At 69.6% G+C, this 57,671-nt stretch carries 54 protein-coding genes, 1 tRNA gene and 1 pseudogene (1 of these 56 running past the window's edge); 28 read left to right on the top strand and 28 right to left on the bottom strand.

Annotated features, from left to right (window positions below; translation table 11 throughout):
* Both Pta02_RS00280 and Pta02_RS00275 read left to right on the top strand, forming a co-directional pair.
* Positions 1-268, top strand: partial view of an MATE family efflux transporter gene (locus Pta02_RS00280; RefSeq protein WP_203872555.1) — the 3' portion only. 1,034 nt of this gene lie to the left of the window's left edge; the window shows 268 of its 1,302 coding nt (coding positions 1,035-1,302); its start codon lies beyond the left edge, outside the window; the stop codon is at positions 266-268.
* Between the two features lie 112 nt (positions 269-380).
* Positions 381-1,910: an APC family permease gene (locus Pta02_RS00275; RefSeq protein WP_203872554.1), complete on the top strand. Its 1,530-nt coding sequence runs from the start codon at positions 381-383 to the stop codon at positions 1,908-1,910.
* A gap of 137 nt (positions 1,911-2,047) precedes the next feature.
* On the opposite strand, the gene Pta02_RS00270 is transcribed toward Pta02_RS00275, so the two are convergent.
* From Pta02_RS00270 to rpsF, 7 genes are all read right to left on the bottom strand, one after another.
* Positions 2,048-2,791, bottom strand: a complete 744-nt coding sequence (locus tag Pta02_RS00270) for an amino acid ABC transporter ATP-binding protein (protein ID WP_275423540.1) — start codon at positions 2,789-2,791, stop codon at positions 2,048-2,050.
* A 53-nt stretch (positions 2,792-2,844) separates the two neighbouring features.
* Positions 2,845-3,681 (bottom strand): amino acid ABC transporter permease, encoded by an 837-nt coding sequence (locus tag Pta02_RS00265; protein WP_239129157.1) that lies wholly within the window; start codon positions 3,679-3,681, stop codon positions 2,845-2,847.
* A gap of 304 nt (positions 3,682-3,985) precedes the next feature.
* Positions 3,986-4,864: an ABC transporter substrate-binding protein gene (locus tag Pta02_RS00260; RefSeq protein WP_203872552.1), complete on the bottom strand. Its 879-nt coding sequence runs from the start codon at positions 4,862-4,864 to the stop codon at positions 3,986-3,988.
* Positions 4,865-5,091: 227 nt separating this feature from the next.
* Positions 5,092-5,538, bottom strand: coding sequence for a 50S ribosomal protein L9 (gene rplI / locus Pta02_RS00255; RefSeq protein WP_203872551.1), 447 nt, complete (start codon positions 5,536-5,538; stop codon positions 5,092-5,094).
* Between the two features lie 14 nt (positions 5,539-5,552).
* The gene (gene rpsR / locus Pta02_RS00250; protein WP_012895699.1) at positions 5,553-5,789 is read right to left on the bottom strand and encodes a 30S ribosomal protein S18; all 237 of its coding nucleotides are present in this window, start codon (positions 5,787-5,789) and stop codon (positions 5,553-5,555) included.
* 104 nt (positions 5,790-5,893) lie between these two features.
* Positions 5,894-6,478: a single-stranded DNA-binding protein gene (locus Pta02_RS00245; protein WP_203872550.1), complete on the bottom strand. Its 585-nt coding sequence runs from the start codon at positions 6,476-6,478 to the stop codon at positions 5,894-5,896.
* A gap of 77 nt (positions 6,479-6,555) precedes the next feature.
* Entirely contained in the window at positions 6,556-6,846 is a 291-nt protein-coding gene (gene rpsF, locus Pta02_RS00240) for a 30S ribosomal protein S6 (RefSeq protein WP_203872549.1), read from the bottom strand.
* A gap of 216 nt (positions 6,847-7,062) precedes the next feature.
* Here rpsF and Pta02_RS00235 point away from each other — a divergent pair, with 216 nt between their 5' ends.
* Entirely contained in the window at positions 7,063-7,374 is a 312-nt protein-coding gene (locus Pta02_RS00235) for a hypothetical protein (RefSeq protein WP_203872548.1), read from the top strand.
* Between the two features lie 69 nt (positions 7,375-7,443).
* Here the strand turns inward: Pta02_RS00235 and Pta02_RS00230 are convergent, their stop codons facing one another.
* The gene (locus Pta02_RS00230) at positions 7,444-7,623 is read right to left on the bottom strand and encodes a hypothetical protein (protein ID WP_203872547.1); all 180 of its coding nucleotides are present in this window, start codon (positions 7,621-7,623) and stop codon (positions 7,444-7,446) included.
* 123 nt (positions 7,624-7,746) lie between these two features.
* Between Pta02_RS00230 and Pta02_RS00225 the strand changes: the two genes are divergently transcribed.
* The gene (locus tag Pta02_RS00225; RefSeq protein WP_203872546.1) at positions 7,747-8,505 is read left to right on the top strand and encodes a deoxyribonuclease IV; all 759 of its coding nucleotides are present in this window, start codon (positions 7,747-7,749) and stop codon (positions 8,503-8,505) included.
* Positions 8,506-8,625: 120 nt separating this feature from the next.
* On the opposite strand, the gene Pta02_RS00220 is transcribed toward Pta02_RS00225, so the two are convergent.
* From Pta02_RS00220 to Pta02_RS00210, 3 genes are read right to left on the bottom strand one after another with little or no spacing between them, the layout of a single operon-like run.
* Positions 8,626-9,777: a mannosyltransferase family protein gene (locus tag Pta02_RS00220; protein ID WP_203872545.1), complete on the bottom strand. Its 1,152-nt coding sequence runs from the start codon at positions 9,775-9,777 to the stop codon at positions 8,626-8,628.
* 19 nt (positions 9,778-9,796) lie between these two features.
* On the bottom strand, positions 9,797-11,113 hold the full coding sequence (locus Pta02_RS00215; RefSeq protein ID WP_203872544.1) for a glycosyltransferase family 87 protein: 1,317 nt from the start codon (positions 11,111-11,113) through the stop codon (positions 9,797-9,799).
* Positions 11,113-13,329, bottom strand: coding sequence for a transglycosylase domain-containing protein (locus Pta02_RS00210; protein WP_203872543.1), 2,217 nt, complete (start codon positions 13,327-13,329; stop codon positions 11,113-11,115). Before Pta02_RS00210 ends, Pta02_RS00215 begins: the two co-directional genes overlap by 1 nt.
* A 1,041-nt stretch (positions 13,330-14,370) precedes the next feature.
* On the opposite strand from Pta02_RS00210, the pseudogene Pta02_RS00205 reads away from it, so the two are divergent.
* Together Pta02_RS00205 and Pta02_RS00200 are read left to right on the top strand one after the other, a co-directional pair.
* Positions 14,371-14,931 (top strand): annotated as a pseudogene (locus Pta02_RS00205) (PadR family transcriptional regulator); the annotation flags it as partial.
* 213 nt (positions 14,932-15,144) lie between these two features.
* The gene (locus tag Pta02_RS00200; RefSeq protein WP_203872542.1) at positions 15,145-16,224 is read left to right on the top strand and encodes an inositol-3-phosphate synthase; all 1,080 of its coding nucleotides are present in this window, start codon (positions 15,145-15,147) and stop codon (positions 16,222-16,224) included.
* Between the two features lie 94 nt (positions 16,225-16,318).
* Here the strand turns inward: Pta02_RS00200 and idi are convergent, their stop codons facing one another.
* Positions 16,319-16,900, bottom strand: a complete 582-nt coding sequence (idi, locus tag Pta02_RS00195) for an isopentenyl-diphosphate Delta-isomerase (protein WP_203872541.1) — start codon at positions 16,898-16,900, stop codon at positions 16,319-16,321.
* 159 nt (positions 16,901-17,059) lie between these two features.
* Here idi and Pta02_RS00190 point away from each other — a divergent pair, with 159 nt between their 5' ends.
* On the top strand, positions 17,060-18,349 hold the full coding sequence (locus tag Pta02_RS00190; RefSeq protein WP_203872540.1) for an MFS transporter: 1,290 nt from the start codon (positions 17,060-17,062) through the stop codon (positions 18,347-18,349).
* On the opposite strand, the gene Pta02_RS00185 is transcribed toward Pta02_RS00190, so the two are convergent.
* Positions 18,312-19,532: an adenosylmethionine--8-amino-7-oxononanoate transaminase gene (locus Pta02_RS00185; RefSeq protein ID WP_203872816.1), complete on the bottom strand. Its 1,221-nt coding sequence runs from the start codon at positions 19,530-19,532 to the stop codon at positions 18,312-18,314. The two genes, Pta02_RS00190 and Pta02_RS00185, sit on opposite strands and share 38 nt — an antisense overlap.
* A 45-nt stretch (positions 19,533-19,577) precedes the next feature.
* Positions 19,578-20,975 (bottom strand): CCA tRNA nucleotidyltransferase, encoded by a 1,398-nt coding sequence (locus Pta02_RS00180; protein ID WP_203872539.1) that lies wholly within the window; start codon positions 20,973-20,975, stop codon positions 19,578-19,580.
* Between the two features lie 159 nt (positions 20,976-21,134).
* On the opposite strand from Pta02_RS00180, the gene Pta02_RS00175 reads away from it, so the two are divergent.
* The 8 genes from Pta02_RS00175 to trxA all read left to right on the top strand — a co-directional run bounded on the left by Pta02_RS00175 (position 21,135) and on the right by trxA (position 30,378).
* The gene (locus tag Pta02_RS00175) at positions 21,135-21,656 is read left to right on the top strand and encodes an aminoacyl-tRNA deacylase (protein ID WP_203872538.1); all 522 of its coding nucleotides are present in this window, start codon (positions 21,135-21,137) and stop codon (positions 21,654-21,656) included.
* Positions 21,657-21,702: 46 nt separating this feature from the next.
* Positions 21,703-23,895 (top strand): DUF6049 family protein, encoded by a 2,193-nt coding sequence (locus tag Pta02_RS00170; RefSeq protein ID WP_203872537.1) that lies wholly within the window; start codon positions 21,703-21,705, stop codon positions 23,893-23,895.
* A 55-nt stretch (positions 23,896-23,950) separates the two neighbouring features.
* The gene (gene murJ / locus Pta02_RS00165; RefSeq protein WP_203872536.1) at positions 23,951-25,558 is read left to right on the top strand and encodes a murein biosynthesis integral membrane protein MurJ; all 1,608 of its coding nucleotides are present in this window, start codon (positions 23,951-23,953) and stop codon (positions 25,556-25,558) included.
* 195 nt (positions 25,559-25,753) lie between these two features.
* Positions 25,754-27,277 carry a protein kinase family protein gene (locus tag Pta02_RS00160; RefSeq protein WP_203872535.1) on the top strand — a complete coding sequence of 508 codons (1,524 nt, stop codon included), beginning with the start codon at positions 25,754-25,756 and terminating at the stop codon, positions 27,275-27,277.
* Between the two features lie 136 nt (positions 27,278-27,413).
* A complete protein-coding gene (gene sigM, locus Pta02_RS00155; protein WP_275423539.1) occupies positions 27,414-28,061 on the top strand; it encodes an RNA polymerase sigma factor SigM in 648 nt (215 codons plus the stop codon).
* Positions 28,051-28,917: an anti-sigma factor family protein gene (locus tag Pta02_RS00150; protein ID WP_203872533.1), complete on the top strand. Its 867-nt coding sequence runs from the start codon at positions 28,051-28,053 to the stop codon at positions 28,915-28,917. The genes sigM and Pta02_RS00150 overlap by 11 nt, the downstream gene beginning before the upstream one ends.
* A gap of 169 nt (positions 28,918-29,086) precedes the next feature.
* Entirely contained in the window at positions 29,087-30,019 is a 933-nt protein-coding gene (trxB, locus tag Pta02_RS00145) for a thioredoxin-disulfide reductase (RefSeq protein ID WP_203872532.1), read from the top strand.
* A 35-nt stretch (positions 30,020-30,054) separates the two neighbouring features.
* Positions 30,055-30,378: a thioredoxin gene (gene trxA, locus Pta02_RS00140; RefSeq protein WP_239129152.1), complete on the top strand. Its 324-nt coding sequence runs from the start codon at positions 30,055-30,057 to the stop codon at positions 30,376-30,378.
* A 232-nt stretch (positions 30,379-30,610) separates the two neighbouring features.
* On the opposite strand, the gene Pta02_RS00135 is transcribed toward trxA, so the two are convergent.
* A complete protein-coding gene (locus Pta02_RS00135; protein ID WP_203872531.1) occupies positions 30,611-31,231 on the bottom strand; it encodes a GNAT family N-acetyltransferase in 621 nt (206 codons plus the stop codon).
* 284 nt (positions 31,232-31,515) lie between these two features.
* Between Pta02_RS00135 and Pta02_RS00130 the strand changes: the two genes are divergently transcribed.
* Complete coding sequence (locus tag Pta02_RS00130) at positions 31,516-32,748, top strand: aminotransferase-like domain-containing protein (RefSeq protein WP_239129261.1); 1,233 nt, start codon at positions 31,516-31,518, stop codon at positions 32,746-32,748.
* Between the two features lie 203 nt (positions 32,749-32,951).
* Here the strand turns inward: Pta02_RS00130 and Pta02_RS00125 are convergent, their stop codons facing one another.
* A complete protein-coding gene (locus Pta02_RS00125; protein ID WP_203872529.1) occupies positions 32,952-33,128 on the bottom strand; it encodes a hypothetical protein in 177 nt (58 codons plus the stop codon).
* Between the two features lie 90 nt (positions 33,129-33,218).
* On the opposite strand from Pta02_RS00125, the gene Pta02_RS00120 reads away from it, so the two are divergent.
* The gene (locus tag Pta02_RS00120; protein ID WP_203872528.1) at positions 33,219-34,175 is read left to right on the top strand and encodes a D-alanine--D-alanine ligase family protein; all 957 of its coding nucleotides are present in this window, start codon (positions 33,219-33,221) and stop codon (positions 34,173-34,175) included.
* A 111-nt stretch (positions 34,176-34,286) separates the two neighbouring features.
* A complete protein-coding gene (locus tag Pta02_RS00115) occupies positions 34,287-35,339 on the top strand; it encodes a threonine aldolase family protein (protein WP_203872527.1) in 1,053 nt (350 codons plus the stop codon).
* A gap of 176 nt (positions 35,340-35,515) precedes the next feature.
* Here Pta02_RS00115 and Pta02_RS00110 read toward each other — a convergent pair whose 3' ends face one another.
* The 9 genes from Pta02_RS00110 to rpmH form a co-directional block, all read right to left on the bottom strand.
* Positions 35,516-35,917, bottom strand: coding sequence for an NUDIX hydrolase (locus Pta02_RS00110; protein WP_203872526.1), 402 nt, complete (start codon positions 35,915-35,917; stop codon positions 35,516-35,518).
* 316 nt (positions 35,918-36,233) lie between these two features.
* Entirely contained in the window at positions 36,234-37,226 is a 993-nt protein-coding gene (locus Pta02_RS00105) for a ParB/RepB/Spo0J family partition protein (protein WP_203872525.1), read from the bottom strand.
* 136 nt (positions 37,227-37,362) lie between these two features.
* Positions 37,363-38,130, bottom strand: coding sequence for a ParA family protein (locus Pta02_RS00100; RefSeq protein ID WP_203872814.1), 768 nt, complete (start codon positions 38,128-38,130; stop codon positions 37,363-37,365).
* A 390-nt stretch (positions 38,131-38,520) separates the two neighbouring features.
* Positions 38,521-39,231, bottom strand: a complete 711-nt coding sequence (rsmG, locus tag Pta02_RS00095; RefSeq protein WP_203872524.1) for a 16S rRNA (guanine(527)-N(7))-methyltransferase RsmG — start codon at positions 39,229-39,231, stop codon at positions 38,521-38,523.
* Positions 39,232-39,649: 418 nt separating this feature from the next.
* Positions 39,650-40,150, bottom strand: coding sequence for a Jag family protein (locus Pta02_RS00090; RefSeq protein ID WP_373872322.1), 501 nt, complete (start codon positions 40,148-40,150; stop codon positions 39,650-39,652).
* A 49-nt stretch (positions 40,151-40,199) separates the two neighbouring features.
* Positions 40,200-41,156 carry a membrane protein insertase YidC gene (gene yidC, locus Pta02_RS00085; protein WP_203872523.1) on the bottom strand — a complete coding sequence of 319 codons (957 nt, stop codon included), beginning with the start codon at positions 41,154-41,156 and terminating at the stop codon, positions 40,200-40,202.
* A 4-nt stretch (positions 41,157-41,160) separates the two neighbouring features.
* The gene (gene yidD, locus Pta02_RS00080) at positions 41,161-41,442 is read right to left on the bottom strand and encodes a membrane protein insertion efficiency factor YidD (protein WP_203872522.1); all 282 of its coding nucleotides are present in this window, start codon (positions 41,440-41,442) and stop codon (positions 41,161-41,163) included.
* The gene (gene rnpA / locus Pta02_RS00075) at positions 41,439-41,816 is read right to left on the bottom strand and encodes a ribonuclease P protein component (RefSeq protein WP_203872521.1); all 378 of its coding nucleotides are present in this window, start codon (positions 41,814-41,816) and stop codon (positions 41,439-41,441) included. Before rnpA ends, yidD begins: the two co-directional genes overlap by 4 nt.
* Positions 41,817-41,923: 107 nt before the next feature.
* The gene (gene rpmH / locus Pta02_RS00070) at positions 41,924-42,061 is read right to left on the bottom strand and encodes a 50S ribosomal protein L34 (protein ID WP_184948766.1); all 138 of its coding nucleotides are present in this window, start codon (positions 42,059-42,061) and stop codon (positions 41,924-41,926) included.
* Positions 42,062-42,585: 524 nt separating this feature from the next.
* Here rpmH and dnaA point away from each other — a divergent pair.
* The 10 genes from dnaA (at position 42,586) to Pta02_RS00020 (ending at position 55,645) form a co-directional block, all read left to right on the top strand.
* A complete protein-coding gene (gene dnaA, locus Pta02_RS00065; protein ID WP_203872520.1) occupies positions 42,586-44,343 on the top strand; it encodes a chromosomal replication initiator protein DnaA in 1,758 nt (585 codons plus the stop codon).
* 590 nt (positions 44,344-44,933) lie between these two features.
* Complete coding sequence (gene dnaN, locus Pta02_RS00060) at positions 44,934-46,073, top strand: DNA polymerase III subunit beta (protein ID WP_203872519.1); 1,140 nt, start codon at positions 44,934-44,936, stop codon at positions 46,071-46,073.
* A gap of 79 nt (positions 46,074-46,152) precedes the next feature.
* Positions 46,153-46,893 (top strand): 3-keto-5-aminohexanoate cleavage protein, encoded by a 741-nt coding sequence (locus Pta02_RS00055; protein ID WP_203872518.1) that lies wholly within the window; start codon positions 46,153-46,155, stop codon positions 46,891-46,893.
* A gap of 24 nt (positions 46,894-46,917) precedes the next feature.
* Complete coding sequence (gene gnd / locus Pta02_RS00050; RefSeq protein WP_203872517.1) at positions 46,918-47,862, top strand: phosphogluconate dehydrogenase (NAD(+)-dependent, decarboxylating); 945 nt, start codon at positions 46,918-46,920, stop codon at positions 47,860-47,862.
* Positions 47,863-48,080: 218 nt separating this feature from the next.
* Positions 48,081-49,259 (top strand): DNA replication/repair protein RecF, encoded by a 1,179-nt coding sequence (gene recF / locus Pta02_RS00045; RefSeq protein ID WP_203872516.1) that lies wholly within the window; start codon positions 48,081-48,083, stop codon positions 49,257-49,259.
* Positions 49,249-49,800 (top strand): DciA family protein, encoded by a 552-nt coding sequence (locus Pta02_RS00040; RefSeq protein WP_239129149.1) that lies wholly within the window; start codon positions 49,249-49,251, stop codon positions 49,798-49,800. Before recF ends, Pta02_RS00040 begins: the two co-directional genes overlap by 11 nt.
* A 305-nt stretch (positions 49,801-50,105) precedes the next feature.
* Positions 50,106-52,049 carry a DNA topoisomerase (ATP-hydrolyzing) subunit B gene (gyrB, locus tag Pta02_RS00035; protein ID WP_203872515.1) on the top strand — a complete coding sequence of 648 codons (1,944 nt, stop codon included), beginning with the start codon at positions 50,106-50,108 and terminating at the stop codon, positions 52,047-52,049.
* 54 nt (positions 52,050-52,103) lie between these two features.
* The gene (gene gyrA, locus Pta02_RS00030) at positions 52,104-54,593 is read left to right on the top strand and encodes a DNA gyrase subunit A (RefSeq protein WP_203872514.1); all 2,490 of its coding nucleotides are present in this window, start codon (positions 52,104-52,106) and stop codon (positions 54,591-54,593) included.
* Positions 54,594-54,665: 72 nt separating this feature from the next.
* Positions 54,666-55,439 carry a DUF3566 domain-containing protein gene (locus Pta02_RS40905; protein ID WP_239129135.1) on the top strand — a complete coding sequence of 258 codons (774 nt, stop codon included), beginning with the start codon at positions 54,666-54,668 and terminating at the stop codon, positions 55,437-55,439.
* A 132-nt stretch (positions 55,440-55,571) separates the two neighbouring features.
* Positions 55,572-55,645: transfer RNA gene (locus Pta02_RS00020), tRNA-Ile, on the top strand.
* A gap of 71 nt (positions 55,646-55,716) precedes the next feature.
* Here Pta02_RS00020 and Pta02_RS00015 read toward each other — a convergent pair.
* The 3 genes from Pta02_RS00015 to Pta02_RS00005 all read right to left on the bottom strand — a co-directional run.
* Positions 55,717-56,859, bottom strand: coding sequence for a tyrosine-type recombinase/integrase (locus tag Pta02_RS00015; RefSeq protein WP_239129252.1), 1,143 nt, complete (start codon positions 56,857-56,859; stop codon positions 55,717-55,719).
* On the bottom strand, positions 56,859-57,053 hold the full coding sequence (locus tag Pta02_RS00010; RefSeq protein WP_239129133.1) for a helix-turn-helix domain-containing protein: 195 nt from the start codon (positions 57,051-57,053) through the stop codon (positions 56,859-56,861). The genes Pta02_RS00015 and Pta02_RS00010 overlap by 1 nt, the downstream gene beginning before the upstream one ends.
* A partial coding sequence (locus Pta02_RS00005; RefSeq protein WP_373872321.1) for a replication initiator occupies positions 57,050-57,671 on the bottom strand: 622 nt, incomplete at its 5' end. The genes Pta02_RS00010 and Pta02_RS00005, both read right to left, overlap by 4 nt.

Raw genomic sequence — 57,671 nt, 5'->3', positions numbered from 1 at the left:
CGCGTTGTGGGTGGTGGCGCTCCTGCAACCGGTCGCCGGGGTGGTGTTCGTCCTCGACGGAGTGCTGATCGGGGCCGGGGACCAGGGCTATCTCGCCTGGGCGGGGGTGTGGACGACGCTGGCGTTCCTGCCCGCGGTGTTACTGGTGGTTACCGCCGGTGGCGGCCTGGTCATGCTCTGGGTGGCGCTCGGGGTGTGGATGGCGGCGCGCATGGTGACCCTGGGGCTGCGCGCGGACGGCGGCAAGTGGTTGGTGATCGGGGCGTGACCCGGAGGTGTCCACCACGTAATCGCTTACCTCTTGTTCCATCGTGACCCCCTGAGGCACTGTGAGTCGGGTCCGGCAACGAAGGTGTTGCCTTTTCACGATTGGCCGCATCGTGCCCGAGGGTCACTCTCCGTCCATCACGCGCCGTCTGCACCCCAGTGAGGCGACCGGGCGCTGGACCGGCGCGCGCCACGGGCTGCCCAAGGCCTACGGCCAGACCGACCTCGTCGTCCTGGGCATCGGCGTCATGATCGGCGCGGGCATCTTCAGCCTCGCCGGCCGGCAGGCGGCCACCATGGCCGGACCGGGCGTGATCCTCTCCTTCATGATCGCCGGGATCACGAGCCTGCTCGTGGCCTTCTGCATCGCGGAGCTGTCCTCGGCGATGCCGGCCTCGGGCAGCGCCTACACCTTCACCTACGTCATCTTCGGCGAGGTCTGGGCCTGGATCGTCGGCTGGGCGCTGGTGATGGAGCTGCTCCTGGCCGCCGCGGTGGTCGCCCGGGTCTGGTCCCTCTACGCCGCCCAGATGCTCGGGGACTTCGGCGTACGGCTCCCCGAACCGCTCTCCGGGGTCGTCGGCCAGCCGGAGGGGTTCGACCTCTTCACCCTGCTCATCCTGGTCCTGCTGACGGGGGTGGTGGCGCTCGGCGCCCGGATCGGCCTGCGGACCCTGTGGATCATCGTGATCGCGAAGCTGGTGGCCATCGGCGCGGTCATCGTCGTCGGCGCCACCCACTTCGACCAGGCCAACCTCGCGGCCATCCCGGCCCCGTCCACCCCGATCAAGACGGCCGGGGGCACCCTGGACTCCCCGCTGCTCGGGCTGGTCTTCGGCCAGAGCACGGCGTTCGGCTGGTTCGGCATCTTCGCCGCCGCCGCCACGATCACCTTCGCCTACATCGGCTTCGACGTCGTGGCCACCGCCGCCGAGGAGGCCGAGGACGCGCCCCGGTCGGTCCCGCGGGGCATCATCCGCAGCCTGGTGGCCACCACGGTCATCTACATCACGGTCGCGGTGGTGATGGTCGGCATGACCTCCTACGACAAGATCGACGCGGCCGCCCCGCTCGCCAGCGCCTTCCGCCGGGCGGGCGAGGGCTTCATGGTGCACATCATCAACATCGGCGCGGTCCTGGGCCTCACCACGGTCGTCCTGGTGCTGCTCGTCGGCCTGACCCGGGTGATCTTCTCCATGGCCCGCGACGGGCTGTTCCCCCGCCCGCTGGCGAAGATCAACCGCAGCTACCACAGCCCGACCAGGGCCACCCTGGTGATCGGCGGCACGGCGATCCTGCTGGCCGAGTTCGTCCCGGTGCTCACGCTGGAGTCGCTGGTCGTCATCGGCACCCTGTTCGCCTTCGTCGCGGTGGGCGCCGGGGTGATCCGGATGCGCCGGACGATGCCCGACCTGCCGCGGGGCTTCCGCACCCCGCTGTCCCCCTTCGTGCCGATCGCCTCGATCATGGCGAGCCTGTGGCTCATGGTGAACCTCCAGGTCATCACCTGGCTGTACTTCATCGCCTGGATGGCCTTCGGCGTGCTGGTCTACCTGCTGTACGGCAGGCGCAACAGCGTCCTGGCGGGCGGTCAGCCGCCGCTCGAACCCCCGGCGGGCCTGCGGGGACGGCACCGCCGCTGAGGGAACCCGGATCTGGTGATCTCCCTGGTGCCGGGGGCCACGGCGTCACTGCACGTCCAGGCGGGACCGGCCGCCGCCGTTCGCCTTCGTCTCCGGGCTGTCGATCAACCGGGGGCCGATCACCCGGTACGGGGGTGTCAGACCCTCCGGGCGTCGAGCACGCTCTTGAGGAACTCGCGGGTCCGGGGCTCCCGGGGATCGGTGAAGATCTGCTCGGGGGTGCCGCGCTCCAGGAGCACGCCGTCGTCGAGGAAGCAGACGGTGTCGGCGATCTCCCGGCAGAAGCCCATCTCGTGGGTGGTCAGGATCATCGTCATCCCGCTCTCCTTGAGCTCCCTGATGACGCCGAGCACCTCCGCGACCAGTTCCGGGTCCAGCGCCGAGGTGACCTCGTCCAGCAGCATCAGGCGCGGGCGGGTGGCCATGGCCCGGATGATGGCCACCCGCTGCTGCTGGCCGCCGGAGAGCCGGTCGGGGTAGGCGCCGGCCTTGTCCGCCAGGCCGAACCGGCCCAGCAGCTCGCGGGCCCGCTCCTCGGCCTCGGCCCGGCCGACCCGGTGCACCTTGCGGGGGGCCAGAGTGATGTTGTCCAGCACGGTCATGTGCGGGAACAGGTTGAAGGCCTGGAACACGATGCCCATGCGCCTGCGCACGTCGTCGGGGTCGGCGCGGACGTCGGTGATCTCCTCGCCGTCCAGGTGGATCGTGCCGTCGTCGACGGTCTCCAGCAGGTTCACGCAGCGCAGCAGGGTGGACTTGCCCGAGCCGGAGGCCCCGATCAGGCAGACCACCTCGTGGGCCGCGACCTCCAGGTCGATCCCGCGCAGCACGGCGTGGTCGTGGTAGGCCTTCCAGAGGCCTTCGATGCGCAGCAGGCTCACGGACCCTCCCGGCTTCTCCGTACGGTCGCCCTCGCTCGACGGGCCGCCCTCGCTCACTGGCCGCGCCGCCTCTGGGAGCGGGCCGCCAGATAGTCGGTGAAGCGGGCCATCGGGATGGTGAGCGCGACGAACAGCAGCGCCGACACCAGATAGGGCGTGTAGTTGAACTTGCTCGCCGCGTAGATCTGCGCCTGGCGCAGCGACTCGATCACCCCGATCGTCGAGACCAGCGCGGTGTCCTTCTGCAACGAGACGAAGTCGTTGAGCAGCGGCGGGACGACCCGGCGCCAGGCCTGCGGCAGCACCACATAGCGCATGGTCCTGCCGTGGCTCAGCCCGAGGGAGCGGGCCGCGGCCCACTGGCTGGGGTGCACCGAGTCGATGCCCGCGCGGAACACCTCGGCGACGTAGGCGCCGTAGGCGAGGGTGAGGGCGATGACGCCCAGCGTGATCTCGTCCTTCGGCGTGCCCTGCAGGTTGAGCGCGGGGACGCCGAAGCCGACCAGCAGGATCACCAGGAGCGTGGGCACCCCGCGGAACACGTCGGTGTAGGCCACCGCCAGGGCCCTCAGCGGGAAGAAGACCGGCGCGCGGAGGTTGCGGGTGAGGGCGACGAGCAGGCCCACGATCAGGATGAGTGGCTCGGCGATCAGGAAGATCTTCACGTTCGTCCAGAACCCGTCGACCACGTCGGGCCACGAGCGGGCGAAGGCCTCGGCGCTGAAGAAGGTCTCGCGGACCCGGGGCCAGCCCGGCGAACGGGTGACCACCGCGGCCACCACGCCGAGGAAGACGATCGTGGAGACCGTGGCGATCGTGCCCGACCGCACGGCCCGGATCCGCCGCGACCGCTCACGCCGGAGCTGACGCTCGCTCTTGACCCAGGTCACCGGCGCCTTCCCCACCCCGGAGGACCCGGTCGTCCGCGTGCCCTCCGTCTCGGAGGACTCAGTCGTCCGCGTGCCCTCCGTCTCGGAGGACTCAGTCGCCTGTCTGCTCTCCGGCCCGGCGGCCGGTGGTCCGGGCGACGGCTCGGTCATCCGCGCCCGCCCCATGCCCGAGGCCGGTCTGCGCACCCGGCCGGGGACCGGCGGGTGGCACCGAGGTGGGGCGCTTCGCCCCCGGCGCGCCGGGGAGTGACACCGGGGCAGGTCACTCCGGTCCCGGCATGCCGGGGGGTGAGGCCGTGGTGGGTCACTTCAGCTCCGGCGCACCGGCGGCCGAACCGAGCCACTGGCTCTCGATCTCGGCGAGCTTCCCGGAGGACTTCAGCTTGCCGAGGGCCTCGTCGACGCAGGAGACCAGCGGGCTGCCCTTCTCGAAGACCATGCCGAACTCCTCCGGCGTGCCGCCGGTGGCGTTGAACTGGCCGACGATCGTGGAGTTCTCCACCTGCGCCGCGGTGACGTAGAAGGCGGTCGGCAGGTCCACCACGATGGCGTCCACCTGCTTGTTCTTCAGCGCGTTCACCGCGTCGACCTGCTCGGTGTAGACCTTGGGCTCGGCGGACGGCTGGATGACCTCCTTGACCGCGGCCAGGCTGGTGGTGCCGACCTGGACGCCGATCCTGGCCTCCTTCAGCGAGGCCAGATCCTTCGCCGAGGCGAACGCCGAGCCCTCGACCGCGACGACGGCCTGCTTGACCGTGTAGTAGCCCTGGCTGAAGTCGACGACCTTGGCCCGGTCGTCGGTGATGGAGACCTGGTTGACGTCGAAGTCGAACTTCTTGGCACCCGGGGCGAACGCGGTGTCGAACTTCACGCTCTCCCAGACGACCTCGTCCTTGGTGAAGCCCAGCTCGGTGGCGACGGCGTAGGCCACGGCGCTCTCGAAGCCCTCACCGTTGGCGGGGTCGTCGTTCTTGAACCAGGGCTCGTAGGCGGGCTTGTCCGTGCCGACGGTCAGCCTGCCCGCGGTCTTCAGCGCCAGCGTGTCCTTGGCGCAGGCGGCGGGGGCCGAGGAGCCCGCCGGGGCGGAGGGGCTCGCCTGGGTCGCCGGCTCCGACGCCGGCGCGCAGGCGACCGCGGCCGTGGCGAGGGCGCCGAGCGCGAGCAGCAATGAGTGACGAGCCATGACAGACCTCCAGGAAGAGCACGTGCTCCTGAATTCTATGGATTTACGGTCAAGTTTAGGGATATGGCCATCCGCTGCCCGCTCCCCGGCCGTGCCGGGACCCCGGCGGGGCCGGGCACACTCCGCGAAAAGCGCCGGGCACGAGCCGAGAGAGGGCGGGCACGACCCGGAAAAAAGCAACGAGGGTCCCTCCCGGAACCGGGAAGGGACCCTCGCCGTGTCGGCGGTCAGGCCGCGACGACCTCGATGTCGAGGGCGGCGGAGACCTCCGGGTGCAGCTTCACGGTGACCCGGTGGGAGCCGAGGCTCTTGATCGCGGAGGCGATCTCGATGCGACGGCGGTCCAGCTGCGGGCCGCCGGCGGCCTTGACGGCCTCGGCGACGTCGCCCGTGGTGATGGAGCCGAAGAGGCGGCCGGACTCGCCGGCCTTCGTCTTCAGGACCACCTTCAGGGACTTGAGCTGACCGGCGACCTCCTGGGCGGTGCCCAGGTCGCGGATCTCGCGGGCGTCGCGAGCCTTCTTGATCGAGGCGATCTGCTTCTCGCCGCCGCGCGTCCACAGGATCGCGAACCCGCGGGGGAGCAGGTAGTTACGGCCGTAGCCGCTCTTGACCTCGACGATGTCGCCGGGCGTGCCGAGGCCGGTGACCTCACTGGTGAGAATGAGCTTCATCTGTCCGGACCTCCTCAGCGCGCGGTGCTCATGTACGGCAGGAGCGCCATCTCACGAGCGTTCTTGATAGCGGTCGCCACATCACGCTGGTGCTGGGTGCAGTTGCCCGTCACCCGGCGCGCGCGGATCTTGCCGCGGTCGGAGATGAACTTCCGCAGCAGCGCGGTGTCCTTGTAGTCGACGTAGGAGATCTTGTCGTGGCAGAACAGGCAAACCTTCTTCTTAGGCTTGCGCAGTGCCGGCTTGGCCATCGTGGTGCTCCTTTCAGAGCCCCGCCGTACGGCGGGAATGGTCGCTCGGATACTGGACTGGATTGGGTGCGATCCCGGGCGGTCCCGCAGGACCGCTCAGACGATCAGAAAGGCGGTTCGTCGCTGAAGTCGCCGCCGCCGAAGCCGCCACCGCCGCCCTGCTGGGGGCCGCCGAAGCCGCCACCCTGCTGCGAGCCGCCGTAGCCACCGCCACCGCCACCGCCGCCACCGCTGTAACCGCCGCCCTGGGGGGCGGGGCTCGCGGAGGCCCACGGGTCGTTGGCCGGGCCGCCGAAGCCGCCACCGCCTCCACCGCCCTGACGGGCGGTCTTGTTGACCTTGGCGGTGGCGTTGCGGAGGGACGGGCCGACCTCGTCGACCTCGACCTCGTAGACCGTGCGCTTCTCGCCTTCCTTGGTCTCGTAGGACCGCTGGCGCAGCCGTCCCTGAACGATGACCCGCATGCCGCGCTGCAGGCTCTCGGCGACGTTCTCCGCCGCCTGCCGCCACACGTTGCAGGTCAGGAACAGGCCTTCGCCGTCCTTCCACTCGTTGGTCTGCTTGTCCAGGAACCTCGGAGTGGATGCGATGCGGAACCGGGCCACCGCTTGACCCGCGGGGGTGAAGCGCAGCTCCGGATCGTCGACGAGGTTGCCGACGATGGTGATCGTGGTGTCGCCTGCTGCCATGGCTGCGTTGCCCTTCCTGCGGCCTTCGCTGGTTCTCGGCTCAGAGTACGGCTGACGCCCGACAAAATGCCGGGTGTTTAGTGAGCGTCCGGACGCAGGACCTTGGTGCGCAGGATGCCCTCGTTGAGGTTCATCTGCCGGTCGAGCTCCTTGACCGTGGCGGGCTCCGCGGTCAGGTCGATGACGGCGTAGATGCCCTCGGGCTTCTTGGCGATGTCGTAGGACAGCCGGCGACGACCCCACACGTCGACCTTCTCCACGGTGCCGCCGTCATTGCGGACGACCGTGAGGAACTGGTCGAGGGAAGGGGCCACCGTGCGCTCATCGAGCGAAGGGTCGAGGATGACCATCACTTCGTAACGACGCATGCTGGCTTCCAACCTCCTCTGGACTGTTGCGGTCACGACACCGTGCCGTGACAGGAGGACGCTGACGTCTTCACCTCCGACGCCCATTTCGGCGCTCGGGTGGAGGGCGGGTTATAACACGCCCATGCGACGCAGCCACGCCAGCCTACCAGCCTGTCAAGGGTTGGGCGGACGTCCTGGGGGAACCCCACTATCGAGGAATAGGGGGTGTGATCCATGTCGCACGTCATCCGTCCCGCCGGCCCGTCGGGCTCGAAATTCACCCTGAACACCGACGGCGAGCGGCACACCGTGCAGAACGTCCTGAGCGTCGCCACGCTAGGCCTCGGACTGGTCGCCTTCGTCGCCGGGCTCTCCCCCGCCGCGCACATCATCGCGTCGTGGGCGGGGGCGATCGGCTTCTTCGGCGGCCTCTACTCCCAGTACATCTCGGCGACCACGCCGGAGCGGTCGCTCAACGTCGTGGGCATCGTGGCCTCGTTCGTGGGCGCGGCCTTCGGCGTCTACCACGGCGGGTTCATGCCGTAGCAGACGCCGACGGACCACGGGACCGGCCCGCGGGGCCGACCGGGGTCGGCGGGGGCCGGACGACGGCACTCAGCCCAGGTGCAGATCCACACCGAGCAGGACCAGGAACCACAGCAGGACCGCGAGAAGAGCCTCGGCGATGTCCTTCAGGAGTGCCGGGGTGATGTAGTCATGCACCCAGGCCACGTAAAGGCCGACCAGAATGTAGATGAGACCGATCAGACTGATCCCTCTGCGGTAGTAAGCCATTGAACGACTCCTTGGGGGGAACGGCCCGCGGGGGCGGGCGGTGGGGCGCGTCCTGCGACTGCCCTGAGACGGGGCCGCGAAACAGCCCCGGGCGCGGGCGCGAAAACGGCTACGCTCGGACACATGCCACGCATCGGAGCCCATGTCGACCAGGACGATCCGCTGGCCCACGCCCGGGCGCGCGACGCCGAAGTGGTGCAGTTCTTCCTCGGCGACCCCCAGGGATGGAAGGGCCCGGTCATCGGCGAGCGGACCCGGGACGTCAAGGACTCCGACGTGGAGGTCTACGTCCACGCGCCCTATGTGATCAACGTGGCCACCGCCAACAACCGCATCCGCATCCCCAGCCGCAAGCTGCTGGGTTCCCACCTGGCCGCGGCGGCCGAGCTGGGCGCCAAGGGGCTGATCGTCCACGGCGGCCACGTCAACGCCGGCGACGACCCCCAGAAGGGCTTCGACAACTGGCGCAAGGTGTTCGAGCGCATGGAGGAGCACGAGGTCCCGGTGCTCATCGAGAACACCGCGGGCGGCGGCAACGCGATGGCCAGGAAGCTGGAGCGCATCGCCCGGCTGTGGGACGCGCTCGACGGCTTCGACGTGGGCTTCTGCCTGGACACCTGCCACGCCCACGCGGGCGGGGAGGAGCTGGCCGACGTGGTCGAGCGGATCATGGCGATCACCGGGCGGATCGACCTGATCCACTGCAACGACTCCCGCGACGCGTTCGACTCCGGCGCCGACCGGCACGCGAACCTCGGCTCGGGCCAGATCGACACCGCCCTCATCCTGGAGGTGTGCCGCAAGGCGGGGGCGCCGATCGTGGTGGAGACCCCGTCGGCCGGGCAGGCCGACGACATCGCCTTCCTCAGGAAAAGCCTGTGATCCACAGAGCCGGTGGACAATCCCCAGCCTGTGGATAACTTCCCTGGATTATTTCCGTCCCGAACGGGGTAAGAAGCTCCGCCGCTCCAATCGTCCAGCTCAGCCCGTCCGGCACCCGGCTCAGCCGACCCAGGCGCCCTCGGTGAAGACCACGATGTTGAGCACCATCAGCGGGCCCATGACCATCGCGTACCCGGCGACGACGGCCGTCCTCCAGCGCGGGCCCGGGGTGCCCAGGCGGGCCACGAGCAGGAAGAGCGGCCACCACAGCAGGGCCGAGCGCGGGATCGACAGATAGTAGGCCGAGCAGATCAGCGCCCCCACCTGAAGCCCCACGTAGACGAACTCGCTCCACCGCCGCAGATAGAGCAGGACCAGCACGAGCGTCACCCCGACGACCGCCCCGGCGATCTCCAGCCGGAACGCCCAGGCGTACTGCCCCGTGCCCATCGCCGAGTTCCACGTCGTGACGAACGACTCCCACGGCCAGACCATCGTCCGGCCCCACCCGGCCTCCTGCGCGTGCTTCCACGCCAGCCAGTCGCCCGTCCTGCCGTACTGGTAGGCCGAGTAGGCCAGCAGCGGCAGGAACGGCAGCGCCAGCCAGGGCGCCTGCCGTACCGGCCGGTGCTGGGCGACGAACTCCACGATCAGCGCGAGCGCCAGGAACAGGCCGGTGATGCGCACGCAGGAGGCGCCTGCCGCCAGCGCCACGGCCGGCGGCCAGTTCCCCTTGCGGGCGGCCAGCCAGGCCGGGATGGCGAAGGCCAGGAACAGCGACTCGCTGTACCCGGCGAACAGGAACACCGCCATCGGCCACAGGAGCAGGGCCAGCACCGCCCGCCACCCGGCCCCGGGCGGCCCCTCGAACTCGGCCAGCCTCGCCAGCGCGACCACCGCGACCGCGCCCGCCACGAAGGAGACGACCAGGCCGGCGAGCGTCCAGTCCCCCGTGATCAGGTTCACCGCGCGCAGCACCAGCGGCATGCCGGGGAAGAACGCCGGCAGCCCCGGGTCCGGGTCGCCGCCCGGGACGCCGTCGTACCCGTGCTCGGCGATGACGCCGAGCAGCTCGGCGTCCCAGTGCGTCCAGCGTTCCAGGAACGGATCAACGTTCTCTCCATGTACCGTCGCCCTCATCCCCACCAGTACGGCGGCGACGAGGATCCCCAGCCGGGACGTCATCCACAGCACCAGCGCCCCGGCCGCGGCGGTGCGTTCCCGCTCGGGCCCGGGTACGGCCGCGTGTGGCGGTACGGCGGGGGCGGTCATGCGGTGCGCGTACCCGGGGTCAGCCGAGCGCGATCCGGAACCGGTCCGGGGCGCCGTCGAAGACGCCGCCGGACGCGTCGTCGCTCCCGTCCTTCCTGATGACGTCGTGCTCCGGTCTCAGGATGTCCCGGACCACGAACGCCATCATGATCAGGATGGTGATCGCACGACCCCACACCGCCGTGAAGTACGTGTCGGCCGCGATGCCCAGGTGCGCCTTGCCGTCCTGCAGGCCCACCAGATAGAGCCAGATCGCGAAGAAGTACCAGCACTCGGCCACCATCCACAGCGCGATCGGCTTCCAGTTGGGGCGGGCCAGCACCGCGAAGGGGATCAGCCACAGGACGTACTGCGGCGACCAGACCTTGTTGGTCAGCATGAAGGCGGCCAGCGTGAGGAAGCACAGCTGCGCCAGGCGCGGCCGCTCTCTCACCGTCAGCGTCAGTACGGCTATCGCCAGGCAGAACGCGCCCAGCGACAGCACGCCCAGCGTGTCGAGCCGGTCGGGGTCGCCCAGCAGCGGCCAGCCCTTCTGGTTGAAGAAGTACCAGAGCGAGCCCCAGTCGGCCGGGCGCTCCTGGCTGAAGACGTAGAACCGCTTCCAGCCCTCGAAGGCGAAGACCATGATCGGGAGGTTGACGACCAGCCAGGCGCCCACCACCCCGCCGAGGGTCTGCAGGAACGGCTTCCAGCGGCCCGTCCGCAGGGTCAGCAGGAACAGCGGGCCGAGGAACATCAGCGGATAGAACTTCGTGGCGATCGCCAGCCCCAGCAGCACGCCGGCCAGCCACTGCCGCCGCCTGGACCAGGCCAGCAGCGCGCCCAGCGCGAGCGCGTTGGCGGCCAGGTCCCAGTTGATGTAGGCGGTGAGGATCAGGGCCGGGGCCAGGGCGTACCACAGCGCGTCCCAGCGGCGGGCCGGACCGGCCAGCGCGGCCATCATCAGCACGCCGACGACCAGGCAGATCGCCATGAGGATGACGGTCAGGTCGTAGAACGTGGTCCCGGCCTGCGTGCTGCCCGGGTCACCCGGGATGATCCGCCGGAAGAACTCCATGATCCCGCCGATGCCGACGGGATACTCGACCGGATAGTCGAAGTAGGGAACCTTGCCCTCGTTGAGCCGCTCGTTCCACCACAGCGGGTAGATGTCCGTGTAGCAGAAGTTCGTGAACTGCAGCGTGCCGTCGTTCCAGGCCGCGTTGAAGCGGCAGGGCCACTTCCACAGGTAGGCGAGGACCGCCCCCAGCCCTGCGAACAGGGCCAGGGGCACGTAGGGGATCGCGCGGGCGCCGAATCCGGGCAGCGAGTCCCGGACCGAGTCGATGCTCTTCATCAGGGCCGGCGGCCACTCGGTGTCGGGCTCGGCATGACCGCCGCTCCCGGCGCGGTGCCGAAGCCGTCGTCCTGCTGCCCGTTGCCGACGTCGTTGCCCTGCGCGTCGCACGAGCCGTCCCACGGCACGCACTCGCGGCCCTCGGGGGTGTCCCACTCGTTGCCGTTGCCGTTGTCGTTCCCGTTGCCGTCCGGCGGCCAGTCGAAGTCGCCGCCGTCGTTGCCGAACGGGTCGGTGGGCTTGGGCTTGGGCGTCGGCTTGGGGGTGGCCAGGTTCTTCGGGCTGCCGACGCCGGCCTTCGGCGGGAACTGCTCGATCTCGTACTTCGCGGTCACCGCGGCCATGTAGTCGTGCCAGATCTGGGTGGGGGTGCCGCCTCCTCCGATGAAGGAGGGCATCTCCTCCTCCTTCCAGAGAACGCTCTTGATCTTCCGGTTCGGCAGGCCGTACTTGTCCACCTTCAGCTTGCGCTTGCCGTCCATGGTGTACGGCACGTCCTTGGACATGCCGACCGCGGTGACGAGCTGCGGGGTGTAGCCGACGAACCAGGCGTCCTTGTAGCCGTTGTTGGTACCGGTCTTGCCGGCCACCGGGCGCGACCCCAGGTTCGCCGCGCCACCGGTGCCGCTCTTGACCACGGCCTGCATGGCGTAGGTCGCGTCGGCGGCGGACTCGGGGCTGATGACCTGCCTCTGCGGGCGCTGCTCCTCGATGAACACGCCCTCGCCGACCTTCCTCACTTCCTTGACGGTGTGCCAGGGCACGTGCCTGCCCTCGTTGGCGAAGATCGAGTAACCGGCGGCCTGCTCGACCGCGGTGACCGAGGCGCTGCCGATGGTGACCTGGTACTTCTGCTCGTCGACGGCGTAGTCCACGCCGTTCTTGCCGCCGTAGCTGGGGTTGCCCTTGGCCTGCTCGCCGACCCCGGCCTCCTTGGCGATCCTGGCCACCTCCTCGAGACCGACGACGTCGCCCATCTGGACGAAGGCGGTGTTCACCGAGCTGGCCATGGCCTTGACCATGTTGATGGCGCCGAAGCTCTGGTTGCCCGCGTTCCTGATCTCCGTGGTGCCCGGCATCTTGATGGGGCTCTTGCCGTCGACGTAGCTCTCCAGGGAGTTACCGGCCTCCAGCCAGGCCGCCAGGACGTACGGCTTGAACGCCGACGCCGCCTGCTTGGTGGCGTCGAAGGCGCGGTTGTTGAAGTCCTCGATGAAGTCGTCACCGCTGTAGAAGGCGAGCACCCGGCCGTTCTTGGGGTCCACCGTGGCCACCGTGGCGTGGATGGTGGGGTCCAGCCCCGCGGTCCTGGCGTTCACCACCTTCTTGGCCGTCTCCATCATCTTCTTGTCGAAGGTGGTGACGACCCGGAGCCCGTCGGTCTTCAGGGCCGCCTCGGTGATGCCGTACTTCTTGAGCTCGCGGAAGACGATGTTGAGCATGTAGCCCCGCAGGCCCTCGTTGGTCTCGGAGACTTTGATCTCCGTGAACTTCAGCTTCTCGAACGGGGTGGCCTTGTACTTGTCGTAGGCGCCCGGGTCGATCAGCGCCATGCCGCCGAGCACGTATCCGTAGCGCTCCTTGGTGGCCGCGAAGTCCTTGTCCCCCTCCAGGGCGTCGAACCTGCTCGGGTTCTGGATGCGGCCGGCGAGGTAGGCGGCCTCGGGGACGGACAGCTTCCAGACGTCCTTGCCGAAGAAGGTCTTGGCCGCGGCCTGGATGCCGTAGGCGCCCTGGCCGAAGTAGATGGTGTTGAGGTAGCGGGTGAGGATCTCGTCCTTGTCCAGCGTCCGGCTGACCTTGACCGCCACGAAGATCTCCTTGATCTTCCGCTGGATCGAGACCTCCTTGGTGATGCCCTTGTAGTAGTTGCGGACGTACTGCTGGGTGATGGTCGAGGCGCCCTGCACCTGGGCGCCGCTGACGGTGCTCCACACCGACCGGGCCATGCCGGAGAAGTCGACGCCGCCGTCCTCGCGGAAGCTGCGGTTCTCCGCCGCGATCACCGCGTCCTGGACGTGCTTGGGGATCTTGTCGATGGTCACCGGGGTGCGCTTGACGCCCAGCCGGGCGAGCACGGTCTTGCCGTCGCCGTAGTAGATGATGCTTCCCCGGTCGTCCACCGTGTCCTGCGTGTCCTCGGGGACGGGAGTGTTGGCGTAGGCCACCGCGACCATGCCGAAGACGCCCGCGGCGAGGACCACGAAGCTCGCCATGACGATCTTCCAGCTGGGGACGAAGCGCCTCCAGCCCCGTCGCCCGGACTCGCGGTCCGGACTCTCGGGACCGTCGCCCCCGTTGCCACGCCCGCCTCCGCCGCCACCGCCGCGGCCACCCCGGCCGCGCCCGCCCCGGCCTCCGGCGTCACCTGCGCCGGACCCCGGGGGACGGCCGTCTCCGGCACCCGCGGCGAGCATGGCCTGGGTGCTCTCGAAGGCGGCCTCGGGACGGCGGCCGCTCGGGTCGGTGTCCCGCCGGCGCGCGCCGCCCGGGCCCTGCTGCCGGCCGGGCTGCGCCGGACCCTGCTGACCGTGGTCGGGCCGCCGCTGATCGGGCCGGCCGGGGGCCGTACCCTGCCTGGGCGCCGGAACCCGCCCCGGCCGGGGCGGATGAGCCGGGCCCGCCGGGCCGCCCTGCGGGGGGACGGGGCCGCCGTGACGCGGATCGGACCCCTGGACCGGCCGCCCCTGGGGCGGCGGGACGCTCCCGCCCACATCGCCGGTTTGGCCCGGCGCGGGGGAGGGGACGGTACGGGGAGCGGCTCCTGGGTTCGAGCGACGGCGCCGCCCCTGGCGAGCCGATCCGTCCGGACGCTGCTGACGTCCGCTCGGCTCCGGGTCATAGCTGTTGCTGTAACTCACGCGTCCTCGTTCGGTCATCGGGGTCTACAACGGCGTGCAGGCGGGTGAGATTACCTTCCGATCCCGGGAGATCTCAGCGCCTTGGCTCACTAGTAGCCGACCTCTTCTGGGGGATCTCCGTTCCCACGGACGAGCGAGACCGTCAGGTTGCTCTGGGAGCAACCTTGGCAGACCTCTCCCATGCAGACGTGGAATTCCCCGTATTCGCCAAGGGTCTTGAGCGCGTGTGAACCACAGCTCACTACCGCTCCATGTGACCACATACGCGCCAGACTACGGCTTTTTAGCGTTTGCTCCCAACCTCTTGGGAAAGTCGCTGATTGCCGAGATATGTTGAGTCGACGTATCCTCCAGATGTATCGGCTCGATACATCGACACGAGAGGTGGTGGTTCCAGTGGCCGGTGGACGTGGTGGCGTACTGGAGCTGGCCGTGCTCGGGTCGCTGCACGAGACTCCGTTACACGGCTATGAGCTGCGCAAACGACTCAATGCTCTCCTCGGAATGTTCCGGGCCTTCTCCTACGGCTCGCTCTATCCCTGTCTGCGCCAGCTGCTGACCGACGGCTTGATCACCGAGGAGGAGCCCGCTCCCGAGAGCGCCGCTCCCCTCACCGGCCGCCGGTCGAAGATCGTCTACAGGCTGACCGCCGAAGGGAAGGAACGGCTGCAGGAGCTCCTCACCCAGGCGGGTCCCTCCGCCTGGGAGGACGAGAGCTTCGGCATCCACTTCGCCTTCTTCCGGCACACGGAGGCCGAGGTCCGCCTGCGCATCCTGGAAGGCCGCCGCAGCCGCCTGGAAGAACGCCTCGACGCCGTCCGCACCGCCCTCGCCCGTACCAGGGAACGCCTGGACAGCTACACGCTCGAACTCCAGCGCCACGGCCTGGAGTCGGTCGAGCGGGAGGTGCGCTGGCTCAACGAGCTGATCGCCACGGAGCGGCGAGGGTCCGGAGAGAGCGGAGCAGGCGACGAGGGACGAGTCGTCCGCGAAGCGACGGAGGACCCGAGCGCGACCGGAAGCACGGAGCGGCGAGGGTCCGGAGAGAGCGGCGGGCAGCAGGCCGCGCGAGAAGAAACACCCCGGACGTCCGCGTCCGGTACCGATGCTCCGGAGCGATCGACTGCTCCGGAGGACAACTGACCGATCAGAACAAGGGGAGCGAGTGCCATGGGTTCGGTGCGCGTAGCCATTGTCGGTGTGGGCAACTGTGCCTCGTCGCTCGTGCAGGGCGTGCATTACTACAGGGACGCCGACCCCGGCACCCGGGTGCCGGGCCTGATGCACGTCGAGTTCGGCGACTACCACGTCCGCGACGTCGAGTTCGTCGCGGCGTTCGACGTGGACGCCAAGAAGGTCGGGCGTGACCTGTCCGAGGCGATCGTGGCCTCGGAGAACAACACCATCAAGATCTGCGACGTGCCGCCGCTGGGCGTCACCGTGCAGCGCGGCCACACCTTCGACGGTCTCGGCGAGTACTACCGCGAGATGGTCGAGGAGTCCGACGAGGCGCCGGTCGACGTCGTCCAGGTCCTCAAGGACAACAAGGTCGACGTGCTGGTCTCCTACCTGCCGGTGGGCTCGGAGGAGGCCGACCGCTTCTACGCCCAGTGCGCCATCGACGCGAAGGTCGCCTTCGTCAACGCGCTGCCGGTGTTCATCGCCTCCGACCCGGTGTGGGCGGAGAAGTTCACCGAGGCCGGCGTGCCGATCGTCGGTGACGACATCAAGTCCCAGGTCGGCGCGACCATCACCCACCGCGTGATGGCCAAGCTGTTCGAGGACCGCGGGGTGGAGCTGCTGCGCACCTACCAGCTCAACTTCGGCGGGAACATGGACTTCATGAACATGCTGGAGCGCAAGCGCCTGCAGTCCAAGAAGATCTCCAAGACCCAGTCGGTCACCTCGCAGATCCCGCACGAGATGGGCAAGGCCGATGTGCACATCGGCCCGTCGGACCACGTGCCGTGGCTGGACGACCGCAAGTGGGCCTACGTCCGCCTGGAGGGCCGCTCCTTCGGCGACACCCCGCTGAACCTGGAGTACAAGCTGGAGGTGTGGGACTCCCCCAACTCCGCCGGCATCATCATCGACGCCGTCCGCGCGGCCAAGATCGCCCTCGACCGCGGCGTCGCCGGCCCGATCCTGTCGGCCTCCTCCTACTTCATGAAGTCCCCGCCGGAGCAGTACTCCGACGAGGAGGCCCGCGAGTACGTGGAGAAGTTCATCCGCGGCGAGGTCGAGCGCTGAGGCTCACCCTTCCCGCACCGAGCCCTCCGTCCCCTTCCGGGGCGGGGGGCTCATCGGTTTCCGCGGGTCCCTCCCGCGGAATCGGGACCGCCCGTCAGCGGGCGGCGGCGGGGAGGTCCCCGGGGTCGGCGGCCGGCCAGACGAGCGGGTCGGGGCCCAGGTTGTCGAGGTAGGGCACCTGCTCGCGGCACCACGGGGAGATCGGCATGTCGTTGCAGAGCACGTCGTCGGCGAACTCCTTCCACGGCATCCAGCGCACGTCGTCGACCTCTTCGGGGTTGGGCGCGGCATCGCCCGAGACGACGGCCCGGTAGACCGGGCAGAGCTCCCGCTCGACGATGCCGTTGTCCATGACCGCCCGGTAGGAGAAGCGGGGCAGCAGGAGGTCGATCCGGGAGACCTGCAGGCCCAGCTCGTAGGACAGGCGGCGGGTCACCGCCTCCGGGAGGGGCTCGCCGGGCAGGGGGTGGCCGCAGCAGGTGTTGGTCCACACGCCGGGCCAGGTGAGCTTGTGCAGGGCCCGCCTGGTGAGCAGCACCCTTCCGTGCTCGTCGAACACGTAGCTGGAGAAGGCCAGGTGCAACGGGGTGTCGAGGCCGTGCACCTCGGCCTTGGGCGCCGTACCGATCGCGTTTCCCGTCGGGTCGACAAGCACAACGCGTTCATCAGATGTCACTCGATCGAGGGTACGTGATCATGCAGGGTCATTACACCTGATCAGCGATACATGGCGAAAGGTGTGGATATGTCGCATGACGTCGACATCCCTGCGCGTCCTGCGAAACTCAGGGATGTTCCCGATGCCCGGCGGGGGCGGCCACCGTAGGCTGATCGGGTGTCATTCGTATCCGATCTGCGCGTGGTCCTGCGGGGGCGGGATTTCCGGCGGCTGTACAGCACCCGCCTGGTCTCGCAGTTCTCCGACGGGATCTTCCAGTTCGCGGTGGCCGGGCTGGCCTTCTTCAGTCCGGAGCGCAGCACCAGCGCCGCCCAGATCGCCTCGGGCCTGGCGGTGCTGCTCCTGCCGTACTCCATCCTCGGGCCGTTCGCGGGCGTGTTCATCGACCGCTGGTCCCGGCGGCAGATCCTGGTCGTCGCGCCGCTGATACGAGGTGTGCTCCTGCTGGCGGCCGCGGCCCTGCTCGCCTTCGACGCGCCCGAATGGCTCTTCTACGTCACCGCGCTGTGCGTGCTCGGTGTGAACCGCTTCTTCCTCGCCGCGCTCGGCGCCTCCCTCCCGCACGTCGTCCCGTCCGACCGGCTGATGGTGGCCAACGCGGTCACCCCCACCTCGGGCACCGTGCTGACCTTCGTGGGCGTGGGCGTCGGCTTCCTGCTCAGGAAGATCTTCGGCGCCGACGACCACGGCATCGCCGTGCTGATGGTCGTCTCCGGCCTCATCTTCGGCGTCAGCGCGCTGATCGCCAGGACGATGCGCCGCGAGCTCCTCGGCCCGGCCTACGACCCGAACCTCCCCCAGGCCCGCGAGGCCGTACGCCACGTGCTGAGCGGCCTGGCCGACGGCGCGCGGCACATCGTCCACCACCGGGCCGCCGCCGCGGCGATGGGCGCGATGGCCACCCACCGGTTCATGTACGGCATGTGCACGGCGATGCTGGTGATGCTCTCGCGCTACTACTTCGCCGAGAACGCCGAGGAGGCGCTGAACGCGGTGACCGTGGTGGTCGCCACCTCGGGGGTGGGCTACTTCCTGGCCGTGCTCGTCACGCCGTGGGCCACCGAGCGGCTCGGCATCGAGCGGTGGGTCCCGGTCATGCTCGTCACCGCGGGGCTCCTGACGTTCGCGCTGTGCGCGCCGTTCCAGCAGTGGGGCTTCGCCGTCGGCGGCTTCGTGCTCGGCATCGCCGGGCAGAGCATCAAGATCTGCGCGGACACCGCGGTCCAGCGCGACGTGGAGGACGCCTACCTGGGACGCGCGTTCTCGATCTACGACATGCTCTTCAACGGCAGCTACGTGCTGGCCGCCGCCCTGGCGGCGCTGCTGCTGCCGCCCAACGGCCGGTCGCTGCTCGTGCTCGGCCTCATCACCGCCGGCTACATCGCCGGCGCGGTGCTCTATCGCGTCGTCACACCGCGCCGAGTGCCCGCACCGCAGCCGTCATAGCGGCGGTGATCCGCTCCAGGTCGTCGCCGATCCCGTAGGGCGGCATGGTGTAGATCAGGTGGCCGAACGGCCGGAGCCAGACGCCATGCCGCATCACGATGTCCTGAATTTTCGAGACATCGACGGGGGCAGCGGTCTCGATCACCCCGATCGCGCCCAGCACGCGCACGTCCTTCACCCCGGGGAGCCCGGCGACCCCGGCCAGGCCCTCGCTCAGCCCCTTGCCGATCGAGGCGACCTCCTCGCGCCAGGGCCGCTCGGCCAGCAGGTCGAGCGAGGCCCCGGCGACCGCCGTGGCCAGCGGGTTGCCCATGAACGTCGGCCCGTGCATCAGCACCCCGATGCCCTCGGCCACCCGCCCGGTGCACAACGTCGCGGCCAGGGAGAGATAGCCGCCGGTCAGCGCCTTGCCCAGGCACATGATGTCGGGCCGGATCCCGGCGTGGTCGCAGCCGAACAGCTCTCCGGTACGGCCGAAGCCGGTGGCGATCTCGTCGGCGATCAGCAGGACGCCGTGCTCGTCGGCCAGCTCCCGGAGCCCGCGCAGATAGGCCGGGTGGTAGAAGTGCATGCCGCCCGCGCCCTGGACGACCGGCTCCACGATGATCGCCGCCAGCTCGTGGGCGTGCCGGGCGACCGTCTCCGCCAGCTCCGCGAGATAGTCCCCGTCGTACTCCGCGGGCGGCCGAGGGGCGAAGACGTGCTGCGGGAGCGCCCCGGAGAACAGGTGGTGCATGCCGTTGACCGGGTCGCACACGGCCATCGCCCCGAAGGTGTCGCCGTGGTAGCCGCCCCTGACCGTCAGCAGGCGGCTCCTGCCGGTGAACTGGAACGCCATCTTGATCGCGACCTCGACGGCCACCGACCCGGAGTCGGCCAGGAACACCTTCGGCAGGCCGGTCATGTCCGCGAGCCGGTGCGCCAGCCGTACGGCGGGCTCGTGGGTCAGGCCGCCGAACATGACGTGCGCCATGTCCCCGAGCTGGTCCCTGACCGCCTGGTTGAGGCGCGGGTGGTTGTAGCCGTGGATCGCCGCCCACCACGACGACATCCCGTCGACCAGCTCCCGCCCGTCGGCGAGCGTCAGCCGTACCCCCTCGGCCCGCACCACCCGGTGCACCGGCACCGCGGGGGGAACCGCGGCGTAGGGATGCCAGACATGGTCCCGATCAAGACTCAGCACATCCACGCCGCCACCCTACGCGCAGGGCCCCGGCGGGGAAGGGGCTCAGGAGAGGATGCCGTTCTCCTCCGCCCAGGCGCGCAGGGCCTCGGCGGCGGCCTCCTTGCCGATGATCCCCTCGTCCATGCGCATGTCGAGCAGGAACTTGTAGGCGCGCCCGATCACCGGGCCCGGGGGGACGCCGAGGATCTCCTGGATCTCGTTGCCGTCGAGCTCCGGGCGGATCTTGCCGAGCTCCTCCTCCTCGGCCAGCCGGGCGATGCGCTCTTCCAGCTGGTCGTAGGTGCGCGAGAGGGCCTGGGCCTTGCGCCGGTTGCGGGTGGTGCAGTCGGCGCGGGTCAGCTTGTGCAGGCGGTCGAGCAGGTGCCCGGCGTCCCGCACGTAACGGCGCACGGCCGAGTCGGTCCACTCGCCGCCGCCGTAGCCGTGGAAGCGCAGGTGCAGCTCGACCAGGCGGGAGACGTCGGCCACCACGTCCTTGGGGAAGCGCAGCTCCGTCATCCGCTTCTTGGTGATCTTGGCGCCGACGACCTCGTGGTGGTGGAAGGAGACCCGGCCCCCGGGCTCGTGGCGGCGGGTCTTGGGCTTGCCCACGTCGTGCATGAGCGCGGCCCAGCGCAGGATGCGGTCGGGCCCCTTCTCCTCCAGGTCGATGGCCTGCTCCAGCACGATCAGCGTGTGCTCGTAGACGTCCTTGTGCCGGTGGTGCTCGTCGATCTCCAGACGGAGACCGGGCAGCTCCGGCAGGACGTGCGCGGCGAGCCCCGACTGGACCAGGTGCCCGAGGCCCTCGCGGGGGTGGGCGCCGCAGATCAGCTTGTCCAGCTCCTCGCGGATCCGCTCGGCCGAGACGATCTCGATCCGGTCGGCCATCGCGGTCATCGCGGCGAAGGTCGCGGGGTCCACGGTGAAGCCGAGCTGGCTGGCGAAGCGGGCGGCGCGCAGCATCCGCAGCGGGTCGTCGTCGAAGGACCGCTCCGGCGGGCCGGGGGTGCGCAGCACCTTGGCGTGCAGGTCGTCCAGGCCGCCGTGCGGGTCGACGAACTCACGGCCCGGCAGCCGCAGCGCCATCGCGTTGACCGCGAAGTCGCGGCGGGCGAGGTCGCCCTCCAGCGTGTCGCCGTAGATCACCTCGGGCTTGCGCGAGCGGGGGTCGTAGGACTCGCTGCGATAGGTGGTGATCTCCAGCAGCCAGTTGCCCTTGCGCGCGCCGACCGTGCCGAAGTCGATGCCGATCGTCCAGATGGAGTCGGCCCAGTCGCGGATGAGCTCCAGGACCGTCTCCGGACGCGCGTCCGTGGTCAGGTCGAGGTCGTTGCCGATCCTGCCGAGAAGGACATCTCGCACGGAACCGCCCACGAGGGCGATCTCGTATCCCCGGTCGGCGAAGAGCTCACCGAGCTCGTCGACCACCGGGGCGATCTTCCGGAACAGCTCGCTCATGCCGTGCCGCTGGCTCTCAGTCAGATTTGAAAGGGACAAACCGGGTAGGTCCTTCGGTTAGGGATACGTTCCCTGCTGGGGATACGCCGTGCAGCGATCACCAGGCTACGGTCGGTCAAGGGCCGGACGGAGCCGCGCGACGAGGCAAGGAGGACATATATGAAGGACGCCCTCGCGATCCACCGCTGGCTCCTCGCGCACCAGATCCATCATGAGATCGTACGCCTTCCACGCGCACTGACGTGTGCCGACGAGCTGCCAGAGGTGCTCTCCGCGGACCCCGCGACCTGCGTGGGCGTCTCCGTCTTCGAAGTGACCACGCGGATCGGCCGCGAACCGGTGGCCGTCGTCTCCTCGGTCGACAACCCGCCCCGGCCGGGCGGGATCGGCGCCACCCTGGGCGCCCGCCGGGTCCGCCCGGCTTCGGCCTTCACCGTCAACTCCGCCACCGACTACGCCGCGGGGCTGGTCTGCCCGCTGCTGCTGCCCGACGGGCTGACCGTGCTGGTGGACGAACGGCTCGGCCAGACCACCGGGCTCGTCCACACCCCGACGGGCGAACGTCACACCGCGCTGCTCATCCGCGCCTCCGACCTGCTGCAACTCGTCTCGGGAAAGGTCGCCGACCTCTCCCCGCCCCGGCCCAGGAATGAGGCGGTGACCGTCCAGCTCGCCGGATAGGCCATAGCATTACGGGCGTGCGCCGTTTCCGACCCCTGGCCGCCCGGTGATCCGTAAGGCCGCGGCACTCGCCGTCCTCACCGCCACGCTGCTGTTCCCCGCGGCCGTGGCTCTTCCGGGTTCGGCGAGCGCCCAGACGAACGCGGCCGGCACAGTGACGGGCACCGCCGAGCGGCAGAGCAGGCAGACCACGCACGTCGTGATCGAGTCGATCGGCCCGGAGGTGGCCCGCGAGCCGGCCGACGAGATCAAGGTCTCCGGGTCCGTGGTCAACTCCGGCACAGAGACGCTGAACGGCCTGCGGACCCGGATGCACTACTCCTCGCAGCCGTTCGCCCAGCGGGCCCAGATGGCCGTCTATCTGACCGGGCAGGGCTTCCAGCCGGGCGCCTGGCAGACGGAGCGCTATCTCCCCCAGCCGGTCCCGGCCGGGGGCGAGGCCGCCTGGGAGTACACCTTCACCCCGGGGGCGCTGGGCATCTCCCGCTTCGGCGTCTACCCGCTGATGATCGAGGTGATCGACTCCCTGGGCCGGCAGGTCGCCGTCCAGCGCACCTTCATCACCTACATGCCGCGCGACCTCAAGGTCCCGCGCACCCGGCTGTCGGTGGTGCTGCCCCTCATCGACCAGCCGCGCCGGGCCGACGACGGCACCTTCCTCGACGAGAGCCTGCCCGCCTCCCTGACCTCCGGAAAGCGCCTGGGCGACCTGCTCAAGCTCGCCCAGGACACCTCCTCCTTCGAGGGCCTCACCTGGATGGTCGACCCCGCCCTGCTCGACGACGCGCGGGCGATGGGCGGGACGCACTGGTCGAGGTCCGAGGGCAGGGGCCGCAGCCGTCCCGGCGACACGGCCACGGCGCAGTGGCTCGACGACCTGCGCTCCGCGCTGGCCGAGGTCCCCGTCGTGGCCGTCCCCTACGCCGACCCCGACGTGGCCGCCCTGGCCCACAACGGCCTGGACGACGTCACCGGGACGGGCGTGACCACCGCCGGGAAGGTCGCCGAGGAGATCCTGGGCCGCGACGTCCCGACCGACGTGGGCTGGCCGGTCGACGGGATGATCGACTACGACGGCCTGGACCTCCTCGCGTCCGCCGGGGTGAGAACCGTGCTGCTGGACGCGGTGAACCTGCCCGCCCAGGTCTCCCCGGCCGCCGTCACCACTCCCACCGGCACGACCACGGCCGCCGCCCCGGTGACGACCCCCGACGCCGTGGCGACGGTGCACAGCGTGAACGGCCCGGTCAAGGCGCTGGTCGCCGACGCCGTGCTGAGCGAGACCCTCGGCGCGGTGACCTCCGCCCCCGGCGCCGCCCAGCTCAACCGGCAGCGGTTCGTCGCCGAGACGGCGATGATCAGCGCCGAGCCGGTCACCGAGCCCAGGACCGTGGTCGTCGTCCCGCCCCGGCGCTGGTCCCCCGATCCGGCCTACGTCTCGGGACTGCTGGAGACGGCCTCGCGCCTGCCGTGGCTGAGCCCCACCCCCCTGGACAAGGTACGGCCCGCGAAGGTCGCCACGGCCCGGGGCGACCTCGCCTACGCCGAACAGGACCGGCGCGAGGAGCTCGGCAAGCAGTACTTGGGCAGTGTCAGGCGGGTCGGCGCCCGCGCGGACCTGACCGCGGCCGTCACCGTCGCCGAGGACTTCGACGCGTTCGACATGGCGCTGCTGCGGCTGTCCTCCTCGGCCTGGCGGGACAGGACCGAGGTCGCCAAGCCGTACGTCGAGAGGGTCCAGGAGACGATCGACGCCCACATCGCGAAGGTCTGGATCACCGGCAGCGAGCTGTCCCAGATCCGCACGCTGGCCGGCACGGACGGCGAGGTGCCGATCAGCGTCCGCAACGAGCTGAAGAGCGACAGAGGGGTCAGGGTCAGGGTGAAGGTCACCTCCCAGGCTCCCAAGCTGCTGAAGATCGAGCCCTACAAGGACGAGATGATCATCTTCAGCGACCAGATCGAGACCATCCGGATCCCGATGACCTCCAAGGGCAGCGGCCAGGCCACGGTGACGGTCCAGCTCACCACCGACGACGGCCGCAAGTACGGCCAGAAGGTCAAGCTGACCGTGCGCACCACCGGCTACACCGGGATCGCCCTGGTGATCGTGGGCGCCGCCCTCGTGGTGATGCTGGCCGCCGTGGTCATGCGCGTCCTGCGCCGGCGGGGGGCGCGCCGCGTCGCGGCGGCCGTGCCGGCCCGGCAGAGCGCCGTCCCGGCCGGGAACGAGTCCTGACCCCGGAGTCTGAAGCAGTGAACCCAGCAATCGGACGGCGAACGGAAGGACGCGAATGAGCAGGCTCCTGCGGGCCAGCGCCATCATGGCCGCGGGGACGATGGCCTCCCGCGTCACCGGCTTCGTCCGCACCGCGGTGCTCGTGGCCGCCCTCAGCAGCGCCCACATGGGCGACGCCTACACCATCGCCAACGCGATCCCGTTCATCCTGTTCGACTTCCTGCTGGGCGGGGTCCTCAGCAGCGTCGTGGTCCCGATGATCGTCCGGCGGCAGAAGGAGGACCCCGACGGCGGCCGGGCCTACGAGCAGCGGCTGATGACGCTGGGCACGATCGCGCTGGTGCTGCTCACCGTGGTGGCGGTGCTGCTCGCCCGGCCGCTGATCGGCCTCTACACCGACGACGGCTGGAGCGACAGGAAGATCGAGGTCGCGGTCATCCTGGCCCGGTTCGTCCTGCCGCAGATCGCCTTCGTCGGCATCGGCGCGCTCGCCGGGGCGATCCTGAACACCCGCGACCGCTTCGCCGCCCCGATGTGGGCGCCGGTGCTGAACAACATCGTGATGATCGGCGTCCTGGTCCTGTACTACCTGACGGCCGGCGAGGCGGGCGCGGACGTCGACCGGGTGAGCGAAGCCGACCTCACCCTGCTCGGCCTGGGCACCACCGCGGGCATCGCGGCCCAGTGCCTGGTGCTGATGATCTCCCTGCACCGCGTGGGGTTCCGCTTCCGGCCGCGCTTCGGCCTGCGGGAGGCCAGGCTCGGCGAGATGGGCCGGGCCGCGTCCTGGACCTTCCTCTACATCGCCATCACCCAGTTCGGCTTCCTGGTCACCACCAACCTGGCCTCCGGGGCGGGCGACGAGGCCCCGGGCGGGGGACCCACGGCCTACGCCAACGCCTTCCAGCTCTTCCAGCTCCCCTACGGGGTCATCGCGGTCTCGGTGATCACCGCGATGCTGCCCAGGATGAGCCGGTCGGTCGCCGAGGGCGAACTCGCCTCGGTCCGCGAGGAGTTCGCCTCGGGCGTGCGCCTGGTCTCGGTGCTGCTGGTGCCCGCGGGGCTGCTGCTGATGGTGCTCGGCCCCGCCGTCACCGTGCTGATCTACTCCTGGGGCAACAACGACCTGGACAACGCCGTCTACATCGGCAACGTCCTGCAGGTCTTCGGGGTGGCGCTGGTGCCCTTCTCGATCTTCCAGCTGCTGCTGCGGGTCTTCTACGCCTTCGGCGACACCCGCACCCCCGCCTTCGTCGGGATGGGCAACACGCTGGTGAACGTCGCGCTCAGCCTCGCCGTCGCCCGTTTCCTGCCGGCGCAGTACGTCGTCATGGGGCTGGCCTTCTCCTTCACCGTCTCCTACATCGCCGGCACCGCGGTGGCCTGGACGCTGGCCTCGCGCCGCGCGGGCGGGCTGAACGGGCGGACGGTGGCGGGCGGGCTGTCGCGGATGTACACGGCGGCGATCCCGGGCGCGCTGATCGCCCTGGGTGTGCTCTGGCTCACACAGGAGCTGACCGTCCTGAGCCCGCTCAGCGCGGCCATCATGCTCGCCGCCGGAGGCGGGGCGGGCATGCTCGTCTACCTGGTGGTGGCCCACCGGACGCGCATCCCCGAGGTGAGTTCGCTCGTTGGAATGGTGGCGGGGCGGGTACGTCGGTAACCCAGAGGTTTCGCTCGTTCGTCAGAGAAGGAGAACGCGGGTGGAACCACCGCGGCACTACCATGGTGCGACGCGTGTGGTGACATGCGGCTAATGGAAGCAGGAGGGCGTGGGCGGATCCACCCGGCATCGTGTGAGGCGTCCCGGCGTGCCCGCAGGGCGCGACGCTGACGCGTTCCCAGTCTCGGAGGACTCATGAGCACCTCCGCAATAGAGCCCGGCGCGAAGCTGGCCGCGAGGTTCCGACTCGAGGACCGCGTCCACGAGTCGGGCGGGGCCACGCTCTGGAAGGCCATGGACGAGGTGCTCGCGCGCCCCGTGGCCGTCCACACCTTCGCCCCGGACTTCCCCCGGCTGAACGAGGTCGTGACGGCCGCCCGCGCGGCCAGCAGGCTGACCGACCCCCGGCTGACCCAGGTCTTCGACGCCACCGAGGACGACGGGCACTCCTACGTCGTCAGCGAGTGGGTGAGCGGAGACACCCTGACCGACCTGGTCGGCACCGGATCCCTGGAGCCCGAGCGGGCCGCCGCCCTGGTCGCCGAGGCCGCCGAGGCACTGGCCCACGCCCACGACGCCGGCATCCCGCATCTGTGCCTGACCCCCGACCACCTGGTGTGGACGGCGGGCGGCACGGTCAAGCTGCTCGGCCTCGGGGTCGACGCCGTCCTGGCCGGGGTGGCCGACGACAACATGCGGGTCGCCGACGCCTCCCGCGCCGACGCCGAGGGCCTGGGCCGCCTGCTGTACGCCGGGCTGACCGGCCACTGGCCGGGCGAGGACACCTGCGGGCTGCCCGTCGCGCCCACCGACGACGGGCGCTTCTGCACGCCGCGCCAGGTCACCGCCGGTGTCCCCGGCTATCTCGACACGATCACCTGCCGGGCGATCCTGTCCGAGAGCAGGCGCGGCCTGACCCCGCTGACGACCCCCGCGGAGGTCGCCGAGGCCCTGGAGTCGGTGCCCCGGCCCACCCCCATGCCCGTGCCGCCGCCGGCGGCGCCCCAGGTGACCGCCTCCCGCTCCGAAGGGCTGGACGTCGCGCCGCCCACGGCGCAGCGCCCGGTCACGCCGATCACCCACCCCCATCACCACCACCAGGCCCCGGCCGGAGGAGGCGGGGTGCTCGGCAAGGTGGCCATGGTGGTGGTCGTCCTGCTGGTGATGACCGCGGTCGGGCTGGGTGCCTGGACACTCGGCCGCAACCTCGGCAACAACGGGACGCCGCCCGCGGACGCCACCTCCAAGCCCAGCTCGTCCTCGGCCCCGTCGGCCACCCGCGAGGTGAAGTCGCTGGCGGCCTCGGGCTTCGACCCGCTGGGCGACAACGACGAGCAGAACAAGCGCGCGGCCGACGCGGTGGACGGCAAGCCCTCCACCGACTGGCACTCCGAGACCTACGACTCGGCCGACTTCGGCCGGCTGAAGACCGGTGTCGGCCTGATGATCGACATGAAGGAGAGCGTCCAGGTCAAGGAGGTCCAGATCGACTTCGGCGGCACCTCGGGCGGCACGGTGGAGCTGCGGATCGGCTCCTCCAAGAGCGTGGACGGCACCGACGTGGTCGACAAGACCTCCGACGTGGGCGGCAAGAAGACCTTCACCCTCGACTCTCCGAAGAAGGGCCGCTATCTGCTGATCTGGTTCACCGAGGTCCCCACCTACCAGGGCAGATACCGAGGTCAGGTGAACGAGGTGAAGGTGCTCGCGGTCAAGTGACGACCGTGTGACAGATGGTGTCATACCAGTGTGATTTGCTCTGGTTTACCCGGCTTCTTGCCGATCATCGGAGATTTCGTGGCACCATCTATCCCGTAGTGGTGTTCTCCCGGATCGGCATAGCAGGACTCTCCTTGTGAATTCCCCACCCGAGACCCCGCCGGCGGCGGACCAGCAGGCAGGACGGACGGCCGTGTCCGACGCCGACCTGCTGAACCGCCACATCGCCGGGGATCCACAGGCTTTCAGTGAAATAGTCAAGCGGCATCGCGACCGCATGTGGGCGGTCGCCCTGCGCACGCTGGGCGACCCCGACGAGGCGGCGGACGCCGTACAGGACGCCTTCGTCTCCGCCTACCGCAAGGCCGAGAGCTTCCGCGGCGAGGCGGCGGTCACCACGTGGCTGCACCGCATCGTGGTGAACGCCTGCCTGGACCGCATGCGCAGGAAGTCGGTGCGCCCCGTCGCAGACGACGAGCTGATCGAGGCCGCCGAGCGCGAGACGCCGGTGCCCGACCAGACGACCGAGCGCGAGGTCTCCATGGAGGTCTCCTCGGCGCTCAAGCTGCTGCCCGCCGACCAGCGGGCGGCGTTGGTGCTGGTGGACATGATGGGCTACTCCGTCGAGGACGCCGCCCAGGTCCTGCAGGTGCCCAGCGGCACGGTGAAGAGCCGCTGTGCGCGCGGTCGAGCCAAACTTGTCCCAATTCTTTCGCATCTGCGGAACCGATCTGACCTATCTCGCGTCTCATCGGCGAAGGGAGCAGAACTTCGTGACGGGTGATACGCACTACGACCTGGAGATCCTGGCCGAACTGGCCGAGGGTCTCCTCGACGCCGCCACGGCCCTGCAGGTTCGCGAGCATCTCGCGATCTGCGATCCCTGTGGCGAGAGCCTTGCCGATCTCGCAGCGGTCCGCGAGATGCTCTCGGGGACTCCCACCCCGGCGATGCCGATGGGAGTCGCGCTCCGGATCGACCGTGCGCTGGCCGCAGAGGCCGAGAGCTTGCGTGGAGGTGGAGTGGGGCTGGTGGAGGCACCGGCCTGGGACGACATAATGCGCGACGCGCCGTGGGAGACGGAGACCCCGTCCCTCCCCGAGCCGGAGCCGGTGCGACTGGGGGTCGTCGGCGACGACGGCACCGTCGTCCCGGTCACCCCGGCCAGGCGGCGCAGGGCCGCCACGCGGCGCCGGTGGGCGATGCCCGCCGCCGCGGCGGGAGTGGCGGCGGCGGTGATCGGCGCCACGGTGGTGACGACCGGCATCCTGTCCGCTTCGGGAGGACCGGACACCAACCCCATGATCGGGGTCCAGGCCGACGCGGCCCCGCCGAAGTACCAGCTGACCGACAGCAACTGGAACTACACCGACCAGGAGCTCAGCGGTTCGCTGCTGGGCTACATCGGCCCGGTGAACGCCGGTGGCACGACGGAGAGCTCGAAGATCGACCAGTGCGTGCGCCAGGTCGCCGCCAAGGTCGGCACGGCTCCCTTCGCGGTCGACCAGGGCTTCTACAACGGGCAGGAGGCCAACGTCATGGTCTTCTGGCACAACGTGTCCAAGAACCAGGTGCTCGTCCACGTGGTGGGCCCGGAGTGCGACCAGGTGCGCGAACCCGCTCTCGCCCGCTGGAAGTGACAGCCTGGAAAGCCCGGTACGGACCCCGTCCGTGCCGGGCTTTTCCCGCGTCCGGCGGCCGGGATCGTGAGGCTTTGCGCCCGGGAGGCCGCCTTTCGCGTCCGGCGGGAATCACCGGAGCCTAGGATCTGTTGACGCGACTGCAACGACAGAGGGAAAGGCGCAACGCGTGATGGACGTCCGGAATGTGATCATCATCGGATCGGGTCCCGCCGGTTACACATCGGCTGTGTACTCCGCGCGCGCCGACCTCAAGCCGCTGGTCTTCGAGGGTTCGGTCACCGCCGGTGGCGCGCTGATGAACACCACCGAGGTGGAGAACTTCCCCGGGTTCCCCGACGGCATCATGGGCCCCGATCTCATGGACGGCATGCGCAAGCAGGCCGAGCGCTTCGGTGCCGAGCTCGTCGCCGACGACGTGATCGAGGTCGACCTGACCGTCACCCCCAAGGTGGTCAAGACCGCCACCGGCACCTTCCACGCCAAGACGGTCATCCTGGCCACCGGCTCGGGCTACCGCCAGCTCGGCGTGCCCAACGAGCAGCGGCTGTCCGGTCGCGGCGTCTCCTGGTGCGCCACCTGTGACGGGTTCTTCTTCCGCGGCCAGGACATCGTGGTCGTCGGCGGCGGCGACACCGCCATGGAGGAGGCGACCTTCCTGACCCGCTTCGCCTCCTCGGTGACCGTCGTGCACCGCCGCAGCGAGCTGCGCGCCAGCAGGATCATGCAGGACCGCGCGTTCGCCAACGAGAAGATCCGCTTCGTCTGGGACAGCGAGGTCGTCGACGTCCTCGGCGACCAGAAGGTCTCGGGCGTACGGCTGCGCAACGTCAAGACGGGCGAGGAGAGCGAGCTGGCGGCCACCGGCCTGTTCATCGCGATCGGCCACGACCCGCGCACCGAGCTCCTCAAGGGCCAGGTGGAGCTCGACGACGAGGGCTACATCAAGGTCGAGGCCCCCTCCACCCGTACCAACCTGGACGGCGTCTTCGCCGCCGGCGACGTGGTGGACCACACCTACCGCCAGGCGATCACCGCCGCGGGCACCGGCTGCTCGGCCTCCCTGGACGCCGAGCGCTGGCTCGCCGATCACGACAGCTGACCATCCACACCATCGGGAAACAGAAAGCAGGAATCGTGGGCGCCATCAAGAACGTGACCGAGGCCAGCTTCGAGGACGACGTCCTCAAGAGTGACAAGCCCGTGCTCGTCGACTTCTGGGCCGAGTGGTGCGGTCCGTGCCGCCAGGTCGCTCCGATCCTCCAGGAGATCGCGAACGAGCAGGGTGAGAAGCTGGAGATCGTCAAGCTCAACGTCGACGAAAATCAGGCAATTGCCCAGAAGTACGGCGTACTCCAGATCCCGACTATGAACGTCTATAAGAACGGAGAGGTTGTGAAGCAGATCATCGGCGCCAAGCCGAAGGCCATGCTGCTTCGCGAGCTCGAGGGCATCATCTAGGGAGCCCCCGCGGCGGGGCTCCTTCGAGAGCCCCCTGCGGCCGAGCGCTCCCCACGGCGGCTCGGCCGTACCACCGCTCTTCCGAGCGGCACACCCACCCAGTGAAAGCCCCCTCGCCCCACGCAGGGGGCTTTCGCGTATCCGCAGACGTCCGGGAAGCCCTCGGAACACCCCGGAAACCCGCAAGGCATCCCAGAGGCCCTCAAGTGCGCCCCGGAGCCTCTCAGATTCCTCAGACGGGGCGCAACGCCCGCTCCGGGGTCATGGAACCCAGCAGGCGTTCCAGGGCCACCTCGACATCCTCACGCCACGAGACGGCGTTCTTGAGCTCCAGGCGGAGGCGGGGGAAGCGCAGATGCGGCCGGACGGTCTTGAACCCGACCGACAGGAGATAGTCGGCGGGCATCACGCACATCCCGGCCTTCTCCCACTTCAGGTCGCCGAACGCCTCGATCGCCCGCACCCCGCGCCGGGTGAGGTCCTTGGCCACGCCCTGGACCAGCATCCGGCCGAGCCCGCCGCCGGAGAACTCCGGGATGATGTGCGCCGTCATCAGCAGCACGGCGTCGGCGCTGACGGGCGAGGTGGGGAAGGCCACCGAACGCGGCACGTACAGCGGGGGCGCGTAGAGCACGAATCCGGCGGGAACGCCGTCCACATAGGCGATCTTCCCGCAGCTGCCCCACTCCAGCAGGGTCGCCGAGATCCAGGCCTCCTTCTCCAGCTCCGGATCACCGGCCTCCGCCGCCCGTTCCCCGCTCACGGGGTCGAGCTCCCAGAAAACGCACCGGCGGCAGCGGCGCGGCAGGTCATCGAGGTTGTCGAGAGTGACGTTAGCCAGCCGACGCGACACCTGTTGGCCCCAATCCTGGCGAGACTAGTGCGAAATACGCGCGAAAACGGCGTCCCTAGCTGGCATCGTAGCCCAGCGGGGGTCTCCGTTTCCGGGTCTCCGGTCCCGCGAACGGGCGGCCGGAGCCGCTGACGTACCCTTGTTCACCTAGCTTGAGCACGAAGTGCTCCATACGACCTAGGAGGTGGACCGTGTCCCACGAGCCGGATCACGGTCGGACCGTCGCGGCCCACGGGTCGCGCATCGATGCCTACGTCGACCGGTACGCCGCACGGGCTACCGGGATGGTCGCCTCCGAGGTCCGAGCTCTTTTCGCCGTCGCGTCGAGGCCCGAGGTGGTCTCGCTGGCCGGCGGCATGCCGTACGTCACCGCCCTCCCCCTGGACGTGGTGGGGGAGCTGGTCTCCGACCTGGTGGCCCGGCGCGGACCGGTCGCGCTCCAGTACGGCTCCGGCCAGGGTGACCCGCACCTGCGCGAGCAGATCTGCGACGTCATGCGCCTGGAGGGGATCGAGGGCAACGCCGACGACGTCGTGGTGACCGTCGGCTCGCAGCAGGCCCTCGACCTGATCACCCGCATCTTCATCGACCCCGGCGACGTCATCCTCGCCGAGGGCCCGTCCTACGTGGGCGCGCTCGGCACCTTCGCCGCCTACCAGGCCAAGGTCGTGCACATCGCGATGGACGACGAGGGCATCATCCCCGAGTCCCTGGCGCAGACCATCTACGCCCTGAAGACCGCGGGCAGCCGGATCAAGTTCCTCTACACGATCCCCACCTTCCAGAACCCCGCGGGCGTGACGCTCGACGCCGGGCGCAGGCAGCAGGTCCTGGAGATCTGCCAGCGCGCCGGCGTGCTGATCGTCGAGGACAACCCGTACGGCCTGCTCGGCTTCGACGGCGAGCCGATGCGGGCCCTGCGCGCCGACAACCCCGAGGGCGTCGTCTATCTCGGGTCGTTCTCCAAGACGCTGGCCCCGGGCTTCCGGGTCGGCTGGGCCCTGGCCCCGCACGCCGTGCGCGACAAGCTGGTGCTGGCGATGGAGTCGGCGGTCCTGTCGCACTCCGTCTTCACCCAGCTCGCCGTCGGCGAGTACCTGGCGACCCAGCCCTGGCGTGAGCAGATCAAGACCTTCCGCGAGCTCTACCGCGAGCGCCGGGACACCATGCTCTCCTCGCTGGAGGCGCTGATGCCCGCCGGCTGCACCTGGACGCGCCCGCGCGGCGGCTTCTTCGTCTGGGCGACCCTCCCCGAGGGGCTGGACTCCAAGGCGCTCCTGCCCCGCGCGGTCGCCGAACGGGTGGCGTTCGTGCCGGGTACGGGATTCTTCTCCGACGGCAGCGGGGCCCGGCACATGCGGCTGTCCTACTGCTATCCCGAGCCCGAGCGCATCCGTGAGGGGGTACGGCGCCTGGCCGGGGTGATCGAGCAAGAGCTCCAGCTGCGCGACACCTTCGGCACCGGCAGCTACCCCGATCACATCGGAGTCGACACCCCCGGCCCCGACCTCGCCTGACCCCGTCCCCGGTCCGGTGTCCAGCCGGGCCGGGGAACCCGGCAGGACCGCGTCGGGTGCCTCCATGTCCGTGAGGGTCCCACCCGGCCGGGCCGCGCACCCGTCCCGGCGAAGCGCGTCCCACCGGGCCGGACCACGTACTCGTCCCGGTGAAGCGCGTCCCTCGTCCGGGGCTCGGTTCCCTCCGCCGCACCGCCGGTCTGTCACAGACCGGCGCCGGTACGGCGGATCGTCTCGCGGCGGCGATCGGCGCCGCCGTACGGCGTGAGCGGAGCGAGGAAGGGGAGGGCGATGCGGGTGGGACCGGTGGGGCGCGGAGCCGGCGGGAGCGCGGGTGCGTGGCCGCTTCCGGCGCAGTGCCGTACGGTGACTTCCGGCATCGTCGACTTCCGGCATCGTCGTTCGGCGATCGTCTCATGATGACCAGACGCGGCTCAGCGGCCCGGTGAGGGCTTCTAGGAGGTATTCGGATGAGTGATCTGGGACATGTGCTCGTCCTGGCGGGCGGGCTGTCCTACGAGCGGGAGGTCTCCCTGCGCTCGGGCCGCCGGGTGGCGGAGGTGCTGCGCGCCGCGGGGGTCTCGGTCGAGACCCGCGACACCGACGCCTCACTCGTGCCCTGGATCCTGGCCGAGTCGCCGAGCGCCGTCTTCGTCACCCTCCACGGCGGGGCGGGGGAGGACGGCGCGATCCGCTCGGTGCTGGACCTGCTGTCCGTCCCCTACGTGGGGGCCGGGTCCGACGCCTGCCGGATCGCCTTCGACAAGCCGACCGCGAAGACGGTGGTCCGTTCCGTCGGCGTGCGCACCCCCGCCTCGGTGACGCTGCCCAAGGAGACCTTCCACGACCTCGGCGCCTCGGCGGTGCTGGCCCGCATCGTCGCCCAGCTCGGCCTGCCCCTGTTCGTCAAGCCGTCCCGCGGCGGTTCGGCCCTGGGCGCCTCGATCGTCCGCACCGCCGAGGAGCTCCCCTCCGCCATGGTGGGCTGCTTCGCCTACGGTGACACCGCTCTGATCGAGCACTACATCGAGGGCGTGGAGGTCGCCGTCTCGGTGATCGACCTGGGTGAGGGGCCCGTGGCGCTTCCCCCGGTCGAGATCGTCCCCGACGACGGCGTCTACGACTACGCGGCCCGCTACACCGCCGGCCGCACCGAGTTCTTCGCCCCGGCACGGCTGTCCCCCGCCGCCTCCGCCGCCTGCGCGGAGATGGCCGTGACCGCCCACACGGCGCTCGGCCTGCGTGACGTCTCCCGCACCGACCTCATCGTCGACGCCGATGGGCTCCCGCACTTCCTGGAGGTCAACGTGGCCCCCGGGATGACCGAGACCTCCCTGCTCCCGATGGCCGCCGAGGCCGCCGGCGAGGATCTGGGCTCCCTGTGCCGCGTCCTCCTGGAGCAGGCCGCCGCCCGCACCACGGCCTGACGCCCCGTCACACCCACGCGCCCACGCCGCGGCCCGGCCACCGTCCGTGCCGCGGCCCCGGCGTCCGGCCGCCTGACCGCCTGCCGGGACCGCTCCCCTACGCTGGGCCTTGTGCTGACCACCACTTTCTTCCCCAAGAGCTTCGCCAGCGACAACCACGCCGGGGTACACCCGGCGATCCTCGCGGCCATCGCCGAGGCCAACGCCGGAGACGCCCCCGCCTATGGCGCGGACCCCTGGACCAAGGCGATGGAGGACGCCTTCCGTGCCGAGTTCGGCGACCAGGCGACGGCGTATGCGATGTTCAACGGCACCGGAGCCAACGTGGTGGGACTGGGCCTGATGCTGCGCCCCTACGACTCCGTCCTGTGCCCGGCCACGGCCCACATCAACACCCACGAGGGCGGGGCGGCCGAACGCGTTCTCGGCGCCAAGCTCGTCCCGTGTCCCACGGACGACGGAAAGATCGCCGTCGACGGCATCCGCGACCACCTCTCCGTCATCGGCAACACCCAGTACGCCCAGCCCCGCGTCGTGTCCATCTCCCAGGTGACCGAGTGCGGCACCGCCTACACCGCGGCGGAGATCGCCGAACTCGCGGAGTTCCTCCACTCTCGCGGACTCTTCCTGCACATGGACGGCGCCCGCCTGGCCAACGCGGCGGCCGAGCTCGGCTGCTCGATGCGTGCCCTCACCACGGACGCCGGCGTGGACGTGCTCAGCTTCGGCGGCACCAAGAACGGCGCCATGGGCGCCGAGGCGCTCGTCATCCTGCGTCCCGAGCTGGATCCCCCGGCGCTGTTCCTGCGCAAGCAGGGCATGCAGCTCGCCTCCAAGATGCGCTTCGTCTCCGTCCAGCTGACCGCGCTCCTCACCGACGGCCTCTGGCGGGAGAACGCCGCCCACGCCAACGCCATGGCCCACCGCCTCGCCGACGGCGTCAGTGATCTGCCCGGCGTCTCTCTGCGCTGGCCCGTCCAGTCCAACGCCGTCTTCCCCGCCCTCCCGGAGAAGGCCATCACCGAACTCCAGCAGCGTTACCTCTTCCACATGTGGGACGCCAACGAGAACGTGGTCCGCTGGGTGACCTCCTTCGACACCACCCCCGAAGAGGTCGACACCTTCGTCTCCGACATCCGCACGGTCGTCAGCGCCCACTCCTGACCGACAACCCTGTCCGCTCCACCATCAGAGGGCCGCTGTTTCACGTGAAACAGCGAGGGGAGGCGGAGGCGAAATCCGAGGTGATGTTTCACGTGAAACAGCGGCTCACCTCCGGCCCTCCGCCGGGTAGGTCCTGAAGCGGGGAGCGGATGCGGGCCGGTACGGCTATCGCCGAGTCATCGAAGCCGGCCGGTCTGATGCAGGTGGTCGAAGATGATCCGGTCGACCGGGGACACGCGGTCGCGGTCGGCATAGCCCAGCCAGACGATCTCCTCGATCTCACTACTGGGCGTCGGCACTCCGTGATGGTCGGCGGTGTAACAGGTCATCTGCACGGTGATGCCCTCGGCGTGGCCGTGCGCCTGGGCCCGGTAGGTGCCTACGTGGACGGCGGTGGCGGGAATGAGGGAGACGGAGAGCTCCTCGTCGATCTCGCGGACGAGGGTGTCCAGATCGGTTTCACCGGGCTCGCGTTTGCCGCCGGGGATGTAGTAGGCGTCCTTGCCTCGCGAGCGGGTGCTGAGAATCTTGCCGTTGTCCAGGTGGATCCAGGCGATCTTGTCGATGAGGGTGTTCACCGGGCGCTCCTGTCGTCGAGGGCGTGGAGGGATGGGTCAGAGGGCCGGCGTGCGATCTGCGTGATCACCGGAGAGGCGCGGCCTTCGGAGGGGCGACCGTTTCCAGGCGTCGCCTCGGGCCGCCGCGACAGCGGAGGGATCCATGGGGACAGGGGCGAGGACGAAGGGAGAGCCGTACGGCCGTCGCTCCGGTGGCGTGGACAGTGGAATGGCCGCTGTGTTTCACGTGAAACACAGCGGCCATTCCGTTCCGTTTGGCGTCCCGAGGGGTCTGCTTGGCGCCTCCGAGAGATCCGCTTGGCGCCTTCGGGAGGACCTACTCCGGACGCAGGGAGTCCGGGGACATCGTCGCGATGATCCGCTCAAGGTCGTCGATGGTGGCGAACTCCACGACGATGCGGCCCTTGCGCCGACCGAAGTCCACCTTCACCCGGGTCTCGAAGTGATCGGACAGCCGATCCGCCAGGCGACGGAGCGACGGGTCCTCCGCGGGCTTCGCCCGGGGCGTGCGAGGCTCGGGGGGCGCCGGAGCGGCGGACACGTCGCCCACCGCCACGATCTCCTCGACCGCGCGTACCGTGAGCAGTTCCGCCACGATCCGATCGGCGAGGCGCTCCTGCGCGGCCGGGTTCTGCAGACCGGCCAGCGCCCGTCCATGCCCCGCGCTGATCGTTCCGGCTGCGACCTTCAGCTGGACCTTCGGCGGAAGAGTGAGGAGGCGCAGGGTGTTCGACACATGCGAACGGGAACGGCCGATCCGGGCGGCGAGCTGCTCGTGGGTCGCGCCGAAGTCGTCCAGGAGCTGCCGGTAGGCGGCCGCTTCTTCGATCCCGTTGAGCTGCTCGCGCTGGAGGTTCTCGATCAGCGCGTCGAGGAGGAGCTTGTCCTCCTTCGTCTCCCGGACGATCGCCGGGATCACGTCGAGCCCGGCGAGCTTGGAGGCGCGCAGCCGGCGCTCCCCCATGATGAGCTCGTAGAGCCCTTCGCCCACCGGCCGCACCACGACCGGCTGGAGGAGACCGACCTCCTTGATCGAGGCCGCCAGCTCGTCGAGTGCGCCCTCGTTGAAGTTCTCTCTCGGCTGCCGGGGGTTCGGGTTGATGTCCCCTACCGGGATCTCCGCAAAGTACGCACCGGCGACCGGTGCCGGCCCGGAGTGGCCGTTGGCCTCCGGGCGTCGCTGCCCGGCCGCCGACTCCGGCGGGGCCGTGATGGTCGCCGTCCCCGCCGCCGGGACCTCGGCCACCGGGGGAGCGGTCGGGATGAGTGCTCCCAGACCCCGGCCCAGTCCTCTCGGCTGCTTGCTCACTGTCCCTCCCCCGGCGTCGCGGTTCCGCTCCCAGTAGTGTGCATGACCTCAGCAGTGCTCATGACGCCCGTACTCATGACGCCCGTACTCATGGCGCCGGTGCTCATGACGCTGCCGGCCGCGGCGTTCTCAGCGTTCACACTGCGGCGCCGCGGTAAGCGATCTCGCGGGCGGCGTCCATGTAGGCCATCGCGCCGCTGGAGCCCGGGTCGTAGGTCATCACCGACTGGCCGTAGCTCGGCGCCTCGGAGACGCGCACACTCCGGGGGATCAGCGTGCTGAGGACCCGGTCGCCGAAGTGGGAGCGGACCTCCTCGGCGACCTGGGAGGCCAGGCGGGTGCGGCCGTCGTACATCGTCAGCAGGATGGTGGACAGGTCCAGCGTGGGGTTCAGGTGCGCCTTCACCAGCTCCACGTTCCGCAGGAGCTGGCCGAGACCTTCCAGGGCGTAGTACTCGCACTGGATGGGGATCAGCAGCTCGTTGGCCGCCATCAGCGCGTTGACGGTGAGCAGGCCGAGCGAGGGCGGGCAGTCGATGAGGATGTAGTCGAGCTCGATGGCGTCGTAGGCGGCCAGCGCCCGCTGGAGCCGGGACTCCCGGGCCACCATGGAGACCAGCTCGATCTCCGCGCCCGCGAGGTCGATGGTGGCCGGGGCGCAGTAGAGGCCCGGCATCTCCGGGACCTCCTTGACCACGTCGATGAGCGGGGCGTCCTCCACCAGGACCTTGTACATGTCCGGCACGTCGCCGCGGTGCTCGATGGACAGCGCCGTGGAGGCGTTGCCCTGCGGGTCGAGGTCGACCACCAGCACGCGCTGGCCGTGCATGGACAGTGCCGCCGCCAGGTTCACCGACGTGGTGGTCTTTCCCACGCCGCCCTTCTGGTTGGCGACGGTGAAGATCCTCGTCTTGGGGGGCCGGGGCCAGTCGCCGTCCCGCGTCCCCGGGGAGCCGCCGGAAGGGACCGTGGTGGTCGGAGCCGTTGTTTCACGTGAAACCACTGAACTGAGTGCCTCTCGTACCAGCGGCGAGTCGCCGGGGTTAAGGGGGGTCTGGGTCACGGTCGTCGTCCTTCCAGCCGGTCCGGCCGGTCCGTCCGGCCTCGTTTCCTCCACCGGCCTCACTGCGCCCGGTCCCGCCACGGCGGGAGGAACCGGGGGCGGCCAGCCCAGACCGGAAGGATGTCCGAGCCGCCGGGGAAGAAGATCCTCGGGCCAGCCGAGACCGCCCGTCATGGCGACGATCGCACTTTCACGGTCATCCACTGGCTCTACTCGCTTTGCTCTGTCCGTCTACTGGCCCCGCGCCTGCTTCGACCGTGGAACACGGTCCTTGCGGCGAGAGACCTGCCGCGCTCTGCCGGGGGCCCGACCGGCGACCACCCTGACGAGAGTTGCAGGCGGCTCGACCTTACCGTGCCCGACCGAGACAAGTTCGGCTGTCCGCACTCCAGCGGCCCGCAATTGCGCCTCCGCCTCGGCCAATTCCTCCGCTGCGCGCTCGCCCTTCATCGCGAGCAGTTCTCCTCCCTCCCGCAGCAGAGGGAGAGCCCACTTCAGCAGACGGTCGAGCGGCGCCACCGCCCGCGCGCAGGCGACGTCGAACTCGCGGCGGCCCGCGAGCTCCTCGGCCCGGCCACGCAGCACCTCCACGTTTTCGAGCTTCAGCGCCTCCACGCACTCCTCCAGGAAGACCGTGCGGCGCAGCAGCGGCTCCAGGAGGGTGACCGAGACGTCGGGCCGGACGATCGCCAGCACGAGACCGGGCAGGCCCGCTCCGGAGCCGATGTCGACCAGCCGGACATCGGCGGGGACCGCCTCGGCGATCACCGCGCAGTTGAGCAGATGACGATCCCAGATGCGGGGCACCTCACGGGGGCCGAGCAGTCCCCGCACCACACCGGGGCCGGCCAGCAGCTGAGCGAACGCCTCCGCCCTGACCCAGGCGTCACCGGAGAAGACCTCGCGCGCGATCTCGGGCGGCTCGGGCAACTGGTCGCTCACTGAACGATCACTCTTTCCTCAACATCCGCGGACCACCCCCTCCGGGGGGCTGAGCCGTCGCCGACAGTCGCTACGCGAGACAACGGTAGCCGACGCCCGGACAGAGCCGGTCTGGCGACGAGGCCGACAGGAACAGGGTGGAGGCGAAGATGGCTGTGGTTTTCCCCGCGGCGGCCTCCCCACAGCGGGTTCCCCGCGACGGTTCCCGCCACGGCTTGCCCCCGGCGGCTCCCCGCCGCGGCTTTCCGATGACGGCCTCCCCACGGCCGGGTCACGGGCCCCGTCGTCCGCCGCACCGGAGACCCCCACCATCCCCGCGCCGCCGTACGGGAACGCAAAAGCCGCCGTCCCTGAAAGGTCGGGGACGGCGGCCGGGTGAGCGCCACGTCGGCACGGGGCGCCGGGCGCCCCGGAGTGACTACGCGGGCAGGACGACCACGAAGCGGCGGGGCTCCTCGCCCTCCGACTCGCTCCGCAGGCCCGCCGCCGCGACGGCGTCGTGCACGATCTTGCGCTCGAAGGGGGTCATCGGCCGCAGGGCCTTGGGCTCACCGGAGCGCTTGACCTCCGAGGCCACCTTCGTGCCGAGCTCCTTGAGCTCGGTGCGGCGCCGGTCGCGGTAGCCGGCGATGTCGAGCATGAGGCGCGACCGCTCCCCGGTCTGGCGGTGGACCGCGAGCCGGGTCAGCTCCTGCAGCGCCTCCAGGACCTCGCCGTTGGCGCCCACCAGGTCACCGCCCTTGACGTCGACGACCGACACGACGGCGCGGTCACCCTCGACGTCCATGTCGATGTCGCCGTCGATGTCGGCGATGTCGAGCAGTCCTTCGAGGTAGTCCGCCGCGATCTCGCCCTCCTGCTCCAGGGCTGCGAGATCGGGAGCCGCTTTGGCCGCGGTCTCCTGCTGGGCCTCGGTCACGTCCAGCCACTCCTTCGTGCTGTCGGGATGGGGTCTTGGGCTCGCCCGGTCAGGGCTTCTTCCCGCCTGTGCGCTTGCTGCGGGGCTGGCGGGTCCGGTGCTGCTGCTGGCGGATGACCTTGGGTCCCGGCGGCTCCGGCGGGCTCTCGGGCTCGGGCGCCGTCTTCCTGACCTTGCTGATCAGTCCCTGCTTGGGCGCGGGCGTCACCATGTTCCCCTTGGCGTCCATCACCGGCATCGGGTGGCGGCTGTAAAACCAGTGCTGCTGACCGAGCGTCCACAGGTTCGTGGTCACCCAGTAGAGGATCAGGCCGAGGGGGAAGTTCAGGGAGAAGATCGCGAACAGCGGCGAGATGTACATCAGGATCTTCTGCTGCTGCGCCATCGGGTTGTCCGGCATCTGCGCCATCGAGCGGGTCACGCTCTGCCGGACGGTGAGGAAGGTGGTCAGCGAGCTGATCGCCACGAAGATCGCGAGCACGATCTTGGTGACCACCGGGTCGGCGCCGAAGGCCTGGATGTCCGTCGAGCTGGTGAAGAACGTCGCGGGGAGCGGGGCGCCGAAGATGTGCGCCGCCCGGGCGTCGTCGACCAGCTGCTGGGTCATGCCGAACTTCGGCTGACCGTTGGCCATCGCCTGCAGCACGGTGAACATCGAGATGAAGATCGGGAACTGCGCCAGGATCGGCAGACAGCCGCCGAGCGGGTTGGCCCCCGCCCCCTGGTACAGCGCCATGACCTCCTGGTTCATGCGCTGCTTGTCGTTCTTGTAGCGCTTGCGCAGCTCCTGCACCTTGGGCGCGAGCTCCTGCATCTTCTTCGACGAGCGCATCTGCTTGAGGAAGAGCGGGAAGATCAGCAGCCGCATCAGCACGGTGAGCGTGATGATGGTCAGCGCCCAGTTGAGCCCGTTGTCCGGCGGGATGAAGGTGCTGTATCCCGCATGGATCCAGGTGATGACTGTGGCGACGGCTGTGTACAGCCAATTGAGCCAGGACAGCTCCACCGAGCTAGCTCCCTTGCGTTTCGTGGGACCGGGTCGGGCGTGGGGGCACCGGGTCGAGACCTCCGGGATGGAATGGGTGGCAACGCCCGATTCTCCGGATCGTCAGCCATGTGCCGCGCAACGCGCCGTGAACGGCGATCGCCTCAAGGCCATAGGCGCTGCACGAAGGATGGAAACGACAACGGGGACCCAGCAGGGGGCTCACAAAGGCCCGGTAGAACCGGATAGGAGCCATCAGGGTCCTGGCGGCCGGGGAGGCCCCGGGGATCTGCTCTTGCGCCGTCATCGTCGTCCGTCCGTGTGAGCCGTGGAAGGCTCTCGCCGCCTCAGTAAACGATCCAGCGCGACGTCGAGTTCGGCGGCAAGGCGCTCGCTTCGCGCGGACGCGGCCGGTGGATTGGCGCGTACAACCAGCAGGCTACCCCGCGGAAGGCGATCGAGACGGTCTCGGAGCAGGTGTCTCAACCGGCGTTTGACGCGGTTGCGGACGACGGAGCCTCCGACGGCACGGCTCACCACGAAGCCCACCAGGGGTGGTTCGTCCACGTCTTGGCGCATGCGAAAGTGCGCGACCAGTGTGGGGCGGCCGGAACGGCCGCCCTTCCTGACCGCGTCGGCGAACTCGTCGCCCCGGCGCATGCGGGACCCGGACGGCAACACGAGAGGACCTTATCGACCCTGGGCAGGTACGGCTTTCGCCCGCCGGGCATGCCGGCGGGCGAAGGAACGCTGCCTGGCCCGGCGGACCGGGCACGGTGGACGGCGCGTCAGGCGGAGAGCTGGGCGCGGCCCTTGCGACGGCGGGCGGCCAGGATCGCGCGACCGGCGCGGGTGCGCATACGCAGCCGGAAGCCGTGGGTCTTCGCGCGACGGCGGTTGTTCGGCTGGAAAGTACGCTTGCTCACGAGTGGGCTCCAGGCTTCAATGCACGTCCCCAGCACATGGGGACGCTCGACAGTGGCTGGCCTGCCGGATGCGGGGCATGCGAAATAGCCGTCGCTGGCAAGCCGACCGTCGTACGTTACGGGGCAGATGCGTCCCAGGTCAAACCGGCATACGCCCGAAGGCGGGCCGCCCGTCGTTCCACAGGCCGCTCATCCACTGTCGCAACTTTGTCCACAGGATGTGCACCCGGCCCACCTCGCACTACCACTAGGCTGTGGACAACGTCTTGAACACCGCTGTGGACACAGACTACTGTCGGCCCTTCCAAACCTTCTCTCTACTGCCAGAACACAGCTTGGCTGTCGGTGCGGGGCTGTGTACAGCGTGTGGATCCGATGTGGATTTCGAGGCCGGCGCCGCCGGAGATCCACGCGGCACCGACGTGTGGACAACGGGAGAATCCGATGCGCTCGGCGGCCATCGGTGTGGATGAGAACGGATCGCGGTGAGCTTGCGGGGGCCGCGGGAGGAGGACGGCCGAGCCATGGACGCAATGGACCTCGGCGCGGTGTGGACACGGGCGCTGGAGAACTCCCTCAATGAGAGCGTCCCGTCCCAGCAGCGCGTCTGGCTCGGTATGACCAGGCCTTTCGGCCTCATGAACGACACCGTGGTGCTCGCCGCCCCCACCGACTTCGCCAGGGACGTGCTGGAGAACAAGCTCCGCCCCCTGATCAACCACGCTCTTTCCCAGGAGTTCGGCCGCCCCATGCGGATCGCGGTCGTGGTCGACCCCTCGGCCGCGGGCCCCGAACAGGGTGGCGCGCCCGGCAGGCCGGAGACATATCCCCAGGCTCCCGCGCAGGGTTATCCCCAGGGTGGGGGATCCCCCCAGGGTTATGCACAGCCCGCGAATCCCCCGTCCCACAACGCTTCCGGCCCTTCGCACCCCTATCCGGTGCCCGGCCCCGCCGGTCCGCCGCCCACCGAATATCCACAGCATCAGCCACAGGCCCAGCAGTTCTCCTACCCCTATCCACAGGTGGAGGAGAACGCGCAGCCGTACCTCTCCGGCGAGCCGCCGGCGGGCCCGCAGCCGGCCGAGCAGAGCGCCGGATACGGCAGGGGCGGTTACATCCCGCAGCCTCCCCCGCCCCGCCCCGAACAGGACGCCTTCGAGCGTCCCGCGCCGAACCCGGCCCCCGCCCCCGTGCAGAACAGGTGGGAGTCGCGGGGCAGCGGCGGCGGCCGTACCCAGGGGGAACCCGGGAAGCTGAACCCGAAGTACACCTTCGAGACCTTCGTCATCGGCTCCAGCAACCGCTTCGCGCACGCCGCGGCGGTCGCGGTGGCCGAGGCGCCGGCCAAGGCCTACAACCCGCTGTTCATCTACGGCGACTCCGGGCTGGGCAAGACCCACCTGCTGCACGCGATCGGCCACTACGCGCAGAGCCTCTACGACGGCGCGCGGGTGAGATACGTCAGCTCGGAGGAGTTCACCAACGACTTCATCAACTCCATCCGCGACCACAAGGCCGACAACTTCCGGGGTCGCTACCGGGCCGTGGACATCCTGCTCGTCGACGACATCCAGTTCCTGGAGGGCAAGGAGCAGACGCAGGAGGAGTTCTTCCACACCTTCAACACCCTGCACAACGCCAACAAGCAGATCGTCATCTCCAGCGACCGGGCGCCCAAGCAGCTGGTCACCCTGGAGGACCGGCTGCGCAACCGGTTCGAGTGGGGCCTGATCACCGACGTCCAGCCGCCCGAGCTGGAGACGCGCATCGCGATCCTGCGCAAGAAGGCGATCCAGGAGGGCCTGGCCGCCCCGCCCGAGGTGCTGGAGTACATCGCCAGCCGCATCTCCACCAACATCCGCGAGCTGGAGGGCGCGCTGATCCGCGTCACCGCCTTCGCCAGCCTCAACCGGCAGTCGGTGGACCTGCAGCTGACCGAGGTCGTGCTCAAGGACCTGATCACCGAGGACGCCGGGTCGGAGATAACGGTCGCCACGATCATGGCCTCGACCGCCGCCTACTTCGGGCTGTCCATCGACGACCTGTGCGGCGGATCGCGCTCGCGGGTCCTGGTCACCGCCCGGCAGATCGCCATGTATCTGTGCCGGGAGCTGACCGACATGTCGCTCCCCAAGATCGGCCAGCAGTTCGGCGGCCGCGACCACACCACGGTCATGCACGCCGACCGGAAGATCCGGTCGCTCATGGCGGAGCGCCGCTCGATCTACAACCAGGTCAACGAACTCACCACCAGGATCAAGCAGCAGTCTCGCAATGGATGAGGTTTTCCCACCGGCGATGCACAGCCTGTGGAAAACCTTGTGGATCAATGATCCGGCCGGCCTGGAAGATCCCCCGAGGTGCCAACCATGATCAACACGGCGTCGGAGAACATGAGCAGGCTTTGGTGGGTGGGGACAACTCTGGGGAGAACCTGGGGAGAACCTGTTGGTAACTCGTGGATAACCTGGGGACGCCCTGTGAACGGAGTTTTCCCCAGGCACAAAACGGACTCCTACCCCGTGGATAACCTGGGGAAACATCGTGGATAACCGTGGATAACCGGTGGACGAAGACCCCCCGATCTGGGGACGGCCTGTGGGTAGTCCGCGGCTGTCCCCAGGCCGCGAGGTTTCCCACAGGCTCCACCCACACCCCCGGTGGATGAAAAAACAGCTTCTGAGCTGCGGAAACACCGGTTGTCCACAGTTTCCACCGCCCCTACTGTGATGACTCCACTTATCTCTCATAAGAAAACTCAAGACCCATAGAAGAGTTCCGGGGGAGCGCACGTGCGGGACAGTGAACACTTGAACCCAAAGCAGCGAGAGCAGCGAGCGAAGAGCGCTCGACACACAGGAGGCAGATCCACGTGATGTTCCGGATCGACCGAGACGTACTCGCCGAGGCGGTCGCATGGACGGCACGCAGCCTTCCGGCGCGCCCCTCCGTGCCGGTGCTGGCCGGCATGCGTCTGGAGGTCACGGAGAGCGGTCAGCTCAAGCTCTCCGGTTTCGACTACGAGGTCTCCGCCGAGGTGACCCTCGAACCGCAGACGGGTGAGGCGGGCGTGGTGCTCGTCTCCGGCCGGCTCCTCGCCGAGATCACCCGGGCGCTTCCCGCACAGCCTGTGGATTTCGTGGTGGAGGGGGCCAAGGCCGTCGTCACCTGTGGCAGCGCCCGGTTCACCCTTCTCACCATGCCTGTGGAGGACTATCCCTCCCTGCCGACGATGCCCCCGGCCGCCGGGCGGGTGGGCAGCGACGTCTTCGCCTCCGCCGTGAGCCAGGTCGCGGTCGCCACCGGCAAGGACGACACCCTGCCGATGCTCACCGGCGTGCGCGTGGAGATCGAGGGCGACACCGTGACCCTCGCCGCCACCGACCGCTACCGCCTGGCCGTACGCGAGCTGAAGTGGCAGCCCGAGCAGTCCGACATCTCGGCGATCGCCATGATCCCCGGCAAGACCCTCGCCGACGCGGCGAAGGCCTTGGGGGCGACCGGCGCCGAGGTGGAGATCGCGATGAGCTCCGTCGGCGGCACCGGCGAAGGCATGATCGGTTTCTCCAGCGCCGGACGCCGCACGACGACGCGGCTGCTCGACCCCGAGTTCCCCAAGTACCGCTCGCTGCTGCCCACCGAGTTCTCCGCCCGGGCCGACCTGCCCGTCGGCAGCTTCGTCGAGGCCGTCAAGCGCGTGGCCCTGGTCGCCGAACGCAACACTCCGATCCGCATGGCCTTCCGCGGCGGCGAGGTCGTCCTGGAGGCCGGCAGCGGCGACGAGGCACAGGCTGTGGAAGTCCTGCCGGTCGACTTCGAGGGCGACGACATCAACATCGCCTTCAACCACCAGTTCCTGCTGGAGGGCCTGGGCGCGATCGACTCCGACGTCGCGCGCCTGCAGATGACCACCTCCACCAAGCCCGCCATCCTCACCGGCGGCAAGCCTGTGGAGGACGGCGGCGTCCCCGACTACCGCTACCTGATCATGCCGATCCGCTTGTCGAGCTGAGGCGTCCCGCCACCCTCCCCGCGCGGGGAACCGTCCTCGCCCGCGTGGGAGGAGGGTGGAAACCGGGAAAGAGCCCGGAATGGTGATGATCAAGGCGTGCCTCAACGGGAGCAGGAGCCCCGGCGAGCACCCGGCGCTCCCCCTGACACCCCTGCAACTGGCTGAGGCGGCCCGTGAGGCCCACGGGGCGGGGGCGGCGGCCGTCCACATCCACCCGCGCGACGAGGCGGGCAGAGAGTCGCTGAGCGCCGTCCACATCGGGGCGGCCGTCGGAGCGGTACGGCGGGCCGTCCCCGGTCTTCCCGTCGGGGTGAGCACAGGCCTGTGGATAACCGGCGGGGATGTGCACACGCGGCGGGAGGCGGTGCGCGGCTGGGACTCGCTCCCCGCGCGGGAGCGGCCGGACTTCGCCTCGGTGAACCTGTCCGAACCCGGTTTCCCCCATCTGTGGAAAGATCTTCAGCGGCTCGGCGTGGGGGTCGAGGCCGGAGTCTGGTCCGTGGCGGACGCCGAGGCGCTCGCCGGGACCGGCCTGGAGTGCGTCCGCGTGCTCGTGGAGATCATCGGCGGTGACGCGCGCACCGCCGTGCCCCGCGCGCACGCCGTACTCGACCGGCTCGACGACCTGGCGGTTCCCGGTCCGAGGCTTCTCCATGGTGAGCACGCCCCGGCGTGGGTACTGGTGGATGAGGCCGGACGGCTGGGACTGTCCACGCGCATAGGTCTGGAGGACGTCCTTCAGGGTCCCGATGGCGAGCCCGTCGACGGGAACGCCCATCTGGTACGGCTGGCGCGGGCCCGTCCGGCACTAGGTGGATGATGGAACCCTGAAGGGGGTGCTCGAATGCAGATCGGCATGATCGGGCTGGGCAAGATGGGCGGCAACATGGCCGAGCGTCTGCGCCGCGGCGGCCACGATGTCGTGGGATACGACCGGGATCCGGCGATCAGCGACGTCGCGAGCCTGCAGGAGCTGGTGGACCGGCTCGAGGCGCCGCGCGCGGTGTGGGTCATGGTCCCGGCGGGGGCGCCGACCCAGGCCACGATCGAGGAACTCGGCAAAGCGCTGTCGTCCGGCGACATCGTCGTCGACGGCGGCAACTCCCACTATGTGGACGACCAGAAGCACGGTCAGGAGCTCGCGGCCACGGGGATCGGCTTCGTCGACTGCGGCGTGAGCGGCGGCGTCTGGGGACTGGAGAACGGCTACGCGCTGATGGTCGGCGGCTCCGAGGCCGACGTCCAGCGGCTGATGCCGATCTTCGAGACCCTCAAGCCCGAGGGCGAGGACGGCTTCGTCCACGCCGGCAAGATCGGCGCCGGCCACTTCGCGAAGATGGTCCACAACGGCATCGAGTACGGCATGATGCAGGCCTTCGCCGAGGGCTGGGAGCTGCTGGAGGCCTCCGACGCCGTGACGGACGTGCCCGGCGCCTTCAAGAGCTGGCGGCGCGGCACGGTGATCCGCTCCTGGCTGCTCGACCTGATGGTCCGCGCCCTCGACGAGGACCCCGACCTGTCGGGGCTGCGCGGTTACGCACAGGACTCCGGCGAGGGCCGCTGGACGGTGCAGGCGGCCGTGGACCACGCGGTCCCGCTGCCCGTCATCACCGCCGCGCTGTACGCCCGCTTCGCCTCCCGCCAGGACGACTCCCCGGCGATGAAGGTCGTGGCGGCCCTGCGCAACCAGTTCGGCGGGCACGCCGTCACCGCCAAGGCCGGAGAGGTCGAGAAGGGCGCCGACTCCCCGGGTGCGGACGTCGTCCCGCCGGTCGAGGCCCAGCGCTAGGTCCCGCGCTAGGTCCCACGACCGCCCGAGGTCCCACGACCGCCCGAGGTCCCACGACCGCCCGTGCGCGCGACCCGCGCTCCGTCCACAGGACGCGGGTCGCGTTCCACAGGCCGTCCCCGCCCTGTCCTGCCGGGTTTTCCACAGGGCGGGGTCTTCTCCACAGGGGGGCGGGCGTCTCCCGCCCCGCGGGAACGGGAAGGTACTACCGTAACGGGGTGCACGTAGCCCACCTCTCGCTCACCGATTTCCGCTCCTACGACACCGTCGACCTCGGCATGGAGCCGGGCGTCACCGCCTTCGTGGGACCGAACGGCCAGGGCAAGACCAACCTGGTCGAGGCGATGGGCTACGTGGCGACCCAGTCGAGCCACCGGGTCGCCACCGACGCCCCCCTGGTACGGCAGGGCGCGGCGCGGGCCATCGTGCGCTCGGTGGTCGTGCGCGAGGACCGGCGGGCGCTGGTGGAGCTGGAGATCAACCCCGGCCGGGCCAACCGCGCCAGGCTGAACCGCTCGCCGATGTCCCGGCCGCGCGACGTCATCGGGCTGCTGCGCACGGTCCTGTTCGCCCCCGAGGACCTGGCCCTGGTCAAGGGCGACCCCTCCGAACGGCGCCGCCTCCTCGACGACCTGCTTGTGGCCAGGGCGCCCCGGTTCGCCGGGGTGCGGGCCGACTACGACCGCGTGCTCAAGCAGCGCGGCGCCCTGCTGCGCACGGCGGCCCAGTCCCGCCGCGGCGGCCGGGGCGGGCGGCGGGCCGAGAGCGAGACGGCGTTCGCCGCCGCGGGGGCCGGAGACGTGCTGAGCACGCTGGAGGTCTGGGACGCCCACCTGGCCAAGCAGGGGGCCGAGCTCCTCGCGGCGCGGCTGGAGCTGGTCGAGGCGCTGCGCCCGCTGGTCGCCGCCTCCTACGCGGCCCTCGCGCCCGGGTCCGCCCCCGCCGGGCTGGAATACCGCGGCACGTTGTCCACAGGCGGGGACGACCCGTCCGACCGGAACGCGATCGAGCAGGCGATGCGCGCCGCGCTGCTGGAGGCCCGCGGCGCCGAGCTGGAGCGCGGCGTCACCCTCGTGGGCCCGCACCGCGACGACCTGTTCCTCGGGCTGGGCGAGCTGCCCGCGCGCGGCTACGCCAGCCACGGCGAGTCGTGGTCCTTCGCCCTGGCACTGCGGCTGGCCGCCTACGATCTGCTCAGGGCGGACGGCGGCGATCCGGTGCTGATCCTCGACGACGTCTTCGCCGAGCTGGACACCCAGCGCCGCCGCCGCCTGGCCGAGTTCGTCGCCTCGGCCGAGCAGGTGCTGATCACCGCGGCGGTCCCCGACGACGTGCCGGCGGAGCTGGCGGGGGCCCGGTTCGACGTGACCGAGGGGAGCGTGACCCGTGTCCGATGAGACCACTCCCGCGTCCGGATCCGGTGAGGCGGGGCCCGAGGCGGGATCCGCCAAGAGCACGGCGGCCAAGGGCGCGGCCCTGGCCAGGGAGAAGCTGGCCCAGGCCAAGTCCGACGCGGCCCGGCGGGGTCAGCTCCCCCGCCGCGAGCCCCGGCGCAAGGCGAGCGGGCCGGCCAGGGCCGCGGGCGATCCCCAGCTGCTCGGCCGGGCCATCGCCGACCTGCTCGCCGACCGCAAGTGGGAGGAGCCGGTGGCGGTGGGCGGGGTGTTCGGCCGCTGGCACGAGATCGTCGGCACCGACATGGCCGCGCACACCAAGCCGCAGAGCTTCACCGACGGCGAGGTCCTGGTGCTCGCCGACTCCACGGCCTGGGCCACCCAGGTGCGGCTGCTGGCCGGGACGCTCGTGCGGCGGCTGAACGAGGAGCTCGGCGACGGGACCGTCAAGCGGGTGAACGTCCAGGGACCGCAGGCCGGACCCCGCCCGAGCGGGGGTCTTCGGGTGACCGGAAGCCAGGGCCCGCGCGACACATACGGCTGAGTTCACGCAAGGGCCGAAGGCGCCAAAACGAATCAGCGGCCTTTCTGGCGCGGTGACTTCCCTCCCCGTAGGGGGATGCTGGAAACGATGATCGACGCGCGAGAGGGGCTTTCAGGGCCCTTCAATGCCACATCATGCTCTTCAAGCCGCTAGAATGGACACGGATTCCGGACACGTCCGTTTGCGTGTCACCCCGGCGTGTGAGCCGACTCCCCTGGGTGGACGCATCGGGGCATTCACGACGGTGACGGACGGCGGGGCTGAGCGTTCTCCCGCCGCGTGTCCTCGGCAGGAGGATTTCACAGTTGTCCTACGACGCTAGCTCAATCACCGTTCTCGAGGGGCTTGAGGCGGTCCGTAAGCGCCCCGGCATGTACATCGGATCGACCGGGGAACGCGGCCTCCACCACCTCGTCTACGAGATCGTCGACAACGCGGTGGACGAGGCCCTCGCCGGGTTCGCCGACCGCATCGACGTCACACTGCTCGCCGACAACGGCGTGCGGGTCGTCGACAACGGCCGCGGCATCCCCACCGGCATCCACCCGGTCGAGAAGCGCTCCGCCGTCGAGGTCGTGCTGACCACGCTGCACGCGGGCGGCAAGTTCGACAGCCAGTCCTACGCCGTCTCCGGCGGCCTGCACGGCGTCGGCTCGGCCGTCGTCAACGCGCTGTCGGTCGCCATGGACGTGGAGGTCAAGCAGCACGGCCACTACTGGCGCCAGCGCTATGAGATGTCCAAGCCGACGGCCCCGCTGGCCAAGGGCGAGGAGACCGAGGAGACCGGCACCGCGATCACGTTCTGGCCGGACCCGGGGATCTTCGAGACCACGGCGTGGAACTACGAGACGCTCTCCCGCCGCTTCCAGGAGATGGCCTTCCTCAACAAGGGCCTGACGATCACGCTGTGCGACGAGCGTCCCGACCACGTCAACGGCGAGCCCGTGCGGGTCGAATACCACTACGAGGGCGGCCTGTCCGACTTCGTGCAGCACCTCAACGGCAAGAAGGAGCCGGCGCACGCGTCGATCATCTCCTTCGAGGAAGAGGGCGACGGGCTCTCGGTCGAGATCGCGATGCAGTGGAACAACTCCTACTCGGAGTCCGTCTACAGCTTCGCCAACGTCATCAACACCGCCGAGGGCGGCACCCACGAGGAGGGCTTCCGCGCGGCGCTGACGTCGATCGTCAACCGCTACGCGCGCGAGCAGAAGTTCCTCAAGGAGGGCAAGGACGACAACCTCTCCGGTGAGGACGTGCGCGAGGGTCTCACCGCGATCATCTCGGTGAAGCTGTCCGACCCGCAGTTCGAGGGCCAGACCAAGACCAAGCTGGGCAACACCGAGGCCAAGTCGTTCGTCCAGAAGGCCTGCAACGACCACCTGCGCGCCTGGTTCGAGCGCAATCCCGGCGAGGCCAAGGACGTCATCAACAAGTCCCTGCAGGCCGCCCGCGCCCGCCTCGCGGCCCGCCAGGCCCGTGACCTGACCCGGCGCAAGTCGCTGCTGGAGTCCGGCTCCGGCCTGCCCGGCAAGCTGGCCGACTGCCAGTGGAGCGACCCGGAGAAGTGCGAGCTGTTCATCGTCGAGGGCGACTCGGCCGGCGGCTCGGCCAAGGGCGGTCGCGACTCGCGGTTCCAGGCGATCCTCCCCATCCGCGGCAAGATCCTGAACGTGGAGAAGGCCCGGATCGACAAGGTCCTGAAGAACACCGAGGTCCAGGCCCTGATCACGGCCATGGGCACCGGCGTCCACGACGAGTTCGACATCTCCAAGCTCCGCTACCACAAGCTGATCCTGATGGCCGACGCCGACGTCGACGGCCAGCACATCAACACCCTGCTGCTCACGCTGCTGTTCCGCTTCATGCGGCCGCTGATCGAGGCCGGGCACGTCTACCTCTCCCAGCCCCCGCTCTACAAGATCAAGTGGGACCGCCGGGGCGAGGACGCCTCCTACGCCTACTCCGACCCCGAGCGCGACGCGATCATCGAGGAGGGCATGGCCCGCGGCAAGCGCGACCCGCGCCTGCACGACGGCATCCAGCGGTTCAAGGGTCTCGGCGAGATGAACGCCTCCCAGCTCTGGGAGACCACCATGAACCCCGAGACGCGGCTCCTGCGCCTGGTCACCCTCGACGACGCCGCCCAGGCCGACGACCTGTTCAGCGTTCTCATGGGTGAGGACGTCGAGGCCCGCCGCTCCTTCATCATCAGGAACGCGCGCGACGTGCGTTTCCTCGATGTGTAGCGCCGGCGGCAGCCGTACAGCGTCCCGTCCCACTCTGAAAAGGATCCACATCCCGTGACGGAAGTGAGCAACATTCCGCCGGCAGAGCGCATCGAGCCGGTCGACATCCAGTCGGAGATGCAGCGCAGCTACATGGACTACGCGATGTCCGTCATCGTGTCCCGCGCGCTGCCCGACGTCCGCGACGGGCTCAAGCCGGTGCACCGCCGCGTGCTCTACGCGATGTACGACGGCGGCTACCGTCCCGACCGCGGCTACTTCAAGTGCTCCCGCGTCGTCGGCGACGTCATGGGTTCCTACCACCCGCACGGCGACTCCTCGATCTACGGCACCGTCGTACGGCTGGCGCAGCCCTGGGCGCTGCGCTACACCCTGGTCGACGGCCAGGGCAACTTCGGATCGCCCGGCAACGACATGCCGGCCGCCATGCGATACACCGAGTGCAAGCTCGCGCCGATCGCCATGGAGATGATCCGTGACATCGACAAGGACACCGTCGACTTCCAGCCGAACTACGACGGGCGTTCCCAGGAGCCGCTGGTCCTGCCCTCGCGGTTCCCGAACCTGCTGGTCAACGGGTCGGCCGGCATCGCGGTCGGCATGGCGACCAACATCCCGCCGCACAACCTGCGGGAGGTGGCCGACGGCGTCAAGTGGGCCCTGCAGAACCCCGAGGCCGCCGACGACGAGCTCCTCGAAGCGCTGATCGAGCGGATCAAGGGCCCCGACTTCCCCACCGGCGCGCTCATCGTCGGCCGCCGCGGCATCGACGACGCCTACCGGACCGGGCGCGGCTCGATCACCATGCGGGCGATCGTCGAGGTCGAGGAGGACGCCAAGGGCCGTCAGTGCCTGGTCGTCACCGAGCTGCCGTACATGGTCAACCCGGACAACCTCGCGCTGTCGATCGCCGAGTCGGTCAAGGACGGCCGGATCAGCGGCATCGCCGACGTCCGCGACGAGAGCTCCTCCCGGGTCGGCCAGCGCCTGGTGATCGTGCTCAAGCGCGACGCGGTCGCCAAGGTCGTGCTGAACAACCTCTACAAGCACACCCAGATCCAGACCACCTTCGGCGCGAACATGCTGGCCCTGGTGGACGGCGTGCCGCGGACCCTCCGGCTCGACCAGTTCGTCCGCCACTACATCGCCCACCAGATCGAGGTCGTGGTCCGCCGGACCCGCTATCTGCTGCGCAAGGCCGAGGAGCGGGCCCACATCCTGCGCGCCCTGCTCAAGGCGCTGGAGCGGATGGACGAGGTCATCGCCCTGATCCGGCGCTCGCCGTCGGCGGCCGAGGCGCAGGGCGGCCTGATGACGCTGCTGGAGATCGACCAGATCCAGGCGCAGGCCATCCTCGACATGCAGCTGCGCAAGCTGGCCGCCCTGGAGCGCCAGCAGATCACCGACGAGCACGACTCGCTGATGGCCCAGATCAACGACTACCAGGCCATCCTCGCCTCCCCCGAGCGTCAGCGCACGATCGTCTTCGACGAGCTCTCGGAGATCACGGCGAAGTACGGCGACGAGCGCAAGACGGAGATCATCGCCTACGAGGCCGACATGTCCATCGAGGACCTGCTGGCCGAGGAGGACATGGTCGTCACGATCACCCGCGGCGGTTACGCCAAGCGCACCAACACCGACCTCTACCGGGCGCAGAAGCGCGGCGGCAAGGGCGTGCGCGGGGCGCAGCTGCGCCAGGACGACATCGTCGACCACTTCTTCGTCACCACGACCCACCACTGGCTGCTGTTCTTCACCAACAGGGGCCGCGTCTACCGGGTCAAGGCCTACGAGTTGCCCGACGCCGGCCGCGACGCCCGCGGCCAGCACCTGGCCAACCTGCTGGCCATGCAGCCGGACGAGGTCGTCATGGAGGTCCTTGCCATGCGCGACTACGACGTCGCGCCCTACCTCGTGCTGGCCACCCGCAGCGGCATGGTGAAGAAAACCCGCCTGGCCGAATACGACTCGCCGCGTTCCGGTGGCCTCATCGCCATCAACCTGCGCGACGATGACGAGGTGATCGCAGCACGGCTGGTGTCGGAGGAGGACGACCTCCTGCTGATCTCCCGCGACGCCCAGGCCATCCGCTTCACCGCCTCCGACGACGCGCTGCGGCCGATGGGGCGGGCGACCAGCGGTGTGATCGGCATGCGCTTCCTGGAGGGCGACGAACTCCTGGCGATGAACCGCATCGCCGACGGTGACGACGTGCTGGTCGCCACCGAGGGCGGCTATGCCAAGCGCACCCCCGCCGATCAATATCCTGTGCAGGGAAGAGGCGGCAAGGGTGTGTTGACGGCGAAAATCGTCAGCGCGCGGGGCAAACTGGTCGGTGCGGTCATGGTCCGGCCGGAGGACGAGGTCTTCGCGATCACGTCGGCCGGTGGGGTCATCCGTACCAGCGCCGGTGAGATCAAGCAGTCGGGCCGCCAGACCATGGGAGTCCGGCTGATGAATCTCTCCGATGGAGACAGCGTTGTGGCTCTCGCCCGCAACGCCGAGGCGTTGGAGACCGAGGAAAACGGGGAAGGGGAGTAACCCGTGAGCGCCCAGGCCGGATCTGGCCCACGGACGGCCTCCCCATCGACACGCGAGCAGGTGACGGAGAAGATGGACAAGACCACTGAAGCGGATGTCGTCGAGGTGGTCGAGTCACCGGCCGACGGTAACGTGCCCGCGCCGGAGACCGACGACTCGGCGACCGACGATTTCAAAGGCAGGTCCAAGGTGACGACGACCGAGGACGACAAGCCGAGCGACTCCACGATGCGGATCCGTCCGGCGGCCGCCGAGGCCGGCAAGTCATGGGCGCCCGGGAAGACGGCCTCCCCGCCTCCGCCTCCGCCCCTGTCCCCCGCCCCGGGGCAGCAGCACGACGGGAGGGGGCCCGGCGGCGTGCCGACGCCCCCGCTGGGGCAGGCCGGGCGGGGCCCGGCCGCCGGCGTCTCGACGCCTCCGCTGGAGATGACCGACCGCAAGCCCTCCGCCACCGAAGCGCCCCGGGCACCGCGCAAGGCCCACCTGGTCCTGCGCCGGATCGAGCCGTGGTCCGCCATGAAGTTCAGCTTCGTGGTGTCCCTGGTCTGCTTCGTGGTGCTGTTCATCGCGGTCGCCGTGCTGTACATGGTCCTCAACGGCCTGGGCGTCTTCGACTCGATCATCCAGCTGGTGAACCAGCTCACCCAGGGCGAGGGCAGTTCCTCCGCCAGCACCTTCAACATCGCCGCCTGGTTCGAGCCGGTGCGCATCCTCGGTTACACGGCCCTGATCGGCGCCGTGAACGTGGTGCTCATCACCGCTCTGTCCACCCTCGGCGCGGTCATCTACAACGTCGCCTCCGACCTGGTCGGCGGCATCGAGGTGACCTTCAGCGAGGCCGAGTAACGACCTGACCGCCACGTCCCCCGTCCGTGGGGACGTGGCGCGAACAGGTCCCGGAACACGGTAAGCTTTTCCCTGTCCGCGCGAACGGATTCGCCTCCACCTCCAGGATGCGATACGGTTTCCGCACGATAAGGGGCTATAGCTCAGTCGGTTAGAGCGCTTCCCTGATAAGGAAGAGGTCCCAGGTTCAAGTCCTGGTAGCCCCACCCAGCTCAAAGGCCCGTTCCGATCTTCCGGACGGGCCTTTGACGGCAGTGGAGACGGCAACGCCCCTGCCTCACTCCCCGAAGAGCTTCCCCGAGATCCTTTCGATCGCCTCTCGGTGGGCGTCCTGATCGCCGTGCGTGTAGATCTCCATCGTGACCGAGATGCGCGCGTGCCCCAAGATCTCCTTGGCGTCTCGCGGAGAGACCTTCAGGTCCTTGAGCATCGTGCCCGTGGTGTGCCGGAGATCGTGAAGCCTGATCCGCCGTAGCCCGTTGTCCTTGATCACCCGATCGAAGGCACGGCCCAGATTGGTCGGCTCGATCGGACCTCCGGTGCGCGAGGCGAAGACGAGTCCCCAGTCTTGCCATGTCTTGCCCGCCTTACGCTTGGCGTCCGCCTGGAGCCCGGCATGCTCGATGATCGCGTCTCGGACGAAGGGGATCAGAGGCAGGGTGCGCTTGCCCGCTTCGGTCTTGACCGGCACCCGGACGAGCTTGCCCTTGATCCGCTGGATCTGCCAGGCGATCCGGATCGTATTGGCGTCGAGATCCACATTCTCCCAGCCGATGCCGAGCACCTCACCACGCCGAAGACCGTAGATCAGGAGCATGGTCAACGGCAGGTAGTACGGCAGAGGCTTGGCCGCCTTGAGGAACTGCCGAGCCTCATCCACAGTCCAGGGCCGGACGGTTGAGGGCTGAGGCGAGGGGAGGACGACCAGTCGCGCGGGGTTGATGGAGATCAGTTCCTCGCGCATCGCCCGCGTAAGCGCAGCACTGAGCGTGACCTTCATCGCATAGACCGTACCGACCGAGCGGCCGGCATTGAGTTGCTGGTTCAGGAAGGTCTGAATCCTGGCGACGCGCAGCCGGTCGAGAGGCTGCTTGCCGAGACCCGGCTTGAGGTAGAGCCGGACCATGGTTTCGTACTTGGCGTACGTAGTGGCCCGCAGCCGCAGAGACGCGACGTGTTCGAGCCAGTAATCCAGGTACTCCCCCAGCTTCCAGGGACGATCGGAGACCGGAACGCCACGGCGGGACCGGTCGAGCACTTCCACCAGCTTGCCGTGAACCTCCTCCCTGGTCTTGCCGTACTTCCGCACCCGCTTGTACGTGCCATCCGAGGCCAGCACGAAGGCAGCGCCCTCCCAGCGGCCATCTTTCCGCTGGTAGATCGTGCCCTCTCCGTTCGCCCGCCTGTTCTTCTTGGTCATCACGCCGCCTCCTCTCTGAGCTGGGATACGAAGGCATCGACGGCCACCAGGGGGACGCGCCGACTGCGCCCGACCTTGACCGACTCCAGTTCGCCGGACCTGATCAGGTTGTAGATCTGCCACCGGCTGAGCCCGAGGACCGCCATCACTTCGGGCACCTTGAGCAGCCGCTGTTCCAAGGGAGCCACGTTCATGCGGCCGCCCCCTCTCCAGTTGCCGAGAGATCTCCGGCGTTCTGCCTGGCCTGTGCTTCGGCCAGCAGCTCGCGTTGCCGTTGCCGCTCGGCGATTGCCGAAAGCAGCCGTTGCCCCAGCGGCGGCAGGTCCGGATCACCGGGCGGCACCTTGCGCCAGACGTAGCGGTTCGGGTCGGTGTCCTCGGTTGCCGAAAGCCCGAGCATCTCCAGCACCCAGGCACGACGGTCGGCCCGGTGATCGGTCAGCGTCTTGGTGGACCACTTGCGCGAGACCAGCACGCGACGGCCCCGGATACCCAGGTGTTCGGCCTTGTGCGCCTTACCCGCGCAGCGGCCCGGAGCCTGACCCGGCCGCGCGTTCTTGGGCTGCACGCCGTAGCGCAACCAGTTCGGACAGAACTCCGAGCACGGCTCGTAGTGCAGCGCCGCGACCATCCGGTCGGCGTGATCCTTTTGCGGCTGGCTCTCCGGTGCGCAGGTCTCGGTGATGGACTTGGTCAGGTACTTGGTCAGGTAGTGCTTGACCAGGTGGTCCGCCCGGTCGGTACCGCCGAGCACGCCGATCGGCTTGACCTGCTCGCCGAAGCGCAGCACATGCAGCGGCTCGTCATCCTCG

Origin of the sequence: Paraplanobispora takensis, from assembly GCF_016863195.1 — a bacterium.
In the GTDB taxonomy this organism is placed as follows: Bacteria; Actinomycetota; Actinomycetes; order Streptosporangiales; family Streptosporangiaceae; genus Planobispora; species Planobispora takensis.
Note: the sequence above shows the minus strand (reverse complement) of the source record. Positions and strands in the feature narration are given on the sequence as shown.

Bases quoted from the DNA above. Each gene is read 5' to 3' on its own strand.
- Pta02_RS00260 (WP_203872552.1), bottom strand. From the start codon at position 4,864: ATGGCTCGTCACTCATTGCTGCTCGCGCTCGGCGCCCTCGCCACGGCC.
- rplI (WP_203872551.1), bottom strand. From the start codon at position 5,538: ATGAAGCTCATTCTCACCAGTGAGGTCACCGGCCTCGGCACGCCCGGC.
- rpsR (WP_012895699.1), bottom strand. From the start codon at position 5,789: ATGGCCAAGCCGGCACTGCGCAAGCCTAAGAAGAAGGTTTGCCTGTTC.
- Pta02_RS00245 (WP_203872550.1), bottom strand. From the start codon at position 6,478: ATGGCAGCAGGCGACACCACGATCACCATCGTCGGCAACCTCGTCGAC.
- rpsF (WP_203872549.1), bottom strand. From the start codon at position 6,846: ATGCGTCGTTACGAAGTGATGGTCATCCTCGACCCTTCGCTCGATGAG.
- Pta02_RS00235 (WP_203872548.1), top strand. From the start codon at position 7,063: ATGTCGCACGTCATCCGTCCCGCCGGCCCGTCGGGCTCGAAATTCACC.
- Pta02_RS00230 (WP_203872547.1), bottom strand. From the start codon at position 7,623: ATGGCTTACTACCGCAGAGGGATCAGTCTGATCGGTCTCATCTACATT.
- Pta02_RS00225 (WP_203872546.1), top strand. From the start codon at position 7,747: ATGCCACGCATCGGAGCCCATGTCGACCAGGACGATCCGCTGGCCCAC.
- Pta02_RS00220 (WP_203872545.1), bottom strand. From the start codon at position 9,777: ATGACCGCCCCCGCCGTACCGCCACACGCGGCCGTACCCGGGCCCGAG.
- Pta02_RS00215 (WP_203872544.1), bottom strand. From the start codon at position 11,113: ATGAAGAGCATCGACTCGGTCCGGGACTCGCTGCCCGGATTCGGCGCC.
- Pta02_RS00210 (WP_203872543.1), bottom strand. From the start codon at position 13,329: ATGGCGAGCTTCGTGGTCCTCGCCGCGGGCGTCTTCGGCATGGTCGCG.
- Pta02_RS00200 (WP_203872542.1), top strand. From the start codon at position 15,145: ATGGGTTCGGTGCGCGTAGCCATTGTCGGTGTGGGCAACTGTGCCTCG.
- Pta02_RS00180 (WP_203872539.1), bottom strand. From the start codon at position 20,975: ATGAGCGAGCTGTTCCGGAAGATCGCCCCGGTGGTCGACGAGCTCGGT.
- Pta02_RS00175 (WP_203872538.1), top strand. From the start codon at position 21,135: ATGAAGGACGCCCTCGCGATCCACCGCTGGCTCCTCGCGCACCAGATC.
- murJ (WP_203872536.1), top strand. From the start codon at position 23,951: ATGAGCAGGCTCCTGCGGGCCAGCGCCATCATGGCCGCGGGGACGATG.
- Pta02_RS00160 (WP_203872535.1), top strand. From the start codon at position 25,754: ATGAGCACCTCCGCAATAGAGCCCGGCGCGAAGCTGGCCGCGAGGTTC.
- Pta02_RS00130 (WP_239129261.1), top strand. From the start codon at position 31,516: ATGGTCGCCTCCGAGGTCCGAGCTCTTTTCGCCGTCGCGTCGAGGCCC.
- Pta02_RS00125 (WP_203872529.1), bottom strand. From the start codon at position 33,128: ATGCCGGAAGTCACCGTACGGCACTGCGCCGGAAGCGGCCACGCACCC.
- Pta02_RS00120 (WP_203872528.1), top strand. From the start codon at position 33,219: ATGAGTGATCTGGGACATGTGCTCGTCCTGGCGGGCGGGCTGTCCTAC.
- yidD (WP_203872522.1), bottom strand. From the start codon at position 41,442: ATGACGGCGCAAGAGCAGATCCCCGGGGCCTCCCCGGCCGCCAGGACC.
- dnaA (WP_203872520.1), top strand. From the start codon at position 42,586: ATGGACGCAATGGACCTCGGCGCGGTGTGGACACGGGCGCTGGAGAAC.
- Pta02_RS00055 (WP_203872518.1), top strand. From the start codon at position 46,153: ATGGTGATGATCAAGGCGTGCCTCAACGGGAGCAGGAGCCCCGGCGAG.
- gnd (WP_203872517.1), top strand. From the start codon at position 46,918: ATGCAGATCGGCATGATCGGGCTGGGCAAGATGGGCGGCAACATGGCC.
- Pta02_RS40905 (WP_239129135.1), top strand. From the start codon at position 54,666: ATGGACAAGACCACTGAAGCGGATGTCGTCGAGGTGGTCGAGTCACCG.
- Pta02_RS00015 (WP_239129252.1), bottom strand. From the start codon at position 56,859: ATGACCAAGAAGAACAGGCGGGCGAACGGAGAGGGCACGATCTACCAG.
- Pta02_RS00010 (WP_239129133.1), bottom strand. From the start codon at position 57,053: ATGAACGTGGCTCCCTTGGAACAGCGGCTGCTCAAGGTGCCCGAAGTG.